This window comes from Pigmentiphaga sp. NML080357 (genome assembly GCF_002188465.1).
Classification (GTDB): Bacteria; Pseudomonadota; Gammaproteobacteria; order Burkholderiales; family Burkholderiaceae_B; genus Pigmentiphaga.
Genome location: NZ_NINW01000047.1, coordinates 1 through 54189, shown reverse-complemented (window position 1 = coordinate 54189; position 54189 = coordinate 1). Strand labels below are relative to the sequence as shown.

Here is a 54189-nt window from a genome sequence, read left to right as displayed (position 1 = left end):
AGGCTTCCTGCACCACGACCAGTTCGGCGCGCCGCAGCGCCTGGCGCACGGCTTCGATGCGGGGCAGCGAATGGGCCGGGTTGGTACAGACGATCCACACCGCTTTCACCTTGCCCGCGGCCAGCGCGTCGAACATGTCGACGGCGGCCAGGCCGGGGCGGCCGGATACCGCGTCCACTTTCCAGAACGCCGCCACCTCGGCGCGATGGGCGGCATTGCCGATGTCCCGATGGGCCGCCAGCATGGTGGCCATGCCGCCCACTTCGCGGCCGCCCATGGCGTTGGGCTGGCCCGTCAGCGAGAACGGGCCCGCGCCGGCGCGGCCGATCTGGCCCGTCGCCAGGTGCAGATTGACCAGCGCGAGGTTCTTGTCGGTGCCGTGGCTGGACTGGTTCAGGCCCATGCAGTAGAGCGACAGCGTGGCCGGGCTGCGCGCAAACCATTCGGCGGCCTGGCACAGGTCCCGCTCGGAAATGCCGCACACCGCCGCGGCGGCGGCCGGCGTGGTGTCGCGCACTATGCGCTTGACCGCATCGAAGCCTTCGGTATGCCCGGCGATGTGGCCGTGGTCGAGCCAGCCTTCCCAGATCAGGTGGTGCAGCATGCCGTTGAACAGCGCGACGTCGGTGCCCGGCTGTATTTGCAGGTGCAGGTCGGCCATGGCCGCGGTGTCGGTGCGGCGCGGATCCACGACGATCCAGCGCGTGCCGGGCCGGGCCTCGCGTGCCGCTTCGAGCCGGCGGTACAGCACCGGGTGGGCGTATGCCATGTTGCTGCCGGCGATCAGCACCGTATGGGCGTGGTCCAGATCTTCGTAGCAGGTGGGCGGCCCGTCGGCGCCCAGCGACAGCTTGTAGCCCGTCACGGCGCTCGACATGCACAGGCGCGAGTTGGTGTCGATGTTGTTGGTGCCCACCAGGCCCTTGGCCAGCTTGTTGAAGATGTAGTAGTCCTCGGTCAGCAGTTGACCCGACACGTAGAAGGCCACCGCATCGGGGCCATGCCGGCGGACGATCTCCGCCAGGCGGGTCGCGACGTGGTCGAAGGCCGACTCCCATTCCACCGGCTGCAGCGGCGCGCCGCGCTGGGGACGCCAGGATGGATGCAGGGCGCGTCCGGCCGTGCTTTGCGCGGTCAGCGCGAGCGACAGCCCCTTCGAGCAGAGCTTGCCGGCATTGGCCGGATGATGGGGGTCGCCCCGGACGCCGACGATGCGATCGCCAACGCTGTCGATCAGGACGCCGCAGCCCACGCCGCAATAGCAGCAGGTCGACGCGGTGGTTCGTGGCTCGCCCATGACGTGCTCCCGCCGTTCAGCTCAGTCCGAGATAGACCACGCCCTTGTCCACGCGCACCGGGAAACGGCGCGCGCACCCCTCGTCGGGCGCCTTGGCCTGCCCGTTCTCCAGGCCGATCTGCCAGCCATGCAGGGGGCAGGTGACCGATTCCCCGTGGACGATGCCTTGCGACAAGGGACCGTTCTTGTGGGGGCAGCGGTCGAGCAGCGCGAAGACCTTGTCCTGGGCGGTACGGAACACCGCCAGGTTGCCGCCCGCGCGTTCCACCACGCGGCTGCCCAGTTTCGGGATGTCGTCCACCTCGCACAGGCGGACCCAGGGATGCGGATCATTGGCACTCATCATGCAACCTCTTCGGACACCAGTTTCAGGGGGATGTATTCGCGCCCGGCCTTGCCCTGCACGCGTTCGGCCCAGGGGTCGCGCAGGCCTTCGAGCGAGTACAGCAGGCGTTCGTAGAGCGCCTTGCGGCCGGGAGCGTCCTCCACGATCTTGCGCTTGACGTAGTCCAGGCCCACGCGCTCGATGTAGTGCACGGTGCGGTCGAGGTAATAGGCCTCCTCCCGGTACAGCTGCAGGAAAGCACCGGCGTACTCCTTGACCTCTTCGGGCGTCTTGACCTTCACCAGGAATTGCGCGACCTCGGTCTTGATGCCGCCATTGCCGCCCACGTAGAGCTCCCAGCCGCTGTCGACCGCGATCACGCCCACGTCCTTGATGCCCGATTCGGCGCAATTGCGCGGGCAGCCCGACACCGCGAGCTTGACCTTGTGCGGACTCCACATATTGGCCAGCATGGTCTCGAGCTCGATGCCCATCTGCGTGCTGTTCTGGGTGCCGAAGCGGCAAAACTCCATGCCCACGCAGGTCTTCACCGTGCGGATGGACTTGCCGTAGGCATGGCCGGAATTCATTCCCAGGTCGCGCCAGACGGAAACCAGGTCTTCCTTCTTCACGCCCAGCAGGTCGATGCGCTGACCGCCGGTCACCTTGATCATGGGCACGGCGTATTTGTCGGCCACATCGGCGATGCGCCGCAGTTCCGACGGGTTCGTCACGCCGCCCTTCATCTGCGGCACGACCGAGAACGTGCCGTCTTTCTGGATGTTGGCGTGCGCGCGCTCGTTGATGAAGCGGCTTTGCGGATCGTCCACGGCCTCGCGCGGCCAGGTCGAGATCAGGTAGTAGTTGACGGCCGGCCGGCAGGTGGCGCAGCCGTTGGGCGTGCGCCAATCCATGAAGGCATAGACCTCGGCGTGGCTCAGCAGCCTGTGCTCGCGGATGGCCTGGCGCAGCGCCGCATGGCTGTGGTCGGTACAGCCGCATACCGCCTTGGTCTTGGGAGCTTCCTGGAAATTGGAGCCCAGGGTGTTCATCAGGATCTGTTCCACCAGGCCGGTGCACGAGCCGCAGGAACTCGCGGCCTTGGTGTGCTTCTTGACGTCGTCCACGGTGAACAGGCCCTTGTCCTGGATGGCGCGCACGATGGTGCCCTTGCAGACGCCGTTGCAGCCGCAGACCTCGTCGCTGTCCTGCATGGCGGCGGCGCGGCTCTGCCCCTGCACGCCGGCATCGCCCACGCTGGATTCGCCGAACATCAGCCTGTCGCGCAGCTCGCCGATCGCGCGTCCTTCGCGCAGAAGCTTGAAGTACCAGGCGCCGTCCACCGTGTCGCCGTACAGGCAGGCGCCCACCAGCTTGTCGTCCTTGATCACCAGCCGCTTGTAGACGCCGCCGGCCGGATCCGACAGCACGATGTCCTCGGTATCGGCGCCGCCGGCGAAGTCCCCCGCCGAGAACAGGTCGATGCCGGTGACCTTGAGCTTGGTCGACAGTACCGAGCCCTTGTAGCTGCCGTAGCCGAGCTCGGCCAGGTGATTGGCGGCGACCTTGGCCATCTCGAACAGGGGCGCCACCAGGCCGTAGGCGGTGCCGCGATGGTTGACGCATTCGCCCACCGCGTAGATGCGCGGATCGAAGGTCTGCAGCACGTCGTTGACCACGATGCCGTTGCGGCAGTGCAGCCCCGCCGCCTCGGCCAGCGCGGTATTGGGCCGTATGCCCACGGCCATGACGACCAATTCGGCCTCGACTTCCTCGCCGTCCTTGAAGCGCACGCCCCGCACGCGGCCGGCGTCGTCGCCAAGGATCTCGGCGGTCGACCGCCCCAGCAAGAAATCGAGCCCGCGCGCCGCCAGCGAGGCTTCCAGCAGCTTGCCCGCGGTGCGGTCGAGCTGGCGCTCGAGCAGCCAGTCGCCCAGGTGCACCACGCTCACCTCCATCCCGCGCAGCTTCAAGCCGTTGGCGGCCTCCAGTCCGAGCAGGCCTCCGCCGATGACGATCGCCCGCCGCTTGGTCCGGGCCGCGTCGATCATCCGCTGCGTGTCGTGGATGTCGCGATAGGTAATGACGCCGTCCAGGTCCTTGCCGGGTATGGGCAGGATGAAGGGATTGGAACCGGTCGCCAGCAGCAGGCGGTCGTAGGGCGCTTCGCTGCCGTCCTCGGCCACGACCACGCGGCGGCGGCGGTCGATGCGGACCACCGGCTTGCCGGTGTGCAGCGTAATGCCGTTTTCCTCGTACCACGACAGCGGGTTGAGCACGATGTCCTGGAAGTTCTGCTCGCCCGCGAGCACCGGCGACAGCAGGATGCGGTTGTAGTTCGGATGCGGCTCGGCGCCGAAGACCGTGATGTCGTATCGGTCGGGCGCCAGCGCCAGCAGTTCTTCCAGCGTGCGTATGCCGGCCATGCCGTTGCCCACCACAACCAGTTTCGATCTGTTCATCATGTTCGACTCGGTCAGACAGTTCCGGAAACGACAACGGCGTCCCGCCGCAGCCTGGCTGCGAGGGGACGCCGTTGTCCTGGTGCGGGCCGTGGCGATTGCCCCGGCCCTGGTTCGCGCGCCGCATGGGCGCATTCATGATTAAGCAAAGGGCGTGCCGGGCCGCTTGCCGGTGTCGGGAATGCGGTGCGCCAGGGAGTTCGGGGACGAAGCGCCGGCGAGGGCGCCACGGTGGGGGCGGCAGGGCACCAGCCTAGTGCGTCGGGCCAGGCCGGCGCACTGGCGCAGGGCGCGGTCGTCTCGTGCTAGGCCTTGATGTCGAAGCTCCGCGCATAGGCGGCGGCGTCGCCGCCGTCCCAGGTCTTGCCGTCGATGAGCCGGCTCGATCGCCGGGTGGCGTCCGGCACGGCGACGCCCAGCTGCGCCGCCGCTTCGCGATACAGGTCGAGCCGGTGGATGCCCTGCGCGACCGCCTCGTAGTCGGGCTCGTCGCGCAGCATGCCCCAGCGCCGGTATTGCGCGATCAGCCACATCCCGTCTGACAGGTACGGGAAATTGGCCTCGCCGTCGCCGAAGAAACGGATGCCGGGCGTGCTGCCGTCCGCCGCCTTCTCCGGCAGCAGCCGCGACGCGATGACGTCGCGCGGCGCGTCGACGTAGTCCGGCAGCGCCAGCCAGGACGCGGCTTCTTCCCGGTTGGCGGGCACGTCCAGGTAGCGGCAGGCTTCCAGCAGGGCCATGACCAGCGCGCGCGCCGTGTTGGGATGGCGGTCGGCGAAGTCCCGGGTGCAGGCCAGCACCTTCTCGGGGTGATTGGGCCAGACTTCCGAGGTCAGCGCGACGGTAAAACCCTTGCCCTCGCTTTGCGCCAGCGCGTTCCACGGTTCGCCCACGCAGTAGCCGTCGACGTCCCCCCGCCGCAGGCCCTCGGCCATCTGCGGCGGGGGGATCACCACGCTGCGCACGTCGTACAGCGGATGGATGTCGTGCGCCGCCAGCCAGTAATAAAGCAGCATGGCGTGCGAGCCCGTCGGAAAAGTATGGGCGAAGGTGTAGCGCGTCTCGGAACCGTGGACCAGGCGCGCCAGCGAGGCGCCGTCGCGCACCTGGGGAGCCAGCGCCTGCGACAGCGTGATGGCCTGGCCGCCCTGGTTCAGCGACATCAATATCGCCATGTCGTGCTGCGGGCCGCCCAGGCCCAGCTGGATGCCGTAGCCCAGCCCGTACAGCGCGTGCGAGGCGTCGAGCTCGCCGGCCAGCAGCTTGTCGCGCACCGCCGCCCAGGACGGCTGGCGCTGCAGCACGATTTCGAGGCCGTACTTGCGGTCATACCCTTTGGCGACCGCGATGACCAGCGGCGCGCAGTCGGTCAGCGCGATGAAGCCCACGCGCAGCTGGCGCTTCTCCGGCGCATCGGAGCCCGCGACCAGGTGGCCGCCCGGATGCGCCGCGGAAGAAAAGGGAAGGGACATCGGCATCTCCGATCGGTTAGCCAGGCGGGTCGGACATCGACAGCAACTGCCGCGCGACGTCGCCCAGCCGGGCGCCTTGTTTCATGGCCTGGCTGCGCAGGAGTTCGAACGCCTCGGCTTCGCTCAGCCCGTGCCTGTCCATCAGCCAGCCCTTGGCCCGGTCGATGTCCTTGCGGTCCGCCAACTGCTGTTCGACTTCGGCCAGCCGGCGCCGCAGCTTGTCTTCCTCGTCGAAGCGGGCACAGGCGACTTCCAGGATGGGGGCCAGTTTCTCGGGCGCCATGCCATCCACCACATAGGTCGTGACGCCGGCCCGGACCGCCGCGCGGATGATGGACTGGTCGGCCACGTCCGAGAACATGACCACCGGCCGGGGAGCGGCGGCGTTCATGACCGCCAACTGCTCCAGGGTGTCGCGCGTGGGCGATTCGGTATCGATGATGATCACGTCGGGACGCTGCGTTTCCACCGCATGGAGCAGCGCCCGGGCATGCGCCACGTCCGCCATGATCTCGTATCCCGCGCGCTGCAGCGCCTCGCGCAACTCGGCGATGGGCTTGTCGGTATCGTTGACCAGCAGGACTCGGGGCATGGAAGAATGTTACGCCGCCTGGCGCGCCGGATGGCTTTGCTTGCGGTAGAGGAAATCGATGACCGCGGTGCGGCACGCGTGATAGCGCTCGTCGTCGGCCAGCTCGATCCGGCTGCGCGGCCGCGGCAGGCGCACGTCCAGGATCTCGCCTATGGTGGCGGCCGGGCCGTTGGTCAGCATCACGATCCGGTCCGACAGCAGCACCGCCTCGTCCACGTCATGCGTGACCATGATGACGGAGCTCTGCGTCTTGGCGACGATTTCCAGCAGCTCGTCCTGCAAGTGGGCGCGGGTCAGCGCATCGAGCGCGCCGAAGGGTTCGTCCATCAGCAGCACGTCGGGTTCGATCGCCAGGGCGCGGGCGATGCCCACGCGCTGCTTCATGCCGCCCGATATCTCGTGCGGCAGCTTGTGCTCCGCATGCGCCAGCCCCACCAGCTGCAGCGCCGCCAACGTACGCTCGCGCAGCCTGGCCTTGCTCTCGGTGGCGCCGAATACGCGCTCCACGCCGAGATGGATGTTCTTGTAGCAGCTGAACCAGGGCAGCAGCGAGTGGTTCTGGAAGACCACGGCGCGTTCGGGCCCTGGCCCGTCGATCTCCCGGCCGGCGCAGATGAGCGCGCCGGACGTGGGGCGTGTCAGGCCCGCCACCAGGTTGAGCAGTGTCGACTTGCCGCATCCGGAATGGCCGATCAGCGAGATGAACTCGCCCTTGGCGACGGTCAGGTTGATGTCGCGCAGGGCAATGAAGTCTCCCTTGCGGGTCTTGAAGACCTGGCCCACGTTTTCGATGCTGAGGAACTTGTCCACGATGCGCTCCTTGCGCGTGTCAGTCGGCGTAGGTGAAGCGCCGGACCAGCTGGGTCAGCAAGACTTCCAGGACCAGGCCGACGATGCCGATCACGAAGATGGCGATGACGATGTGTTCCACCTTCAGGTTGTTCCATTCGTCCCACAGCCAGAAGCCGATGCCCACGCCGCCGGTCAGCATCTCGGCCGCGACGATCACCAGCCAGGCCGTGCTGATGGACAGCCGCACGCCGGTCAGCATGTAGGGCAGGACGGCCGGGAACAGCACCCGCGTCATGATCTTCCATTCCGACAGCTTCAGCACTCGCGCCACGTTCATGTAGTCCTGCGGCACGCGCGTCACGCCGACCGCGGTATTGATGATCATCGGCCAGATCGAGCAGATGAAGATGGCCCATACCGCGGCCAGGTTGGCGGACTTGAACAGCAGCAGTCCCAGCGGCAGCCAGGCCAGCGGCGACACCGGACGCAGCAGGCTGATGAGAGGGGAGAGCACCGCACTGACCGCCGCGAAGCGTCCGATGACGAAACCCGCCGGGATGCCGACCAGCGCCGCCAGCCCGAAACCGATGGCCACGCGCCGCAGGGACGAAAGCAGGTTCCAGCCTATGCCCTGGTCGTTGGGGCCGTTGTCGTAGAACGGGTCGGAGAACAGCGCCACCGCCGCTCGCCCGGTCACGCCCGGCGAAGGAATCTCCGGGATGGTGTCGGCCACCAGTTGCCAGCCCAGGATCAGCAGCGCGAAACCCAGGCATGGGCCGGCCACTGCCTTGACGAAGGTTTCCCAGGCGCTGCGCCAGTCCACGCGCGCCAGCAGCGGCGGGCGCGGCGCCGTGGCCGCGGGCGCTGCGGGGGCGTGGGCGCCTGCGGCGTGCAGGTCGATGACCTCCGCAACGGGCGGGGAGGCGGCAGGACCGGCGTTGAAGGAGCGAGCCGTGGCGGTCATGATGGAGACTCCTGGTGCGATGCTTAGGAAACGTTGACCTTGAAGCCGTCGGCATAGGCGGCCGGGTTCTTGCCATCCCAGACCACGCCGTCGACGAGCCTGGACGTGCGCATGTCCGACTTGGGCACCGCCACGCCCGCCGCGCTCGCGGCCTGCTTGTAGACGTCGATGCGGTTGACCTGCCTGGCGACCGCCAGGTAGTCGGGATGGCTCTTGAGCAGCCCCCAGCGCTTGTGCTGGGTGAGGAACCACATGCCGTCCGACAGGTAGGGGAAGTTGGCGCCGCCGTCGTTGAAGAACTTCATCGCGTTCGGGTCGTCCCAGGTCTTGCCCAGGCCGTCGGTATAGCGGCCGAGCATCCGGTCCAGGATCACGTCCATGTCCGTGTTGACGTAGGACTTGGCGGCGATGGTCTCCGCGGTCTTGCGGCGGTTGGAAGCCGACGCGTCGATGAACTTGCCCGCTTCCAGCACCGCCGCCGTCACGGCGCGCGCCGTATTCGGATAGCGCTGCACGAACTCGGCGGTCGTGCCCAGCACCTTCTCCGGATGATCGGTCCAGATTGCCTGCGTGGTGGTGGCGGTAAAGCCGATGTTGTCCATGATGGCGCGCGCGTTCCAAGGCTCGCCCACGCAGAACCCGTCCATGTTGCCGACCCGCATGTTCGCCACCATCTGGGGCGGCGGCACGGTAATAACCTTGGCATCGCGCATCGGATTGATGCCATGGGCGGCCAGCCAGTAATAGATCCACATGGCGTGGGTGCCGGTCGGGAAGGTCTGGGCGAAGGTGTATTCGGCCTTCTCGCTTTTCATCAGCTTGGCCAGCGACGCGCCATCGCGCGCGCCCTTGTCCCGGAGCTTGTTGGATATCGTGATGGCCTGGCCGTTGTTGTTCAGGTTCATCAGCACCGCCATGTCCTTGCGCGGGCCGCCTATGCCCAGCTGCACGCCGTAGACCAGACCGTACAGCACGTGGGCGAGATCCAGTTCGCCGTTGACCAGCTTGTCGCGCACGCCCGGCCAGGAGGCTTCCTTGACGGGCGTGATCTTCACGCCGTATTTCTTGTCCAGGCCCAGCGTCGCCGCCATCACGACGGAGGCGCAGTCGGTCAGCGGAATGAAGCCGATCCTGACCTCGGGCTTCTCGGGAGCGTCCGAGCCGGCCGCCCACGCTCCCGCGCGCACCATGGGATCCACCAGGCTCATGATGCCCGCGGCCGCTCCGGCCCCCAGCAGCCTGCGGCGCTGGGCGTCCGGGCCGGACGAGGTGGCGGCGGTGGCCGCCGGGGGGCAAGAGTCAGGCGAGGTATTCAGTTTCATCCGGCGCTCCAGGCGAAAAAAAGCGTCCCGCGCAACGAAGGCTTCGCCTTGGTCACTGCGGAACGCCGTTGTTCCTACCGCTCAGTCGTGTCGCCGGCCTGCGTTGGCCGGCAAGCCTTTCAAGCAATAGCTGTGCCATGGGTGGGACGGTCTTCGCTGGCGCAGGAAAACCGCTTATGGAACAAGGGGTTGAAGCTGGGGTGGGGCCGGCGTCGCCGCGCCTGGCTGGCGCTTGCGCCCCATGGCGCGTGCCCAATCTTGTGCGCCGCACCAAGCGGGTGCTTCCGCATTTCCGAAGCCTGGCCGCTCTTGGACGGCCGGCTCGCCACGTGCGGACACGGTAAACTGCGGGCCATGCGCATACGTCCCGACTCCGCGGCATTCGTCCTGCTCCTGGCTTCCCTGTCCGCGTTGCCGGCTCTCTCCACCGACATGGCGCTGCCCGCGCTGGCGGCCATCGGCCTGGATCTCCACGTCCCGCCGTCCAGCGCCGCCTTGACCCTGAGCCTGTTCCTGGCCGGATTCGCCATCGCGCCCCTGGCGTACGGTCCGCTGGCCGACCGCTACGGCAGGCGGCCCATCGTGCTGTTCGGCGGCGTGCTGTTCTCGCTGGCGAGCGCCGCCTGCGCGCTGGCGCCCAACCTGGGTTCGCTGCTGGTGTTCCGTGTCCTGCAGGGCGTCGGCGCCGGGGCGGGATCGGTGATGTCGCTCACCATCGTGCGCGACCTTTTCCAGGGCCACGTCGCGCGCGCCCGCCTGTCGTATGTCGCCAGCATGCGCATCGTCGCGCCTATGATCGCCCCCACGCTGGGCAGCTGGGTGATGTATTTCGCCGGATGGCGCTCGATCTACGGGGTGATGGCGCTGGCCGGCGTGGCGACGACCGTGGCGGTGTACCTGGGCATGGCCGAGACCCGTCCGTCCGCCACGATCGCCGCGCGCCCCACGGCGGGTGCGCTGATGCGGGCCTATGCGCGCGTGCTGGGCAATCCCGTGTGCCTGGGCAACACGCTGGTCAATGCGCTGACCTTCGGGTGCCAGTTCGCCTACATCACCGGCTCGCCGCTGCTGATGATGCAGCTGCTGGGCATGTCGCCCCAGGCCTTCGGCCTGGTCTTCGCCATGACCGCCTTCGGCATCATGGCGGCCTCGCTCATCAACGGCCGCCTCAATGCCCGCGGCATCGCCCCGCACAAGCTGCTGTGGACCGGCCTGGCGCTGTCGAGCTCGACCAGCGTGCTGCTGGCGATACTGGGGTTCGCCGACGCCTTGTCGGCCTGGACCCTGGTGCCCCTGTTGATGATCAATACTTTTTCGTTCGGCATGATCGCGCCGAACGCCTCGCATGCGGCGGTGGAGCCGCTGCCCGAAGTGGCCGGCGTGGCCTCGGCCGTGGTGAGCTGCGTGATGATGGCCACGGGCGCGCTGTCGGGATCCCTCGTGACCTTCCTCTACGACGGCCACAGCGCCCGGGCCATCACCGGCGTGATGGCGGCGTGCACGCTGTCGGCGCTGGCCATCTACGCCTTCTGGGTGCGGCGCCTGCCGGCGCCCGCCCCCAGGCAGGCCTGATCAGCGCAGCACGAAGCCGCCGACCTTGCCGTCCTGCAGGTTCAGCGTGCCGACCAGATCGTCGCCGCCGTCCTTGAAGGTGATCTTCCACAGCGAGAACTCGTAGGCCTGCTGGCGGTAGTCGCCCAGGCGCTGCACCTGGTAGCCCGCCTTCAGCCGCGGCCCGAGCTGCGTCGCCACGGCGTCGAACTGCGCCCGGTCCAGCTTGGCGAAATCGTTGCTGCCGGCGGCCACGAATTGCTGGTAGTCGTTGGATTCGATCGCGCCCAGCAGCGTCCTGAGCATCTGCGTCTCGGTCGCGATGTCGGCGGCGAGCGCCAGCGGGGCATGCAGGGCGGCGGCAAGCGCCAGGCCCAGGATCGCTTTGCGCGGAAAGTTCATGGGGACTCCGGAAATGAGGGGGCGGGCGCATGCGCCGCGGCGATGCCACGCAGGCAGGCTTCCGGCCCGCCATGGACCACCGTGGCGCTGCACGCCAGCATCAGGTTCAGGGTCAGGCCGAAGTCCTCGACCCGGTAACCGCGGTCGTCCACGGGTTCGCCGTCCGCGCCGCGGCCCGCGGCGAGGCGCTGCGCGAGCGGGCGGTCTTCGTCAGTGTAGGCCCAGACCGGCTTGCCGCAGGCGGCCGCATAGCCGACTTCGAAGGCGGTGCCCGAATCCGGCTCCTGTCCGCGGAAAGGCGCCAGGTTGGCCATCACCAGGTCGGCCTCGCCCAGCAGGGCGATGTTGGCGCGATAGATGGCACGGGCCGCTTCGGCGCCGGCCTCGCGCGGCGCGGGGGCATCGAGCGGAAACAGGCCCTGGAAGCCGTGGCGCGCGCAGAGTTGCTTGAGCCGCTCGCCATGGGCCTGGGCGTCGGGCCGGAACACGTCCGGCCCGGCAAGGTAGATCTTCATGGCGCGCCGGCGGGACGCCTCAGGCCAGTACGCCGGCGTCCGCCAGCAACTGCTTGAGCTCGCCCGTTTCGTGCAGCTCGGCCAGGATGTCCGAGCCGCCGATGAATTCGCCCTTGATGTAGAGCTGCGGAATGGTCGGCCAGTTCGAGTATTCCTTGATGCCCTGGCGCACCTCGTCGTCTTCCAGCACGTTGACGGTGGTCACCTGGCGCACGCCATTGGCCTTCAGCAACTGGATGGCGCGGCCCGAGAAGCCGCATTGCGGGAACTGGGCAGTGCCCTTCATGAACAGCACGACAGGGTTTTCGGTAACGGTCTGCCGGATGAAATCTTGCACGTCGCTCATGGCGATCCTCGTACAGGGTGAAAGGTGATGAAGTCGATTATAGGGACCCGCCGGAAATCCGCTCGATGCCGGCCAGGTCGCGGCGGCTCGTGGCGCCGCCGAAGCCGGCGGCCCGCAGCAAATCCCGCACCCGCCCGGCCTGGTCCCAGCCATGTTCCATCCACAGCGCGCCGCCGGGCTTGAGCCATGCCGGGGCGCCGCGGACGATGGCGCGCAGGGCCTCGAGGCCGTCTGAGCGGTCCGTCAGCGCCATGCCCGGCTCGTGGCGCAGGTCCCCCTGCGACAAATGCGGATCGCCGGCGGCGATATACGGCGGGTTGGAAACGATCACGTCATAGATGGGTGCCGCGGCGCCGCCGTTCAAGGCCCCGTACCAGTCGCCCTCGTGCAGCGCCACCACGGCGCCAAGGCGCCTGGCGTTGTCACCGGCCACCTCCAGGGCCTGCGGACTGAGGTCCGTGGCGTCCACCCGCGCATCGGGCCGGGCCAGCGCAATCGAGACGGCGATGGCACCGCTGCCCGTGCCCAGGTCCAGCACGCGCGGGGCCGGAATGTCCCGGACGTGCGCGAGCGCGGTTTCCACCAGCAGCTCCGTCTCGGGGCGCGGGATCAGCACCGCGGGCGATACGTGGAAGAGATGGCCCATGAACTCGCGCTCGCCCAGCAGGTAAGCCATGGGCTCGCCTCGCCGGCGCCGCGCCGCCCAGTCCTGGAAGACCGCCACCTGCGCATCCGGCAGCGCCTCGTCGTCATGGGCGATGAGCCAGGTCCGGCTCGCGCCCAGTGCACGCTCGAGCAGCATGCGCGCCTCCAGCAGCGGCAGCCCGCTGCCGGCGATCAGCTCGCGCGCGCAGGCCGCCATGGCGTTCAGTCGTCGCCCAGCGCGGCCAGCAGCTCGGCCTGGTGTTCCGAGGCCAGGGCGGAGATCAGCTCCTCCAGGTCGCCGTCCAGCACGTTCTGCAGCTTGTACAGGGTCAGGTTGATGCGGTGGTCGGTCACCCGGCCCTGCGGGAAGTTATAGGTGCGGATGCGCTCGGAACGGTCACCCGAGCCGACCAGGCTCTTGCGGTGCGCCGCTTCCTTGGCGTGGCGCTCGCGCTGCTCCTTGTCCTTGATGCGGGCGGCCAGCACCTTCATCGCCTTGTCGCGGTTGCGGTGCTGCGATCGGTCGTCCTGGCATTCGACCACGATGCCCGTGGGCAGGTGGGTGATGCGCACGGCCGAATCGGTCTTGTTGATGTGCTGCCCGCCCGCGCCGCTGGCGCGGAAAGTGTCGATGCGCAGGTCGGCGGGATTGATCTGCACCTCGGCCACCTCGTCCGCTTCCGGCATGATGGCCACCGTGCAGGCGGACGTATGGATGCGGCCTTGCGTTTCGGTGGCCGGCACGCGCTGCACGCGATGGCCGCCCGATTCGAACTTGAGCTTGCCGTAGGCGCCGTCGCCCGCGATGCGCGCGATCACTTCCTTGTAGCCGCCAAGCTCCGATTCGCTCATCGACATGATCTCAACCTGCCAGCGATTGCGCTCGGCATAGCGGGTATACATGCGCAGCAGGTCGCCCGCGAACAGCGCGCTCTCGTCGCCGCCCGTGCCCGCCCGGATTTCCAGGAACAGGCTGCGGTTGTCGTCCGGGTCGCGCGGCAGCAGCAGGATGCGCAGCTCGCCTTCCAGTTCGTCCAGCCGGTCCCGGCCCGCGCGCAGCTCTTCCTCGGCCATCGCCTTCATGTCGGGATCGCCCAGCATCTCCTGGGCCGTCTCGATGTCCGCCTCGGTGCCTTCGTACTGCTTGAAGCCATTGGCGACCGGTTCGATCTCCGAGCGCTCCCGGGACAGCTTGCGGAAAGTGTCCATGTCGCTGGCGGTCTCGGGGGCCGCGAGCAACGCGTCCAGTTCGGCGAGGCGTCGAGTCAATTGCTCGAGCCGGGCCCGCATCGATGCTTTCATGAAAGGCTAGTGGTTGCGCTCAGAGCGCGACGAGAACAGGCGCGGCAACCAGGCCAGCAGCTGCTGGCGGTCGGCGCCTTCGCTATGGTTGAGGGCGGACAGCGGACCGTGCAGGTACTTCTGCGTCAGGCCATGCGCCAATTGTTCCAGGACTTGCTCCGGCGCATCGCCCCGGGCCAGCGCCTTGCGGGCGCGATCCAGTTCGGCCTGCCGCATCGCGTCGGCCGCCTGGTGCAGGTCACGGATGACCGGCACGATGGTGCGCGTATCCATCCAGTGCATGAAATTCTGTACCCGGGTCTCGATGATGGCCTCGGCCTGCACCACCGCCGCCTTGCGCGCGTCGGACGCGTTCTGCACCAGGCGGCCCAGGTCGTCCACCGAATACAGGTAGACGTCGTCCAGCCGGCCGACCTCGGGTTCGATGTCGCGCGGCACTGCCAGGTCGATCATCACCATCGGCCGGTGGCGCCGCGTCTTGGTGGCGCGTTCCACCATGCCCAGCCCCAGGATGGGCAGCGAACTCGCGGTGCTGGACACCACCACGTCGAAATCCGCCAGCTTCTCGGGCAGTTCCGACAGCCGCATCGCACCGGCCGAGAACTTCGAGGCCAGCGTCTCGGCCCGTTCCACCGTGCGATTGGCCACCACCATCTTCTTCGGATGATGCGCGGCCAGGTGCGTCGCACAGAGCTCGATCATCTCGCCCGCGCCGATCAGCAGCACATTGACCTCGGCCAGGTCGCCGAACACCCGCTCGGCCAGCCGCGCCGCCGCCGCGGCCATCGACACCGACTGCGCGCCGATCGCGGTCTGCGAACGGACCTCCTTGGCCACCGAGAACGTGCGCTGGAACAACTGGTGCAGCAGCGTGCCCATCGCCCCGGCTTCCTCGGCGGCGCGCACGGCGTCCTTCATCTGCCCGAGGATTTGCGGCTCGCCCAGCACCATCGAATCCAGCCCGCTGGCCACGCGGAACGCGTGCCGGACGGCGTCGTGATGGATATGCCGATACAAATGCGGCTGCAGCGACCGGTTGTCGAACTGGCGATAGTCCGCCAGCCAGGCCGGCAGATGCTCGGCCACACCCGGTTCGGCCGCACAGTAGATCTCGGTGCGATTACAGGTGGACAGGATGGCCGCTTCGCGCACCGCGCCCCCGAACGCCGACCGCAACCCCGCCAGCGCCGGGCGAACCAGCTCCAGCGGTAGCGACACCCGTTCCCGCACCGAGACCGGGGCGGAGACGTGGTTCAGGCCGAATGTAAGGACGTCGACGGACATGGGCAGGAAAAAGGGCCCGGATGAGGAGGGCCACCCGCCATTATAAAGGGTCGGGGCGGGGGAGGGTGCGACGGGCGGTCGCATAGGGCCGAGCGCTTTGCCAAGCGGGAAAAAAGTGTGTAATATCCTGCGTTCTTTACGGGACGCGCTTAATTTCGCGTAGCCGTAAAGCGTTTCGTTGCAGCGCTCGTTGCGACACTGGCCTGGTAGCTCAGTTGGTAGAGCAGCGGATTGAAAATCCGCGTGTCGGTGGTTCGATTCCGCCCCAGGCCACCACTTTTCAACGCCCAACCTCTATCGGTTGGGCGTTTTCGTTTCCGGGTTCCCCGACGCCGCGCGGGGTTCGGCGGCGTTCTGCGTGTGCCACGCAGTGAAGCCGCACCGCCCGAAAGTCGCCCAGTTCGACTCTCTTTTGCTCTCTCTTCTCTCAAAACCGGCGCCAACTTCTTGGCGGAAGCGCACGCAGGCGGCCTCGTACGTCAATGACTTGCGCGTGCGTCACGGCCAGCGGTTGTTCATCGTGCTTGGAAGAGCAAGGCATCAAGCCTGCACGGGGCTCAATGCTGCAGCACAGGGCATCGAGTACAGCCCCGGGCGCCCCTGCACGACCTGGACGAGGGCCCGGTATGCAACGAGTGGCCCTTCGGCTTCCGGCTTGCCCTTGTCGCGCGTCTTGACCTTGAACACGTCGATGGGCTTGGCGCTGTCGAGCCCGGCACGCCGCATGACCTGTTCGGCGGTGCGGGGCTCCCCCTTGAACGACCACAGGGCCTCGAACACTGCTGCCTGAGCCTCGGTCAGCCGGATCGGGCCGTGCGGCCCCTCGGGCAGCGTGACCCAGCGGAAATCCGCCGAGAAAGGCCCCTTCACCGGCGTCGTTGGATCGCTGGCCTGCGGGCCTGGTGGCTCACCCGACATGCCGATGAACGAGATGCCGCCGCCGTAGAAGGCGAACCGATCCTCCAGAGCCAACCACTCCACGCCCGGGCCGAAGGGCGCCCCGCGCGTCTCGCGCGGCTTCGGCGTGATGACGCGGATCGGCCCGCCTGCGACCCGCACCCGCTCCAGCAGGGCCGGCTCGCGCCATAGCCGGATCAGATCGCGCGCCAGCAGGACTGGCGAGCACCGGGAATCGCCAAGGCGCCACACGCCATCGCCGAGGGCGTCGATGCCGTCGCGGCTCTCGATCGAAAGCGCCAGCCGCAGCTTTCGGCGCAGCCAGTCCTCGTCCAGCGCCAACGCGGCCATGTCGTCGGCCGCGACGTCCACCGGCCCGCACTCGGGGCAATGGCAGGTACGCCCCTGGTGCCCGTTGCCCCAGACCTGCGCCCGGTGCTGGTGGCAGTAGGGGCACAGCACGAACCGCTGGTCCAGGGCCGTGGGCTTCACCGCCTGCCCGAGGGCCGGCAAGGCGGCGATCTCGCGGGGAGAGAGCGCCGCTCGAAGGATGGGCGTGCCGCCCGCGAACAAGCGGCACACCAAGGCCCAGGCGTCGTGCGTGGCCACCGGTTAGTCCTCGCCAATCGTGGAGCGATGCGGCTCAGGATTGGCAGTTCCCGCTTCCGGCGGCGCTTCCCGGACGTTCAGCGTCTGGCCGGGCTGCAAGATGCCCAGCGAGACCAGGTAGCCCTCCAACTGCGCCTGCAACGCGGCATCGAACTTGTGCAGGTTCAGCCGTCCGCGACGCGTCACCTCGACCGTGACGACCTTGGAACGAGCCTTTCCGGGTTCGGGCGGGTAGTAGAGGTTGATGCGTGCCGCCGTGATCAACCAGCCGCGGGCCAGCGGGTCCTCACCGGGGAACTCCTCGCGCAGCAGTTCGGTGACGCAGCGCTGCTCGCTCGACGCCATCGCCGTGCAATCGAGCTTCAATGCCGTGCTCGGACTCAACACCGAGAGGGACTTGACCTGCAGCGCCACGAAGCCGTCCGCCACGGCCTGCGGCACGTCGAAGCCGAGGCGCAAGACCGACAGGTCCAGCGTCGGCGGCTTGATACGGTGCGCGTCCACCTTGACGCCCAGCAGGTGCTCGGCGAAGGCGTCCACGAGCATCTGGTGGTACTTGGCGCCACCGCGCACGAGGGTGCGAACGACCCCAGTGGCCACGGCGTACTCCAGCACCATGTGGATGTTCGGGTTGCCGACGCGACGGGTGAGATGGGCGCCCTCGAACTCCAGGCGCAGCATGGCCAGGTCCTTGACGTGGACCGTCAGCAGGAACATGCCGGGGCGGCGTTCCACCAAGTAAGCCACGCTGCCGTCGCCGCACTGCAGTTCGCGCTGATAGAAGGCCGAGATGGCCTGGCGCAGCGCGGCCAGCGCGGCATCCGAGGTGTTCGGCCGACGCTTCACGCCGAGGTCGTGCTGCTGGGCCTGCGATCCGTGGCGCTCCAGGTAGTCGAACTCACAGGCCCGCTCGAACAGCGCCGGGTGGCTGGCATACAGCCAGAAGGAGCGGTGGGTGTCGCTCCGGCATCCCACCAGGCCCAGCAGCGCGGCGCCGTCCCCGGCGGCGGCCTGGAACATCGCCTGCTTGCCGGCCGGGTCGGCCAACTGGACGCTGGCCATGAGGTTGCCGATCAGACGGTCGCGGGCGGCGACGTCGGGCCAGGCGCGAACGGCCTCCACCAGCGCCTGCGAGGTGCGCGGCGTGTCCTCCCAGTCGAAATCGTCGGCCACGGGCAGGCCGTGCGAGGCCAGGAAAGCGCTGAGCGTCGCGTCCACCGGCAGTTCGAGCAGCACGTCGACGAAGGTCTTCTTCATCTTCTCGGTCCTTTCCGCAAGAGGTGTCGAGGGCTGCGGACCGAGGGGCGGGTTCGCGGGCCGGCGACGGGGTTACCGAACAGGGCTCTCACCAGCGTAAAGCAGCGAGATACAGCGCGATTGTGTCCCGCCCCATTCCGCCTGTCAATCATCGCGGCACGTCTGGCGCTTTTTGGTATATCGTGGCTATACTTTTGGGTCTGTTTTCCTACACTGACAGTCGATTCGAGACGGGACATCGCCATGGCTTCGGCGTTTGGAGTACGCCTGCGGCGATTCCGCGAGGCGAAGAAGTTGACCCTGCAGCAGGTGGCCGACGCGGTCGGCTGCACCAAGGCCTACATCTGGGAACTGGAGATGAAGGAGGGTCAACGCCCCTCGGCTGAGCGCGTGCAGGCGCTGGCCAAGGTGCTGGGCGTCACGATGGAAGACATCATGGGCGAGCCCATGCCCCAGGTCCCCGAGGCCAGCCCCGAGGATGTGGCCTTCTTCCGTGCCTATGCCGGCATGACCGAAGCTGAGAAGGACCGGGTGCGCCAAGCGCTGAAGATCATCTTCCCGGACAAGGATCTGCCGGAAAGCAAAAGGTGAACACGCCCCCGGCCCTCAACGGCGCGATCGCCGCCAACAAAGTCCACCACTGGTTGCGGGCTTGGTACGGCGCGGACGTGCCCGAGGCCATCGATCTCGATGTCGTGCGGCAGATGCTGCCGACCACGCCCTACGGCAAAGGGGTTCGGGAAATTCGTCCCCCGGTGCAGTTCAACGACGATGCCTTCGAGGGCCTGCTGGCGCGGGACCCCGGTGACCCTCAGGTCTGGGGTATCGCCTACAACGGCACGGTCAGCCCGCAGCGCCAGCGATTCACCATCGCTCACGAGCTCGGGCACTTCGTCCTGCACCGCGACCGGCAGCCGCGTTTCAACTGTGACAAGGAAAGCGTCCACTCCGGCCACGAGACGATGCGCCTGATCGAGCGCGAGGCCGACGATTTCGCCGGCAACTTGCTGATGCCCGGTGATCGGCTGCGCGAGTGGATCTCGAACCGACGCATCGATCTGCACGTCCTCAGCGCCATTGCCGAGCGCTTCCAGGTGTCGTTCGAGGCGCTGTGCATCCGCTTCATCAAGTTCACCCCGCAGCGCGCCATCTTGGTCTACTGGGACAACGGCTACGCGAAGTACGAATGGCGCAGCAGCAGCGCCGTGAGAACCCGGGCGCGCATCCGGCGCACCGGCGATCCGCAAGAGCCCTTACCCGGCACGCTCGCCGCCGACGCGAGCGTCGAGCAGGCATGGGACGGCGTCGAGATGTCTGCTGCGATCTGGTGCCCCGAGGAGGCGCCCTACATGAAGCTGCGCGAGTTCAAGCACAGCTACGCCTCGAGAGATCGCGTCCTGACCCTGCTGCTGTTGGAGAGCGCCGAGCCGCGCGCTTGGGATCGATCCTGGCAGGATGGCGAAAGCAACGACTGCGATGACCGGTTCGTCTCGACAGGCCAGCACCCGATGCGATGACGCAGGGCGCCGTAGCCCGCGCATCCCCGCCAGAACACGTTACGCGGAGCCCCATCGATTCCTAGCATGACAAGCGTTTTCCATAGGAACGCTTGCGATGCACGAACTCGAACCTTTCTCCCTTTCTCCTGCCGCCGATCAGCCAAGGCACGCGCACCAGGAAGTCGTTGATCTCCTCGCCGCAGGCCTTCTGCGGCTTCGCGCCCGCCGCGAACTCCCGCTTTCCGACACCAGAGACGAAGTTGGCCTTGGCTTTGTCGGCCAACAGCGCGTGAATGCGAACCCCGATAACAACAACGGAGTTCGCCCATGACGGCACACGCACCCACAGTCGACGCTACCACCATCGCCGCTCGCATCGCCCAGCTGCCCCACCTGCCGATGGACAGCCTCTGGGCGCTGTGGGACGAGTACTTCGAGGAGCGGCCCAAGCATCACCACCGCACGTGGCTGGAGAGTCGGCTCGCCTACAGGATCCAGGAGCGCGCCTTCGGCGGGTTGAAGCCCGCGACCCGCCGCAAGCTCGAGGAGATCGGTGAGACGGGCATCCTGCCGCGCCAACTGCGCCGCGACGCGAGTCGGCTGCTACCGGGCACCGTGCTCACGCGGATCTTCGACGACGTCGAGCACCGCGTCCTGGTGCGCGGCCCGAACGACTTCGAGTATCAGGGGCAGCGGTTCAAGAGCCTGACGGCGATTGCCCGCCACATCACCGGCACGCCTTGGTCGGGCCCCGCGTTCTTCGGCCTCAAGACCAAGCACGGCCAGAAGGAGCCGGCATGAGATCACGATGGCCCGCATCCCCGTCGACCATGCCGACGCCTGGTCCCGTCACGCCATCGAGGCGCTGTGCGGTCTACACCCGCAAGTCCACCGACGAGGGACTGGACCAGGAGTACAACAGCCTGGAGGCCCAACGCGACGCGGGGCTGGCCTTCATCGCCAGCCAACGCCACGAGGGCTGGATCGCCGTCGAGGAGGGTTATGACGACGGCGGCTACTCCGGCGGTAATCTCGACCGCCCGGCGCTCAAACGGCTGCTCGCCGACATCGATGCCGGCAGGATCGACATCGTGGTCGTCTACAAGATCGACCGATTGACGCGAAGCCTCGCGGACTTCGCCAAGCTGGTGGAGGTGTTCGACCGCAACGGCGTCTCCTTCGTCTCGGTCACGCAGCAGTTCAACACCACCACCTCGATGGGGCGGCTCACGCTCAACATCCTGCTGTCCTTCGCGCAGTTCGAGCGCGAGGTCACCGGCGAGCGCATCCGCGACAAGATCGCCGCCTCCAAGGCGAAGGGCATGTGGATGGGCGGCATGCCGCCGCTGGGCTATGACGTCGTCGATCGCAAGCTCGTCGTCAACGAGCGCGAGGCCGCACTCGTGCGTGACATCTTCCGGCGCTACGCCGAGCATGGCTCGGCTGCACGGCTGGTGCGGGAGATGGCGGTCGAGGGGCACACCACCAAGGCCTGGGTGACCCAAGGCGGGCGCCGGCGCACGGGCCGACCCATCGACCAGCAGTTCATCTTCGCGCTGCTGCGCAACCGCATCTACCTGGGTGAGATCCGCAACCACGGCACGTGGTATCCCGGCCAACACGAAGCGATCGTGCCGCAAGACCTGTGGGACGCCGCGCACGCGTTCATCGCGCGCCGCAAGCAGGCGCCGCGCGAGCACCGCGCCAAGCATCCGGCCCTGCTCGCGGGGCTGCTGTTCGCGCCCGATGGGCAGCGCATGCTGCACACCTTCGTCAAGAAGAAGAGCGGACGCACCTACCGCTACTACGTCCCCTACCTGCACAAGCGCCGCAACGCGGGCGCGAGCCTGGCGCCGGACGCCCCGGACGTCGGGCATCTGCCCGCGGCCGAGATCGAGAACGCGGTGTTGACGCAGATCCACGCGGCGCTCTCGGCGCCGGAGGTGCTGATCGGCACCTGGCGGGCGTGCCAGCGCCACCCGGCCGGTGCTGCCCTCGATGAAGCGCAGGTGGTGGTGGCGATGCGACGCATCGGCGACGTGTGGGCGCAGTTGTTCCCGGCCGAGCAGCAACGCATCGCGCGGCTGCTGATCGAGCGGGTCCAACTGCATGAGCACGGACTCGACATCCTCTGGCGCGAGGACGGCTGGCTGGGATTGGGGCCCGAGATCGGCGCGCATCCGCTGGTCGAGGAATCCAGCGCACAGACCGAGGAAACACCGGCATGAGCACCACGACGAACCCGCGCAAGCGCGCTATCCGCGTCGAGGTCGGAACCGATGCCCGCAGCTACGTCAGCGATGGCCAGCGCGTCACGCTGGTGCCGCTGACGATCAAGCGCCGCCAGAACCGCAAGCTGCTGATCCCGCCCGCGCCCGATGCCGCCACTGTGACGGGTGGCTTCGACGTGCCGATGATCAAGACGCTCGGCAAGGCGTTCTACTGGAAGCGGCTGATCGACGAAGGCGTCTATCCGACGACCGCCGACCTGGCGCGCGCGCTGAAACTGGAGCCAGGCTGGGCGGCCGAGGTGCTGCGCATGACCATGCTGGCACCGGACATCGTCGAGGCGATTTTCGAGGGCCGCCAGCCCCGGCATCTGAATCTGCACACGCTGCGTGGCCGCCAAGACCTGCTGCCTCGCGACTGGGGCGAGCAGCGTCGGCTGCTGGGCTTTCCTTCAGCTTGAGACTGGCGCTCAGCTGGCGCAACAACTACCTCTGCCACGCTCCTGGATTGGTGGGCACGGCACAGTGCCGTAGGAGCAATAGACGCAGCAGTCCCCGGGCTTGGGCTTGAGTATGGCGTGGCAGGCCTCGCACTCATAGAACCACTGGCAGGCATCGGTAGGCATGGTCTCGGTCTTGGTGTGACCGCACTCCGGACAAGTCAACGTCGATTCCAGAACGACGGCAGTCACTTCACGCTCCCGACCACCGTCGAGGGGTAGCCAGCATCCTGGGTCGCCCGCGTCAGCGCCTCTACATTCGCCCGCGCGTCGTCGAACGTCACGGTCGCCTGTCGTTTGTCGAGGTTCACGTCCGTCTTGGCCACGCCCGGCACCTTGCCGAGCGCCTTCTTGACCGTAATCGGGCAGGCGGCGCAGTTCATGCCCGGCACTGACAGGGTGACGGTCTTTGTCGCGGCGATGACTGGCACGCTCACGATCAGGGCGAGCGTCAGCATCGGAAAACCAAGCAATCTCTTCATAAAACCTCCGTTCAGTAAAACCAGGGCGCGACCAGCGGGAAGCCGAGCGCCACGATCACCAGGGCGACCACGATCCCGAACAGCAGCTCGTAGCCGCGCCGAACCGACGGCACCGCGCAGGCCTGTCCGGGTTCGCACGCCGGGGCTTTCGCCCATATGCGTCGCCCGGCGAGGAACAACGCGACGAGGGCCGCGCCGATGAAGATCGGGCGGTAGGGTTCGAGGGCCGTCAGGTTGCTGATCCATGCCCCTGAGAAGCCCAGCGTGATCAGCACCAATGGCCCGAGGCAGCAGGTCGATGCGAGGATGGCCGAGACGAATCCGGCCGCGAGCGCCGCACGGCCGCCTCCGGTACTGCCTTGCGCAGTTGGGGTGTCTGGTTTCATGGAGTAAGCTTACTTCCGTACTTAAGTACGGAGTCAAGACCATGAACAGCACGCCCGAGATCGAGGCGATGACGATCGGCGCGCTGGCGCGCGCGGCTGGCGTCAATGTCGAAACCATCCGCTTCTACCAGCGCAAGGGGCTGTTGCCCGAACCAGATCGGCCGCAGGGAAGTATCCGCCGTTACGGCGCCGACGAGCTTGGCCGCGTCCGCTTCATCAAGTCGGCACAGCGGCTGGGCTTCAGTCTCGACGAGGTGTCCGAACTGCTCAAGCTCGAGGACGGATCGCACTGCGCCGAGGCGCGTGCGCAGGCTCAGCGCAAACTCGTTGACGTTCGCGAACGACTGGCTGACCTGCAGCGCATCGAAGCGGCGCTGTCCGAGCTCGTGCAGCGCTGCAATGCCATTCGCGGCCGGGTGCGCTGCCCCTTGATCGCCGCCTTGCAGGCGGAGTGACGCACAGCCGTCCTTGACTGATCCTCGACCATGACGGCGGGCCTTGTGCCCGCCGTTTTCGTATCGGCGAGAACTTTGGCGAACCCGAAGTTCCCGCGTGGTTCGCCATTCGGTCCCTCCAAGGTTCGCCACCCGAAGCCTGCAATGACACCTGTTCCTCAACAGCGTCATAGGAGGCTTCCATGCCGACAACGGCAAGCACCATCCCCCGGTCGCCGGTCGATGCGATCAACGGCCTGTCTCCCGGCGACCGTCGGGTCCTCAACGAGAACGAGCTCGCGCAGCGCTGGGGCCTGAGCCCCAAGACCCTGCAGCGCTGGCGCAGCGAAGGGCGGGGCCCGCGCTACCTGAAGCTGTCCAAGCGCGTCAGCTACCCCCTGGAGTCGGTCATCGAGTTCGAGCGTGGCGCCCTGCACGACTCGACCTCCGAGCGCGCGGCGCGCTGAAGGGGGATGCGATGAGCGATTTGACCCTCTACCCCGCCGACATCGCCGCGATGTCCGTCGGCCAGCTGGCTCAACTTCCGCCCGCCCAGAAGGCGGAGATCAGCCGCCACCTGGACGAAGCGCTCGCCTGGCTCAAGCAGGCCCGCGCCAAGTTCGACGCTGCGCTGGAGGCCGCCTACGGCGAGCAGGCCCGTGCTGCCCGCCTCGAGGCGGGCAAGGACTTCGGCGTCGTGCACCTGAAGGACGGGCTGCTTCGCGTGACGGTCGATGTCCCGAAGCGCGTGTCCTGGGACCAGGCGCAACTGGCCGCCATCGCCCGGCGCATCGCCGCCGCCGGCGAGAAGGTCGAGGACTACCTGGACGTCGAGTACTCCGTCTCGGAATCGCGCTTCTCCAACTGGCCGCCGGCACTGCGCGCCGGGTTCGATGCCGCCCGCACCGTCAAGCCCGGCAAGCCCACGTTCCGGCTGGCCCTCGTCTCGGAGGAGTGATCCATGAGCACCGAACTGATCCCGTTTGATTTCGAAGGCCGTCCGGTCCGGGTCGTCACGGATGCCCAAGGCGAACCGTGGTTCGTCGCGGTGGATGTGTGCGCGGTTCTTGAACTGCCGAACACCACCCGCGCCCTGGCGCGACTGGACCCTGACGAGCAAGCCCTGATCTCAATTCAGGGCATCTCGCGCGGCAATGACCAGGTCAACGTCGTCAACGAGCCCGGGCTGTACAGCCTGGTCCTCGGCAGCCGCAAGCGCGAGGCCAAGCGCTTCAAGCGCTGGGTCACCCACGAGGTGCTGCCGGCGATCCGCAAGACGGGCAGCTACACGGCGCCAAGTGCACGCCCGACCCTGCCGGCACCCACCCAGGACCGCATCGCCGCTCTGCTGCTGATCGGCGAGGCCGTGGCCAAGGTGCCGGGGGTCAAACCCGGCATCGCGATGGCGGCCACGCTCTCCTGCATCCAGGAGAACACGGGCCTGGCGGTCGAGACGCTGCGCCGCGCCCTTCCTGCCCGGGACACTGCGGCGAACGAGGCGATCTGCTCGCTCAACGCCACCCAGCTCGGCAGGCTGCTCGGCCTGTCGGCCAAGGCCATCAACCAGCGCCTGGCCCACCACGGCCTGCAGTTGCGCAACGAGCGGGACGAGTGGGAACTGACCGAAGCCGGCGAGGCTTGGGCCGAAGCCATGCCGTACTCGCGCAACGGGCACAGCGGCTACCAGATCCTCTGGAACCCGGCGGTCGCGGAGCGGCTGAAGGAGGTGGCGTGATGGCCCTCCCCATCATCACCGCCGATCAGCGGCTGCGCGAGAAGCAGGGCGTGAAGCTCGTGCTTCTAGGCAAGAGCGGCATCGGCAAGACCAGCCAGTTGAAGACCCTGCCCGAAGCCTCGACCCTGTTCGTCGACCTCGAGGCTGGCGACTTGGCCGTCAAGGACTGGCGCGGCGACTGCGTGCGCCCGAGCACCTGGCCGGAGTTCCGCGATCTCGTGGTGTTCCTGGCCGGCCCGAACCCGGCGTTGCCGGCGGATGCGCCGTACTCCGAGGCGCATTACCGGCATGTGTGCGAGCGCTACGGCGATCCCGCGCAACTGGCCAAGTACGACACCTACTTCGTCGACTCGATCACGGTACTCGCGCGCCTGGCGCTCGTCTGGGCCAAGACCCAGCCGCAAGCCTACAGCGAGCGCACCGGCAAGCCCGACACCCGGGGCGCCTACGGCCTGCTCGGCTCGGAACTGATCGGGGCGCTGACCCATCTGCAGCACGCGCGCGGCAAGCACGTCGTGTTCGTCGCCATCCTCGACGAGCGCCTGGACGACTTCAACCGCAAGGTCTTCGTGCCGCAGATCGAGGGCGCCAAGACCGCGGCGGAACTGCCCGGCATCGTCGACGAGGTGGTCACCTTGGCCGAGATCAAGGCCGAGGACGGATCAATCTACCGCGCCTTCGTCTGCCACACGCTGAACCCCTACGGCGTCCCGGCCAAGGACCGCTCCGGCCAGCTCGAGTTGCTGGAGCCGCCGAACCTGCGCGCGCTGATCGACAAGTGCGCCGCCGCCACCCGCCTTCCGCCATCCGCTACCGCCTTCGAGGAGTGAGCCATGACCGCCTGGAACGATTTCAACGACGCGCAGCAGCAGCCCAGTTTCGACCTCATCCCCAAGGGCACGCTCGCCCGCGTGCGCATGACGCTCAAGCCCGGGGGCTTTGATGACCCGGCCCAGGGCTGGACCGGCGGCTACGCCACGCAGAGCTTTGGAACTGGCTCGGTCTATCTGGCGGCCGAGTTCGTGGTGCTGGAGGGCGAGTACGCCCGGCGCAAGCTCTGGAGCAACATCGGCCTGCATTCCCCGAAGGGCCCGGCTTGGGGCCAGATGGGGCGCAGCTTCGTGCGCGCCGTGCTCAATTCCGCCCGCAACGTCCATCCGCAGGACATGAGCCCGCAGGCCGCCGCCGCGCGGCGCATCCAGGGCTTCCACGAGCTCGACGGCATCGAGTTTGCGGCCCGCATCGACATCGAGAAGGACGGCCGCGGCGACTTGAAGAACGTCATCCGAAACGCCGTCGAGCCCGACCACCCGGACTACGCCCGCCTGATGGGGCTGCCGCCGAAGAACCCCGGCACCGCCCACTCCGGCGCGCCGGCGGCGGTCGCCCCGCCCCGTGCGATGCCCGCACCGGTTGCCCCGCAACGCCCCGCCGTGCCGGGCAAGCCGGCCTGGGCGCAGTGAGAGGAGGGGCGATGAAAACGAGCGAAGCGAAGTTTCGCGAAGCCGAAGGCGAGAGCGAATGCAATGAGCGGCAAGTGCTGGGTCTGCAAACGACAGGCGGGCGGCTACGGCCACTCGGACCTTCGGCATCCGGTGGGCGATGCCCGGCGCTATCCGATCGACTGGGTGTTCTGCTCGCGGCGTTGCCAGCAGGCGTTTCACGCGCTCTACGGTCAGTGGCTGCGGGTGCAGGAAGGACGCACGCCCAAGACGGAGGTGGCCATGATCGACCCGTCTGACGTCGAACTGGCCGCGATGAAGAAGTGCCTCAAGGCCTTCGGCGAGGTCGCGGGCGAGATCGGCTTTGCCAAGCCGCTGGGCGAGTATTCCGAGGCCGAGGCGCTCCAGGTGGTCGACGCCATCGTCACCTGCTACACGGAGGCGATGGTCGAGCACCACGAGGCGACCAAGTATCCGCCGGTGCGGGGCTTGAAAGACCCGGTGTCCGACCCCTTCGCCGACCTCGAGGACGATCTGCCGTGGGAGGAGCCGAAGGCTCAAGCGCAGACGGCACGCACGGCAGCACCCAAGGAGGCGCGGCGATGATGGACTTCAACGCCTCCAAGAGCCTGTCGGGTCAGCTCACGGCGCTGATCGACGCCGGGCTGCAGCAGTCTCGCGCGGCGCAGCCTCGCCGCACCTACCTCGGCGCCTCGCGCCTCGGGGTCGCCTGCGAGCGCGCGCTGCAGTACGAGTTCGCCGACGCCCCGGTCGATCCGGGTCGCGAGACCGACGGCCGCATGCTGCGCGTCTTCGAGCGCGGCCACCTCATCGAGGACTGCATGGTCGGATGGCTGCGTGCCGCGGGCTTCGATCTGCGCACGCGTAACGACGCGGAGGAGCAATTCGGCTTCTCGGCGCTGGACGGGCGCCTGCAGGGCCACGTCGATGGCGTGCTCGTCGCCGGGCCCGACCTGGGGTTCGGTTGCGGCTACCCGGCGCTGTGGGAGAACAAGTGCTTGGGAGCGAAGTCGTGGCGCGAGCTGGAGAAGCACCGGCTCGCGTCTGCCCGCCCGGTCTACGCCGCGCAAGTGGCGCTCTACCAGGCCTACCTCGAACTGCACGCGCACCCGGCCCTGTTCACGGCGGTGAACGCCGACACCATGGAGATTCACGCCGAGCTGGTGCCGTTCGATGCGGCGTTGGCGCAGCGCATGTCCGACCGGGCCGTGAAGGTCATCACGGCCACCGAGGCGGGCGAACTGCTGCCGCGCTCGTTCTCCGATCCCACCCATGTCGAGTGCCGGATGTGTCCGTGGCAGGACCGGTGCTGGAGGGCTGCGGCATGAACGAGACACCGCTGCACCAGGTGCTCGGGGAGCGCCTGATCGACGCACGCGAGGCGGCACTGGCGCTCAATCTGCCGCACTACTGGCTCACGCACGCGAAGGAGCGCCGGCGTCTGCGCCTGCCGCACTACCGGGTGGGCAAGCTGCTGCGTTTCAAGCTCTCCGAACTGATGGCGTGGATGGAGGAACGTCAAGCCCTGCTCACGGCCGACGCAGGGCACGAGGAGGAGTCGGATGCTGGACTTCAATGACACCGCACCCGCGCCCGAGATCCCGGCGTCCGAGCGCCGCGAGGCCGTGCGCGCCGCGCTGCTCGCGAGGCTGGAGTCGGTGCTGTTCACCCTGTTCCCCGCTGGAAAGAAGCGCCGCGGCAAGTTCGTCATCGGCGACGTGCTCGGCAGCCCGGGCGACAGCCTGGAAGTCGTGCTCGACGGCGACAAGGCGGGACTGTGGACCGACCGCGCCGAAGGCTCCGGCGGCGATGTGTTCCACCTGATCGGCGCTCACTTCGGCGTGGACGTGCACGGCGACTTCGCCCGCGTCCTCGACCTGGCCGAGGACCTCGTCGGCCGAGCGCTCACGGCGCCGCCGCGCAAGGCGGCCAAGAAGGCCTCGATCGACGACCTCGGCCCGGCCACCGCCAAGTGGGACTACCTCGACGCACAAGGGCGCCTCATCGCCGTGGTCTACCGCTACGACCCGCCCGGGCGCAAGAAGGAATTCCGGCCCTGGGACGCCAAACGGCGCAAGATGGCACCGCCCGAGCCGCGGCCGCTGTACAACCAGCCGGGGATCCAGGACGCCGCCCAGGTCGTGCTGGTCGAGGGCGAGAAATGCGCCCAGGCCTTGATCGAGCTCGGGATCGTGGCCACCACCGCGATGCACGGGGCGAATGCGCCCGTGGACAAGACCGACTGGTCGCCGCTGGCGGGAAAGGCCGTGCTGATCTGGCCCGACCGCGACAAGCCGGGCTGGGAGTACGCCGTGCAGGCGGCCCAGGCGATTCTGTCGGCGGGCGCGAAGACCTGCCACATCCTCTACCCACCCGAGGAAGCCGCCGAGGGCTGGGATGCGGCCGATGCCGTGGCCGAGGGCTTCGACGTCGCGGCCTTCCTCGCCCACGGCCCGCGTGTGCAGGTGCATGACATTGCGGACCCCGGCGAGCCGGTGATCGGCGCGGATGAATCGGTGTGGGGCACCGAAGATGCCCTGGCGCTGGCCTTCACCCGCCGCTACCACCGCGACTGGCGCTACGTGGCGGCCTGGGGCCGCTGGTTGGTGTGGGATGGCCGGCGTTGGCGCAACGAGGAAACGCTGGCGGCCACCGACTTGATCCGCGGTGTCTGCCGACACGCGGCCCTCCAGGCCGACAACCCCAAGCTGGCGGCCAAGCTGGCCACCTCCGGCACCGTCGGCGGCGTCGAACGCCTGGCTCGCGCAGACCGACGTCATGCCGCGACCACCGCCGAGTGGGACGCCGATCCCTGGCTGCTCAACACCCCAGGCGGCGTGGTCGACCTCAGGACGGGCCGCCTGCGCGCACACGACCGCGCCGACCGCATGACCAAGATCACCACCGCCACGCCCGGCGGCGACTGCCCGACCTGGCGGCGCTTCCTTGCCGAAGTCACCGGCGGCGACGCGGACCTGCAAGCCTATTTGCAGCGCGTCAGCGGCTACTGCTTGACCGGCTCGACCCGGGAGCATGCGCTGTTCTTCCTCTACGGCACCGGCGCCAACGGCAAGTCGGTGTTCGTGAACACCCTGGCCACGATCCTCGGCGACTACGCCGCCAGCGCGCCGATGGACACCTTCATGGAGGCGCGCGGCGACCGGCATCCGACCGACATGGCGGGCCTGCGCGGGGCGCGCTTCGTCTCCTCCATCGAGACCGAGCAGGGCCGGCGCTGGAACGAGTCCAAGGTCAAGGCCATCACCGGCGGCGACAAGGTCTCGGCGCGCTTCATGCGCCAGGACTTCTTCGAGTACACGCCCCAGTTCAAGCTGGTCATCGCCGGCAACCACAAGCCCGCGATCCGCAACGTGGACGAGGCGATGAAGCGCCGGCTGCACCTGATCCCCTTCACGATCACCGTGCCGCCCGAGCGGCGCGACAAACACCTGCAGCAGAAGTTGCTGGCCGAGCGGGACGGCATCCTGGCCTGGGCGCTGGAAGGGTGCCTGGCCTGGCAGCGCCTGGGCCGGCTCGATCCGCCGCCGCAGGTGGTGGCGGCCACCGAGGAGTACTTCGAGGCCGAGGACGCGCTGGGCCGCTGGCTGGAGGAGCGCTGCGTGCGCGAGGCCAATGCCAAGTCACTGACCGCCGAACTGTTCACCGACTGGAAGCAGTGGGCGGAGGCCGCCGGCGAGTTCGTCGGCTCACAGCGCCGCTTCTCCGACCTCTTGATCACCCGCGGCGTCGAGAAATGGCGCAACGCCGCCGGCATCCGGGGCTTCCGTGGCGTGGGTCTCAAGCACCCGATGCAGCCCGCCTACACCCCCTATGCCGACGACTGAACACCCGTGACCACCGACAGGACTGACGCATCTGACGCTGTCCATCGTAAGTCTCTACGCGCGCGCGCGTGCGCGCGCCTCACGGGAACTATCGATATCGTGCGTCGGATGCGTCAGTCCCCACCGAACGAGGACTGACACCATGCACACCACGATCCTGGCCCTGGACCTGGGCACCACCACCGGCTGGGCGCTGCGCGACCGCACGGGCCGAATCACCAGCGGCACCGAATCCTTCAAGCCCCGACGCTTCGAAGGCGGCGGCATGCGTTTCCTGCGCTTCAAGGGCTGGCTCACCGAACTCAAGGCCCACGCCGAGGGGATCGACGCGCTGGTCTTCGAGGAAGTGCGCCGCCACGTCTCGACCGACGCGGCGCACGCCTACGGCGGGTTCCTGGCCACGCTCACGGCCTGGTGCGAGCACCACGGCATTCCCTACCAGGGCGTGCCGGTGGGCACGATCAAGAAGCACGCCACCGGCAAAGGCAACGCCCGCAAGGACGCGGTGATGGCGGCCGTGCGTCGCCGGGGTCACGCCCCGGCGGACGACAACGAGGCCGACGCCTTGGCGCTGTTGCACTGGGCCATCCAGCATCACGACGCGGCGCAGGAGGCGTGAGATGGACGTCCCGACCCCTCGCTACCGCTGCCCGCTGGGGCGCCTGCAGCCCGAGCCGATGGACGTGGAGGCCGTCAAACGCCGCGGCTGGCGCGAGCAGCGCCTGCTCGTCGTCTGCCTCGACGACGACCGGCTCGACTGGATGGAACGCGAGCTGATCCGCCGAATCGGCGAGCGGCTCTACGGCGCACGGGAGGCGCGCCATGGCTGAGTGGACCGTCGAGCGTGTGGCCGAACGCTTCCGGGAGGCGGCCATCACCGCCCACCGCCTGCCGCCCGTGCGCGTGCAGGGCTACTTCAACACCTGGCCCGCGATCCGGCGCATGCCCTGGGAGACGCTGGGGGCCGAACCCTCGATCCGGCGCTTCCCGCCCGCACCCGAGACGGTCGAGCGGATGCTCGAGACCATGCGCTGGGTCTTGTGGCTGGAGGAAGAGGAACGCCACCTGGTATGGATGCGCGCCGAGCGCCACCGCTGGCGCGAGATCTGCGCCCGCTTCGGCTGCGACCGGACCACCGCCTGGCGGCGGTGGCAGCGGGCGTTGCATTTGGTGGCCGATCACCTCAACGGCGTCGCCTTGACGGCGTAGTGTTTTGGCGTGATTTGGCGGGTGCGGTCGCGCATCCGCGCGCATCGGCGGCGAAATGCGGCTTTCGCCGCTGCAACAGATTCGCCGGTCCGGGGGTAGGATTGCAGCTATCTTCTGGACAGCGGTGACGGTCGAGGAAGCCGCCCGGGCATTCACGGGTCCTTCCTGGCCAATAGCCCATGCGGGGGGCGCGAGCGCGGCATTCGCCTAGCGTCCGACTGCAAACCAAGGTTTGCAGGGTTTGCAGTTTGCACCCGCACCAGTCCGCACCCATCACGAGCCCGCCCGCGGTTTTCCGTCGGCGGGTTTTCCTTTTTCGAGGAACCGATTCTGAACACGCTCAACGTCGAGTACCGCAAGGTCGAGGCGCTGATTCCCTACGCCCGCAACCCGCGCACGCACACCGACGAGCAGGTGGCCAAGATCGCGGCCAGCATTGTCGAGTACGGCTGGACGAACCCGGTGCTGGTGGACGGCGACAACGGCATCATCGCGGGCCACGGCCGTTTGGCTGCCGCGCGCAAGCTGGGACTGGATCAGGTGCCGGTCATCGAACTGGCGCACTTGTCGCCGACGCAGAAGCGCGCCTACGTCATCTCCGACAACCGGCTGGCGCTCGATGCGGGATGGAACGGGGAACTACTGGCACTGGAACTGGCCGAGCTGTCCGAGGCCGGGTACGACCTTGGGCTGACCGGTTTCGAGGATGCCGAGATCGAGGCACTGCTCGCCGACGACGTGGTCTCCGATGAGGCCGACCAGGAGCAGCAGGACGCAACGGACGGCGACGAACCGGACGCCGCTGACGACGTGCCGGATGCACCCGTGGTGCCGGTGTCGCGCACCGGCGATGTCTGGGCCATCGGCCAGCATCGCCTGATCTGCGGCGACGCGACCGACCGTGCCGTGGTCGGCACGCTGATGCAAGGCGACATGGCTCGCCTGTGCTTCACCTCACCGCCTTACGGCAATCAGCGTGACTACACCTCGGGCGGCATCGCCGACTGGGATGGCCTGATGCGCGGCGTGTTCGCCCATCTGCCGATGGCTCAGGATGGCCAGGTGCTGGTCAACCTCGGGCTGATCCACCGCGACAACGAGGTCATCCCGTATTGGGATGCGTGGCTCGGTTGGATGCGCCAGCAGGGCTGGCGGCGTTTCGCGTGGTACGTCTGGGATCAGGGCCCGGGCATGCCCGGCGACTGGGCGGGCCGCTTCGCGCCAAGCTTCGAATTCGTTTTTCACTTCAACCGCCAGAGCCGCAAGCCGAACAAGATCGTGCCGTGCAAGCATGCTGGCCAGGAATCGCACCTGCGTGCTGACGGGTCGTCCACGGCAATGCGCGGCAAGGATGGCGAGGTGGGCGGCTGGACGCACAAGGGCCAGCCGACACAGGACACCCGCATTCCCGACTCGGTGATCCGCGTGATGCGCCACAAGGGCAAGATCGGGCAGGACATCGACCACCCGGCCGTGTTCCCGGTCGCGCTGCCGGAGTTCGTCATCGAGGCCTACACCGATTCGGGCGACATCGTGTTCGAGCCCTTCGGTGGCAGCGGCACGACGATGCTGGCTGCAGAGCGCACCGGTCGGATCTGTCGCACGGTCGAAATCGCGCCGGAGTACGTGGATGTTGCGATCAAGCGCTTCCAGCAGAACCACCCTGGCGTGCCCGTCACACTGCTGGCCACAGGCCAGTCCTTCGACCACGTCGCCAACGAGCGTCTGGCCACCACGGAGGCCGAGCAATGAACGCCTCCTGGTTGGCCGACAAGATCGAGCAGTGGCCCACAGGCAAGCTGCTGCCCTACGCCCGCAACGCGCGCACCCACTCGGATGAACAGGTGGCGCAAATCGCTGCGTCGATTGCCGAGTTCGGGTTCACCAATCCGATCCTGGCGGGTAGCGACGGCGTGATCGTCGCCGGGCACGGTCGGCTCGCCGCCGCGCAGAAACTCGGGTTGGAGGTGGTGCCGGTGGTCGTGCTCGACCATCTGAGCCCGACCCAGCGCCGGGCGCTGGTCATCGCGGACAACCGCATCGCCGAGAACGCCGGGTGGGATGACGCGATGCTGCGCATCGAGATCGCGGCCCTGCAGGACGATGACTTTGACCTGTCGCTCACCGGCTTCGATGCCGACGCGCTGGCCGAGTTGATGGCGGGCGACGAGCCGGATACTGAGGGCGAAGCCGATGACGATGCGGTGCCCGAGGTCAGCGAGACGCCGGTCTCGCGTCCGGGCGACGTCTGGCTGCTCGGTGGTCACCGCCTGCTGTGCGGCGACTCCACTCTGGCCGAAAGCTACGAGCGACTACTGGAAGGCGAGCAGGTGGACATGGTCTTCACCGATCCGCCGTACAACGTGAACTACGCCAACAGTGCCAAGGACAAGATGCGCGGCAAGGATCGCGCGATCCTGAACGACAACCTGGGCGACGGCTTCTGCGACTTCCTGCTGGCGGCGCTGACGCCCACCGTCGCGCATTGCCGGGGCGGCATCTACGTGGCGATGTCCTCCAGCGAACTCGACGTGCTGCAGGCGGCGTTCCGCGCCGCCGGTGGCCACTGGTCGACGTTCATCATCTGGGCGAAGAACACCTTCACGCTGGGTCGCGCCGACTACCAGCGCCAGTACGAGCCGATTCTGTACGGATGGCCCGAAGGGGTGCAACGCCACTGGTGCGGCGACCGTGATCAGGGCGACGTGTGGCAAATCAAGAAGCCGCAGAAGAACGACCTGCACCCGACGATGAAACCGGTGGAGCTGGTCGAGCGGGCGATCCGCAATTCGAGCCGCCCCGGCAACGTGGTGCTGGACCCGTTCGGCGGCTCTGGCACGACGCTGATCGCCGCCGAGAAATCGGGGCGGCTGGCGCGGCTGATCGAACTCGACCCGAAGTACGTCGACGTGATTGTGCGCCGCTGGCAGGACTGGACTGGGAAACGTGCCACCCGCGAGGCGGATGGCATGGCGTTCGATCAGGCGGCCCGCGACTCGTCGGTGATCTCGCAGTGAATCACGAAGCCCGTCAGGTAGGGCAGACCGCGCGGGATGCCGTATTGCTTGCTGGTCTGGCGTCCAATCGTCCAGCCCATCCACTGTCGGGTGGCGGCGTTGATCGCGTCCGTCAAGGTCTGGCCCCGGTACAGCCCGTTCTGAACCTCGTCGGCAAAGTGGCGGCCGTGTCGGCTGTCGAGGAAGATCCGCACCGATTCGAGGGGCTGGCCGGTGGCGTCCGAAATGGCGTTCATCGCCAAGGGCCACGCAGCGCTGGCGTGCTCGTTCATCGTGCCCCAAAAGCCCCAGGCTTCGTTCTGGGTGGCAGGGATCTGGTTGGTGGTCATCTCGGGCTCCTTCGGGTTGATCGTTGCGACGTCCGTAGTAACGCGCTGCTCGATTGAGAAGCCAAGCGCCGCTTGGCCTCTTTCTCGATCTTTCTGATCAGGCGATGCGGTAGACCCGCTCGCCGCCCTGAGCCTTGTCCGAGACGATGGTCAGGCCGAGCTTCTTCTTGAAGGCTCCGGCGAAGGTGCCGCGCACCGTGTGCGCCTGCCAGCCCGTGGCGTCGCAGATCTGGCGCACCGTCGCGCCCTCTGCGCGCTGCAGCATCCGGATGACTTCGGCCTGCTTGCTGTTTTCGCGGGTGCGCGGCTTGGCCTGCGTGGTCTTGTCCTGGGCCCACTCGGCCTCGGCGGCCGTCACGGCGGCCTCGATCTCCGGGTCGGCGTCCAGGGGCGCGGGACGGGCGCGACCCATCGCGTCGTAGCCCTCGGCGGCGACGAACCAGTCGTTGCCGTCGGTGGTGATCAGGGCGCGGTTGAACAGGCCGTCTAGCACTTTCTTGCGTGCGCCGCCTTTGATGTTGTCAGGGAACCAGTCGATCTTGCCGCCGGTGTGTTCGAGGGCGTAGGCCAGGATCGCGTGCTGGGCCGGGGTCAGTTGGCTGGTGGTCATTTGCTGCTCCTTCGGGGTGGTTGATGGGTGACGTGATGAACGCGCTGTTCCAGAGAGAAGCCAAGCTGATTCCGGGGGAATGACGAACAAATGAATGAAGGGGCCGCTGGTTCTCAAAATGGGCATCTCGATACGCGCTTACGCCCGCCACCGGGGCGTAACCGACACCGCTGTTCACAAGGCCATCCGGGCTGGGCGCATCACGCCGGAAGCTGACGGCACCATCGACGCCGACCGCGCGGATCGGGAGTGGGCACGCAACTCGGATGCTCCCAAGGCGGGGACGCGCGCCAAGGCCACGAAGGTCGCCGTACCGGAAGGCGGTGGCGACGGTCCCGCCGCCCTTCCTGCTGGCGGTGCGTCGCTGCTTCAGGCGCGCACGGTCAACGAGGTGGTCAAGGCGCAGACGAACAAGGTGCGGCTGGCCCGGCTCAAGGGCGAGCTGGTGGATCGGCCGCAGGCCATCGCCCATGTCTTCAAGCTGGCGCGCTCCGAGCGCGATGCGTGGCTGAACTGGCCCGCTCGCATCTCCGCGCAGATGGCGGCCAAGCTCGGGGTCGCCCCGCACACGATGCATGTCGCGCTCGAGGCCGCCGTGCGCGAGCACTTGCAGGAACTTGGCGATCTGCGCCCGCGCGTGGACTGAACAGGAACAAATGGACGTCGATTACGAAGGCGCAGCCGAAATCGAACGCGCGTGGCGCGAGGGCTTGACGCCCGATCCGCTGCTCACGGTGTCCGAATGGTCGGATCGGCATCGGATGCTCTCCAGCAAGGCATCCGCCGAACCGGGCCGCTGGCGCACCAGCCGCACGCCGTACCTGAAGGCCATCATGGATTGCCTGTCCCCGACCTCGCCGGTCGAGCGCGTGGTGTTCATGAAGGCTGCCCAGCTCGGCGCGACCGAGATGGGATCGAACTGGATCGGCTACGTCATCCACCATGCGCCGGGCCCGATGATGGCGGTCTGGCCGACGGTCGAGATGGCCAAGCGCAACTCCAAGCAGCGCATCGACCCGCTGATCGAGGAATCGGGCGTGCTGGCCGAGTTGATCGCTCCGGCTCGCTCGCGCGATTCGGGCAACACGATTCTGGCCAAGGAGTTTCGCGGCGGCGTGCTGGTGATGACCGGCGCGAACAGCGCGGTCGGCCTGCGCTCGATGCCGGTGCGCTACCTGTTCCTCGACGAGGTGGACGGCTACCCGCTGGACGTCGAGGGCGAAGGCGACGCGATCTCGCTGGCGGAGGCGCGCACGCGCACCTTCGCGCGCCGGAAGATCTTCATCGTTTCCACGCCGACGATCTCGGGCGCATCGGCCATCGAGCGCGAGTACGAGGCCAGCGACCAGCGCCGCTACTTCGTGCCGTGCCCGCATTGCTCGCACCGGCAGTGGCTGCGCTTCGAGCAGTTGCGCTGGGACAAGGGCGCGCCGGAGACGGCGGCCTATGTCTGCGAATCCTGCGACACCGCGATTGCGGAGCACCACAAGACGTGGATGCTCGAACACGGCGAGTGGCGCGCGATGGTCGAGGACGGTGCGCCGCGCACGGCGGGCTTTCACCTGTCCTCGCTATACAGCCCGGTCGGCTGGCGCGCGTGGCGCGACATCGCCGCCGCGTGGGAAGCGGCGGTCAGCAAGGAATCCGGTTCCGCCGCCGCGATCAAGACCTTCAAGAACACCGAACTCGGCGAAACGTGGGTCGAGGAAGGTGAAGCGCCCGACTGGCAGCGGCTGGTCGAACGCCGCGAGGATTACCGCATCGGCACGGTGCCGCAAGGCGGTCTGCTGCTGGTGGGCGGCGCGGACGTGCAGAAGGATCGCATCGAAGTCTCGGTCTGGGCCTTCGGACGCGGTAAGGAAGCATGGCTCGTCGAGCACCGCGTGCTGATGGGCGACACCGCGCGTGAGCAGGTGTGGAAGCGTCTGGCCGAGATGCTCGACGAAACCTGGACGCACGCCACGGGCGCGGCGATGCCGCTGGCACGCTTCGCGCTCGACACCGGCTTTGCCACGCAGGAAGCCTACGCCTTCGTGCGCGCCTGCCGCGATGCGCGCGTGATGGCCGTCAAGGGCGCATCGCGCGGCGCGGCGCTGATCGGCACGCCGACGGCGGTCGATGTCTCGCGCGACGGGAAGAAGCTGCGCCGTGGCATCAAGGTATTCACCGTCGCGGTCGGCATCGCCAAGCTGGAGCTTTACAACAACCTGCGCAAGGCGGCCAACGTCGGCGAGGACGGCGTCACCACGACGTTCCCCGCAGGCTTCGTCCACCTGCCCAAGATCGACGCGGAGTTCACCCAGCAGCTCTGTGCCGAACAACTGATCACCCGCCGCGACCGCAACGGTTTCCCCGTGCGCGAATGGCAAAAGATGCGCGAGCGCAACGAGGCGCTCGACTGCTACGTCTATGCCCGCGCCGCCGCAGCGGCGGCGGGCCTGGATCGCTTCGAGGAGCGTCACTGGCGCGAACTGGAGCGACAACTCGGCATGGAGCGTCCACCGGACGATTCGCCGCCGCTCGAACCGACACATCCCAACGAGGCCACCCACAGCGGTGGCCTTTCTGCTTCTGGAACCCGCAACGGCAGCCGGCGCGTGATCAAGAGCCGCTGGCTGACCCGATGAGAGAAGACCTTTGACCTACACCACCACCCAACTCGATGCGCTCAAGCGCGCGCTGGCCACTGGCGAGCGCCGCGTGAGCTTCGGCGACAAGACGGTCGAGTACCGCTCGGTCGAGGAACTGCAGGTCGCTATTCGCATCGTCGAAGCGGAACTTGCGCGCAGCGTCGGTCGGAGCACCAAGCGTCAGATCCGTGTCACCACGGGCAAGGGCTTCTGACATGGCGTGGTTCTCCCAAACCGTGCGCCGCCTGTTCGGCCAATCGCCCGTCCATGAAGCCGCCGGCCGTGGCCGCCGCGCGCTGGCGTGGATGCCCGGCAATCCCGGCGCGGTCGCCGCGATGCTGGCCACCCACACCGACCTGCGCGTCAAGAGCCGCGACCTCGTGCGCCGCAATGCGTGGGCGCAGGCCGCGCTCGACGCCTTCGTCGCCAACGCGGTCGGCACCGGCATCAAGCCGCAGAGCCTGTCGGACGACGAAGACTTCAAGGCCGACGTGCAGGCGCTGTGGCGCGACTGGACCGAGGAAGCCGACGCGGCGGGCCAAACCGATTTCTACGGCCTGCAAGCCTTGGCCTGCCGTTCGATGCTCGAAGGCGGCGAATGCCTGATCCGGCTACGGCCGCGCCGTGTCGAGGATGGCTTGGTCGTGCCCTTGCAGCTTCAACTGCTGGAGTCGGAGCACCTGCCGATCCACCTCACCACCGATCTGCCCTCCGGCAACGTGGTGCGCTCGGGCATCGAGTTCGACGCGCTGGGCCGCCGTGTGGCCTACCACCTGTACCGCTCGCACCCCGAGGACGGACGGCTCGCGCCGATGTCGGGCCAGGGCGGGATGGAGACCGTGCGCGTGGACGCGCGCGAGGTCATCCACCTCTACCGCGTGCTGCGTCCCGGCCAGATCCGCGGCGAGCCGTGGCTGTCGCGCGCGCTGGTCAAGCTCAACGAACTCGACCAGTACGACGACGCCGAACTGGTGCGCAAGAAGACCGCCGCGATGTTCGCGGGCTTCGTCACGCGCCAGAACCCCGAGGACAACCTGATGGGCGAAGGCCCGGCCGATGGCGACGGCATCGCGCTCGCCGGGCTGGAGCCGGGCACGCTGCAGATTCTGGAGCCGGGCGAGGACATCAAGTTCTCCGATCCGGCGGACGTGGGCGGCTCGTATTCGGAGTTCCTGCGCACGCAGTTCCGCGCGGTCGCCGCCGCCATCGGCATCACCTACGAGCAACTGACCGGCGACCTGACGGGCGTGAACTACTCGTCCATCCGCGCCGGACTGCTTGAGTTCCGCCGCCGCTGCGAGATGGTGCAGCACTCGGTGCTGGTCCATCAGATGTGTCGCCCGGTGTGGGCGACGTGGATGAAGCAGGCCGTGCTCGCCGGCTCGCTCGATGCGCCGGGTTTCGCGCGCGGTGGGCCGGCGCGCCGCCGCCAGTACCTGCAAGCCAAGTGGATTCCGCAGGGCTGGCAGTGGGTCGATCCCGAGAAGGAATACAAGGCCATGCTGCTGGCGATCCGTGCGGGCCTGATGAGCCGCTCGGAAGCCATCTCGGCCAACGGTTACGACGCCGAAGACGTCGACCGCGAGATCGCCGCAGACAACAAGCGCGCCGACGACCTCGGCCTGATCTTCGATTCCGACCCTCGCTACACGTCGAAGGACGGCGCGAATGTGCGTGATGGGGCGGAACCCAACCGCAACGCCATCGCGCCCGACGCCACCGGCGGCGACTCCTCCGCCTGACCGCTTTCCCCGAAGGATTCCCATGACCGTGCTGCCTCATCTGGCGGCTCGCCTGTTCGGCGTGCCGCTGGCGATCCATCGCCCGAAACTCGACGTCATCCTCTCCGTGCTCGGCGCACGCATCGGCCTCGCCGATCTCGCCGCGCCCGTGGGTTACACGCCAACGGCGCGCGCGCCCACGCCGGTCAGCGGCAAGGTCGCTGTCATCCCGATCCACGGCACGCTGGTGCGCCGCACCTCTGGCCTCGAAGCCGAGTCGGGCCTCGCCAGCTACGCCGGCATCGCCGCGCAACTGGACGCCGCGCTCGCCAGCCCCGAGGTCGCGGCCATCCTGCTCGACATCGATTCACCGGGCGGCGAGTCGGGCGGCGTGTTCGATCTGGCCGACCGCATCCGGGCGGCGTCGCAGCTGAAGCCGGTCTGGGCCGTGGCCAACGACATGGCATTCTCGGCCGCCTATGCGCTGGCGTCCGCCGCCACCCGCGTGTTCGTCGCGCGCACCGGTGGTGTCGGTTCGATTGGCGTCATTGCGATGCACGTCGATCAGTCCGCCAAGGACGCCAAAGACGGCGTTCGCTACACCGCCGTGTTCGCGGGCGAGCGCAAGAACGACCTCAACCCGCACGAGCCGATTTCCGACGCCGCGCACGCGGTGCTCAAGGCCGAGGTGGATCGCGTCTACGAGCTGTTCGTCGAGACCGTCGCGCGCCATCGCGGCCTCGACGCGGGTGCCGTGCGCGCCACCGAAGCCGGCCTGTTCTTCGGCCCGAATGCCGTCGCCACCGGACTGGCCGATGCCGTCGGAGGTTTCGACGACGCGCTCGCCCAGCTCACGCAATCGCTTTCCCCACTCCCGACTCTGGTGACTCCGGCCAGCCAAGCGGGCCTTCTTCGCAACCACCAGATGGAGTCTTCCATGAATGAACGATCCGACCCCGCTGCTCTTGATCGGCCTCTTGCCGATCCCGCTGGCAGTTCTCCTCAACCGTCCGCCGCCACCGCGTTGAGCGTGGCCGACGCCATCGAGATCGCGCAGACCTGCACGCTCGCCAATCGCGCCGACCTGATCGCGGGCTTCCTCGAAACCAACACCGCGCCCGCCCAGGTGCGCAGCCGACTGCTCGCGGCGCAGGCCGAGGCCAGCCCCGAAATCGTCAGCCGCATCGCGCCCGATGCCGCGCGTCCTGCGGCCAGCAATCCGCTGATCGACGCGGCCAAGCAGCTCGCGGCCCAGTCCACCAAGAAGGAGATCTGAAATGTCCGTTCTCGCCGAACCGCTGAATCTGGGCGACCTGCTCAAGTTTGAGGCGCCCAACCTCTACTCGCGCGACCGCGTCACGGTCGCCGCCGGCCAGAACCTCCCGCTGGGCGCGGTCATCGGCATCGTCACCGCCACCGGAAAAGTCACACGGATCGACCCGTCCGCCACCGACGGCACGCAGGTCGCCGCCGGCGTTCTGCTGCAAGCTTGCGACGCGACGCTCGCCGACCGCGACGACGGCCTGATTGTCGCGCGCCACGCCATCGTCGCCGACCACGCGCTCGCGTGGCCCGCGGCCATCACCAACGCCGAAAAACTCAGCGCCGTGGCGCAGCTCAAGGCGCTGGGCGTGCTCGTCCGTCAAGGAGCCTGACCATGAATAACCCCTTCAGCAATCCCGCGTTCTCGATGGCCGCGCTGACCGCCGCCATCAACATCCTGCCCAACCGCTACGGGCGTCTGGAAGAACTGAACCTGATGCCACCCAAGCCGGTGCGCCAGCGCCAGATCGTCGTCGAGGAAATGAACGGCGTGCTCAACCTGCTGCCCACGCTGCCGCCGGGTTCGCCCGGCACGGTCGGCGTGCGCGGCAAGCGCAAGCTGCGCTCCTTCGTCGTGCCGCACATCCCGCACGACGACGTGGTGCTGCCCGAGGAGGTGCAAGGCATCCGCGCCTTCGGTTCGGAAACCGAAACCGAGACGGTCGCGGGCGTGGTCGCGCGCCATCTGGAGACGATGCGCAACAAGCACGCGATCACGCTGGAGCACCTGCGTGTCGGCGCGCTCAAGGGCGTGATCCTCGACGCGGACGGCTCGGTGCTCTACGACCTGTTCGATGCCTTCGAGATCGCGCAGCAGACGGTGTCCTTCGAGCTAGGCACGGCGGGCACCAACGTCAAAGCCAAGTGCGGCACGGTGCTGGCGACCATCGAGGAAAACCTCAAGGGCGAGTTCATGAACGGCGTCCACTGCCTGTGCTCGCCGGAGTTCTTCGCCGCGCTCACCGGCCACGCCAAGGTCGAGAAGGCGTTCGAGAACTGGCAGAACGGAGCCATCCTCATCAACGACATCCGTCGCGGCTTCACCTACGGCGGCATCACCTTCGAGGAGTACCGGGGCCAGGCTACGGACGCCAGCGGCACCGCGCGCCGCTTCATCGCCGCCGGTGAGGCGCACGCCTTTCCGCTGGGCACCATCGACACCTTCGGCACCTACTTCGCGCCGGCGGACTTCAACGAGACCGTCAACACGGTCGGCCAGCCACTGTATGCCAAGCAGGAGCCGCGCAAGTTCGACCGGGGCACGGACCTGCACACCCAGTCGAACCCGCTGCCCATGTGCCACCGCCCGGGCGTGCTGGTGAAGCTGACCGTCTAATGGTGCGCGTCGAGGAGCTGTACGCGGCGGCCGCGGACGCGGGGCTGCTGGTGGATGCAGAGGTCGGCGGGCAGATCGTCATGGTGGACTTCCTTGCCCCGGACGAGACCGTGCTCGATGGCCTCGCGCTCTCCACCGACTACACGATGCGCTTCCTCGCCTCGGCTCTGCCCGATCTGGCCGTGGGCCAGGTCGTGAGCATCGGTGGCACGAGCTACCGCGTGCGCGACGTGCGGGCCATCGGTGATGGCAGCGAGCGGCGTGCCGATCTCACCCGCATTTGAGGACTCTGCCTATGAACTCCATCCGTGAGCGCATCTTGCGGGAGGTCGTGGCCCGTCTGTCGGCCGCTGTCGCACCCGTTCCAGTGCTGCGACAACCGGCCGTGCCGGTCACCCGCGACGCGAGCCCCGCGCTGCTGCTCTTCGCCGAGAGCGACCGCATCACCGGCTACGCCAACCACCTCGTCGACCGGGTGCTGACGCTGCGCCTCACCGTGGTGGCGCGCGGCGATGACGCGTTCGACCAGGCCGACCGGGCGATGGTAGACGCCCACTCGGCGCTGATGCCTGACGCGACCCTCGGCGGCCTCGCGCTCCTGCTGCACGAGGTCGATGCCGAGTGGGATGCCGAGGATGCCGACGCTGGCGCCGTCGCGCTGCCGGCCCGCTACGAGATCCGCTACCGCACCCATGCCATGGACCTGACCCAGAAAGGATGACTTGCCATGACCGTTGAACTCATCAAACCCCACACCCATGCCGGCGTGCAGTGCGTCCCCGGCACGCGCCTCGATGTCGACGAGGCCACCGCACGCTGGCTGATCGAACGCGGCGTCGCCAAACCTACCGAGGCGCCCGATGAGCCGGGCGTCAAACCGCAATCCACCGCACGCAAGGGAGACTGACCATGCCGTACTTTTCTGGACAAGGCCGCGTCTACATCGGCGCCCGCGACACTGCCGGCAACCCGCAAGGCCTGAGTTTTGTCGGCAACGTGCCCGAGCTCAAGGTATCGCTGTCCGTGGAGACGTTGGAGCACCAGGAGTCCACCAGCGGACAACGCCTGACCGACCTGCAGCTGATCAAGACCAAGAAGGGCGAATTCGCCTGCACGCTGGAAGAGCTGATCGCGGTGAATCTGGGCCTGGCGCTCTACGGCACGACCATCGAACAGGTCAGCGGCACGGTGACGGCCGAGGCACTGCCCAACCCGGTCACGGCAGGAAGCCTGTACCTGCTCGCCAAGCAGAACGTCTCCTCTGTGGTGGTCAAGGACGCCTCGGGCACGCCCAAGACGCTGCCCACCGCCCAGTACAGCCTCAATGCGAAGCACGGATCGCTGGTCATCAACGACAAGACGACGGGCGGCCCCTACGTGGAGCCGTTCAAGGTCGACTACGCCTATGGAACCGCGCAATCCACCGCGTTGTTCACGCAGCCGCTGCCGGAGCGCTGGGTGCGTTTCGAAGGCCTGAACATCGCCGACAGCAACCGCGAGGTGGTGATCGACCTGTACCGCGTGGCGATCAACCCGGCCAAGGAACTGTCGGTGATCACCGACGAACTGCTGAAGTTCGAGCTTTCCGGACAGGTGCTGGCGGACACGCTCAAGCCCGCTGCCGGCGACCTCGGTCAGTTCGGCCGCATCGTGCTGCTGTGAGGAGTACACGATGACCACCTCTGACCTGGATGTTCTCGTCCCGCAAACCCAATCCCTGGAGATCGCCGGGCAGCGCCTGACGATCAGCCCGCTGGTAATCGGCGAGCTGCCCGCGATGCTCAAGGCCGTGCGGCCCTTTGCCGAGCAGCTGACCGGCGAGCCGGACTGGCTGGCTTTGCTCTGTGAACACGGCGATTCCTTGCTCACCGCTCTGGCGTTGGCCAGCCGACGCCCGCGTGAATGGGTGGACGCGCTGGCGCTCGACGACGCGATCACGCTCGCCGCCACGGTGTTCGAGGTGAACGCGGATTTTTTCGTGCACCGGGTCGCGCCGAAGGTCAGCACGCTCGCGCAGTCTCTGAGCGGACGGTTGGCTGGAGCGACGCCATCGCCCGCCTGATCCGCAGTGGCCACCGCTACCCGGACATCCTCGGCTACACGCTGGGCCAGCTGAACGCGTTTCTGGCCGCCGACAGCCGTCTCGAGCGCGAACGGCTCTCCACCCAGCTCGCGGTCATGACCACCGCCGCCCAGGGCAACCGCGAAGGCATCCGTCAGCTCCAGGCCGAACTCCAACAGGGAATGCGCGATGAAGATCGATCTGGTCGCTGAGGGCTTGCTGGATCGTCGTCGCTTCAACGCCTGGCAAACCGATACCCACAAAACGATCCACACCGCCGTCGCCCGCGCGATGCGGGATTCCGGCAAAGAGATGGCCGAGCGGGTGCGGGGCGAAATGCGCGCCAGCTTCAAGGTTGCAAGTCCCAAGTTCCTCCGGTCGATGCACGCCAAGGTGTTCGACCGTAAAGCCACGGAATTTCCGGCGCTCTACATCGGCTCGAAGGTGTCCTGGCTGGGCCTGCACGAACAGGGAGGAACGATTCGGGGGCGGATGCTGATCCCGCTGCTGCCGCAACACCGGCGTATCGGACGCAAGGCGTTTGCCCGGGTGATCGATGCGCTGATGCGATCCGGCAATGCCTGGTTCGTCGAAAAGAACGGCCAGCAGATCCTAATGGCCGAGAACATCGGCGAGAACGCCCGGCCGCTGGCGCGCTTCCGCAGCGCCGAGCGGGAGCGCACCGGCGCCAAGCGCATCAAGCGTGGCCAGGAGATTCCTGTCGCCATGCTGGTGCGGCGCGTGACCCTCAAGAAACGTTTCGACCTTACCCGTTCGGTGCGGGTCGATCTTCCCCGCCTGACGGCGGCCATCAGCAAGGCAATGTCGAAGGTTTGAGCAATGGCGAATAATCGCGCGCAGATCCTCATCACCGCCGTCGATGAGACGCGACGCGCCTTCCAGTCCGTCCAGGGCAGCCTCTCGCGCCTGCGCAGCGAAGCAGGCCAGGTGGGAGAAGTCCTGTCCCGCATCGGCGGTGCCATCGGTGTGGGACTGGGTGTGCGCGAACTGGTCGAGGTCGCCGACCAGTACAAGAACCTGCAGGCGCGCCTGCGGCTCGCGGTCACCTCCCAGGAGGAGTTCAACCGCGCCGACGCGGCGTTGTTCGAGATCGCGCAGCGCAACCGCGCACCGCTCGCCGAAACCGTCACGCTCTACGCGCGGCTGGCGCCCTCGGTGCAGGCGCTGGGGCGTTCGCAGGCGGACGTGCTGGCGGCGACCGATGCCATCGGACAGGCCGTATCGCTCTCCGGCGCCTCCAGCGAGGCCGCGGCCGGGGCGCTGTTGCAGTTGGGCCAGGCCTTCGCCTCGGGACAACTGCGCGGCGAGGAATTCAACTCGGTCATCGAGCAGACGCCGCGTCTGGCGCAGGCCATCGCCGACGGGATGGGCGTGCCGCTCGGCTCGCTGCGGGCCCTGGCGCAGGAAGGAAAGATCACGTCCAAGGCCGTGCTCGACGCCTTGCTCAAGCAGCGTGGCCGGCTCGCCGAGGAGTACGGCAGCCTGCCCGATACGGTGTCGGGTGCGCTCACCCGTCTCAGGAACGCCTTTCTGCGCGCCTTCGGCGAGCGCGACACGAGCTCCGGCCTGACGGCAGGTCTGGCGCAGGCGATCCAACTCGTCGCCCAGCATCTCGAACTGCTGATCGATCTGGCCGGTGTCGTGCTGGTCGCCGCCTTCGGCCGCATGGTGAGTGCCTTTGCGACCAGCATCGCCGCCGCCCGAGCGGAAGCGGCGGCGCGGCTTGCCAACCTGCGCACGCTGGAAGCCGAGGCGCTGGCACGGGTTCGCCTCGCCGATGCGGCCCTGGCCCAGGCGCGGGCGCAAGGCCTCGCCACCAGCGCACTGGTCGTCGATGCGGCCAAGGCCCGGCTGCAAGCCACCGCCGCCACCGGCACCGTGACGCAGGCCGTGGCCTCCACGTCGCTGCTCGGTCGCGCGGCGGGTCTGTTGCGCGGGGTACTGGCACTCCTGGGCGGCCCCATCGGCGTGATCGTGACCACGGTGACGCTTTTGGCCGGGGCCCTCTATTCAGCGCGCAACGCCCTGGTCGAGTTCGGCGGCAAGACCGCTTCGATCAAACAGATCGTCAGCGCCACCTGGGACCTGGTGGTCGAGAAGGTCGGCGACGTCGTCAGCGCCCTGGGGCGGCTGGTCGGCGCCAACAATCTGAGCTGGGCGCGCGTGCGCGAGGTAATGCTCAATGCGATCCGAGCCATCGGATCTGCCATCCGCACGATGGTCAATGGTGTCATCGGCGCCTTCAACGCGGTCGGCAGCGTCGTCGGCGTCACGGCTGCCTTCATGGTCGAGCGCTTTCGCAATGCCTTCTCCGACATCGGGGAACTGGCGAAGGCCTTGGGCCAGGACGTGGCAGCGGCCTTCAGCGGGGACTTCTCGATGCAGTCGCTGCGTGCCGTCCTCGGCCGCCGACTTGGCGAGATGCGCGACTTCGGCAAGCAACTGGCGGGGACCGTGCGCGACGCCGTGACGCGCGATTACGTTGGCGAAGCTGCTCAGGCCATCGCCGGTCGCATCCGACCCGATAAGAACCAGCCCGGCGTATTCGGCCGCCCGCAACCACCGGCCAAGCCGACGCCCGACAAGGGTGTCGAGGCCGCCAAGCTGGCCCTGGTACAGGCGCAGGCCGAGGCGGAACTCAAGATCCTCAAGGACGCACTGGATCGCCAGGCGCGCGAACTGGATGCGGCACTCGAAGGCCGGCTGATCTCGCTGAAGGACTACTACGCGGCCAAGACCCGGATCGAGCAGCAGGAGATCGATGCAGAAATCCAGCGTGCGCAGGTATCGCTCGCCCAGCAGCAAAGCTTGGTCAAGACGGGCAAGGACGAACCCACCCGCATCAAGGCGAAGGTCGAAGTCGCCAAGCTCGAAGCGGAGCTCACGGTCCTCAACAACAAGCGCGCCGACGTCGAGGTCGCCAATGCCCGCAAAGCGGTCCAAGCCGAGCGCGAGCTGCGCGAGGAACTCGCTAAGGTCCGCGACGAACTGCTCGATCTCACCGGTGCCGCGACCAGCCAGGATCGCCGCGCGGCTATCGAGCGGCAGTACCAGAGCTTGATCGAGCGGCTGCGCGCCGAGGGTGACACCGAGGGCGTGGCCACCGTCGGTCGGCTGATAGACGTCAAAGCGGCGGCGGCCGATCTGGCCGAGTACGAGCGACAGTTCAATGATGCGCTCGCGCGGATGCGTGCCTCCGAGGAGTCGATCAACCTGCAGCGCCAATCGGGGCTGCTCACGGAATCGCAGGCCCGCCAGCAGATCCTTGCGCTGCACCAGCAGACCGGCCAATCGCTCGATGCTCTGCTGCCGCAGTTGGAGGCTACCGCCACAGCCATCGGCCCGGACGCCGTCGCCCGGGTGCAAGCGTGGAAGAACGAGATTGCGCAGGTGAAGTTGGTGGTCGACGACGTGGCCGTCGCCATCGACGGTGCGGTCCAGGATGGATTCGCCCAACTGTTCCAGGACATCGGCAGCGGCGCCAAGTCGGCGAAGGACGCATTCGCGGATTTCGGTCGATCCGTGCTGCAGACGATCAACCGCATCGTCTCGCAGAAACTGGCCGAGGCCTTGTTCGGCAGCCTGATGGGCGGCGGTAGCGCGGGCGGCGCGAGTGGACTGGGCGGGTTGATCGCCTCGTTCTTCAGCAGCGGCTTCGCCACGGGTGGCTACGTCACCGGCCCCGGTACCTCGACCAGCGACTCCATTCCAGCGCGCCTGTCCCACGGCGAGTACGTGGTCAACGCCCGCGCGGTGAGCCGGCTCGGAGTGTCCTTCCTGAACGCCATCAACGGACTGTCTGCCGGGCCACGTTTTTCCGGTGGGCGCTTGGCCTTTGCCGTTGGCGGCCTCGTGCCGGAAGCCCCCGCGCAGCCAACCCCGGGCCAAAACATCCGCATCGTGAATGTGATCGACCCGACGATGGCGGCCGACTACCTCAACAGCAGCGCCGGCGAGCGCGTGGTGATGAACCTCATCCAGCGCAATGCCGCCTCCGTTCGCAACATCCTTGGAAGATAAGAATGGCCTGGACTTCTGGCACCGCAACCAATGCCGCCGACCTGTTCAACAAGCTGATCACGTTTCTGACCTCCGACGCGACGCTGGTCGCCGGAGGCGAAGCCTGGACGCTGTTACGCCGTGACACCTTCACGCTTGACGCGAAGCGGGATCTGGCCGAACTGCGGGGCCCAGGTTCCTCGGCGGGCGATGCGATTTACGTCCAACTGGCCCTGTTTGCCGACGCTGCGGCACCCGCGTATTCGATCCGGGTGCTCGGGTCACAGTCCTGGCAAAGCATCGTTTCGATCAACACACCCGAGGGCCAGCCGGGCAGTCTGCTCTCGGGTGCCGGTTCGCTCGGCATCGTGCCGAGGATGCCGCTCTTCAACAGCGCGATCAGCTACTGGTTCGTCGCCAACGGCCGGCGCTTCATCGCGGTGGCGAAGTCCTCGGCGTATTGGGGCGCGCTCTACGCGGGCTTCATCCTGCCTTACGGCACCCCGACCCAATATCCGTACCCGCTATTCATCGGGGCCAACACATCGCGCGGCGACAACTACCAGAGTTCGGATCTCGATATCGCGGGCAGCGCCTTCTGGCGCAACGATGGTGAATACGGCAGCTACAGCGCGGCGCTCCTGCAACCGAGCGGCGGCTGGGTCGGCACCAACCGCTTCGATACGACCTACACCGGTCGCGCCTGGCCCTGGGCGATGTCGTTGGAGACCAGGAAAAACAGCGCCGGGCGCTACGACCTGGGCAATCTCACGCAGTTGCCGAGCGGCGCGAGCCCGCTGCTGCCGGCGATCCTCTATGACTGCGCGACGACTCGTCCGTTCTCGATATGGGGCGAGCTGCAAGGCGTGTTTGCCGTGCCGGGCTTCGGAGTGGCCGCTGGCGACACCGTGACCGTGGCCGGCAAATCCCATCTGGTCGTGCAGGCGGCGACTTCCACCAACGCGGCGCGCTTTGCCGCCATCCAACTCGCTTGAGGCGATCATGGCTTACATCACCGGTGCGTCGGCCGACATCAACACGCTGCTGACTGCCATCAAGAATTTCGCGGTCGCCAACGGCTGGACGGCCAATGCAACCGACACCTTTACGCTGACCTTTCCGACCTATGGATCGAATGGTGGCGCCACTCACGCCGGCACGACGTCGATGATTTCCTCGGTCAGTGGCTCCGATGCGTACAAGAACCAGTCGGAAACGAGCCTCGTCGCGAACCGGGTCGTGCTGACCAAGAACGGCTTGTCCTACCAGCTGTTCGCGGTCAACAAGAAGCTCTACAAGAACGGCGTCAATGGCACCTACGCCTGCCTGGAGGCCTGGGTGTGCGACGGCTTCGCTGCCGGCACGGCCGCCAACCTGCAGACCAACAACCGAAAGTTCGTGATGGTAGGTCCCTTGGCCACCTCACTCTATGCCTACCACCTGTTTTCCAACGGCGACTTCGTGCACGTGGTGATCGAGGAAACGCCGGGCCGATTCCGCCACCTGTCGTTCGGCTTCATCAACAAATACGGCGCCTTTGCCGGGGGCCAGTATCTGACCGCAGGATGCCCCATCGAATCGTTCACGACCACGGCCTACGCCTTCAACAGCTCGAATCAGATGGTCCCGTTCGGATCGAACGGCCAAGGGCTGTCGCGATCGGCGCTCGCGTCGAACGGTTATCCCGGTACCTACGTCCGAGCCGACATCGACGGCTGGACGGTCGGCTGGCGCCTGCTTTCGACCGGTGTCTGGGATACGGCCAACCTGGATGCCTACGGCTGCACGACCTTTTCCAACTCGGTGAACAACCGCGCAGGCTATATCTCGGGGGGACCCCAGGTTTCCTTCCACACCCTGGCACACGATCTGGCCTACCACTGCTCCCCGCAGAGCTACAACGGCCTGGCACCGATGATGCCCTGCTACGTGGGCGTCAATCGCACGCCCTACGTCGGCACCTGGACGCTGCTCGGTGAATTCCCCGATGTGCGCTTCCTGAACATCTCCAATTTCAACCCGGGCGACGAACTGACCCTCGGCACCGACGTATGGAAGATCTTCCCGCTGTGGAACAAGGCCTACACGCTCGGGGCAGAACCGATCAGCTACGACTACGGCCTGGCCTACCGCAAGGTGGTGTAAATGCCCGACTTCGTCGGAGCCTTCACGTCAAACATTCTGGGCGGCGCAGCGGCCGCCGGGATGAACAGCCTGTGGGACGGCGGCCGTCCCGGGTATTACGAGCCGGCCACCGCCGTTGCCGCCATCGTCGGTGCGGTGGGCGCCATCGCGAGCGGCCAGCCCTCGCCCGAGGCCCTCATCGTGCGGACCGGCGCGCACTGCGGTTCGTTCTCGGACGACTACTACCACCGGATCTACCTCGCGCCTGCCCGGATCGAGTTCGGCAACCTCGTCATCCCCACGACCCGTACCGTCGAAGTCTGGAACGCGTTCCTGGACCCGGTGACGATCTTCCAGCTCGACGGCGACACCGAGGGGCTGTCCCTGGGCTTCTTCCCGCCCGCGAGGATGCGGGCGCTGGAGGACATCTTCTACGAGGTCACGGCGACGCTCGACGGCCCGAGCTTCGTTGATACGCTGCTGACGCTGCATTTCTCGGCTGGCGGCACGCGGAATCTGGCGATCAGCTATGGCCGCGTGCTGGTCATGGGTCTGCTGCACGATTGGCAAGGTGGCTTCACCGAGCGGCTGGAATGGCTCACCGACGTGCTGACGATGCGCGACGGTGGTGAGCAGCGGGTGCGGCTGCGGACCGATCCCCGGCGCTCGTTCGAGTTCGACGTGCTGGAGTACGGCAACGGCGGGCAGCTGGACCTCTTGATGAACGTCTGGCAGTCGCGCGTCTATGCCGTGCCGGTGTGGACCGACAAGGCTTGGCTTGCGGCCGCCATCCATCCCGGCGACACGGTGCTGGCCGTGAGTACCACGGACCTGGACTATCACGCCGGTGGGCTCGCCATCGTCGGCTCAAGCGCTGGCGCCAGCGAGGCACTGGAAGTACTGTCCCTGACCGCCGGGACGATCACGCTCAAGCGCCCGGCCTTGGGGAACTGGCCCGCAGGCTCCTGGATCGCCCCGGCACGGCTGGGACGGTTGCCCGCCCAGCAGACCGTCACCCGGCCAACGGCGGCGATCTCCCAGGCCAAACTCCGGTTCGAGCTGGAGGACCTGGCCTCGCCGGTGACGGCGATCAGTTCGCCGATCCAGTACCGGGATTACGACACGCTGCTGCAGCACCCGAACCGGGTCGAGGACGTCAGCATCGACTATCAGCGACTCGTCGATGTGTTCGACGTTGAGACCGGCACGCCTGCGGTGATCGACATCCCGAACCGCCCCTTCATCGTGCGCCGCCATCAGTACTTGCTACCGGACCGCACCCGGCTCACTGCGATGCGAGGCTGGCTCGCCGCCCGCGCCGGGCGGCAGGTGCCTTTCTGGGTGCCGACCTGGGAGCGTGGCCTCGAAGTCGCCCAGCCCTTCGCCTTGGATGCCACGGAAATTCTGGTCCAGGGCCGGGGCTTCGCCACCTACTACCAGGCCATGCCCGGTAGGCAGGACGTGGCCTTCCTCCACAACGACGGCACCTGGTTCTTGCGCCGCATCACCGGGTTCGAGTTCGTGGACGGGGTTGTCGAGCGGATGCGGATCGACGCCGCGCTGGGACGGGCCTGCGTGCCATCCGATTTCCGGATCGTCTGCTTCCTGGAATTGGCCCGGCTGGAGAGCGATGCCGTCGAGATCTTCTTCGAGACGGATCGCGTGGCGCGGGTGACCTTGCCGCTTCGGAGCATCAACGGATGACCTATCAGAACCAAGAAAACAGCCTCCATGCCGGCCAGCCGATCGAGCTGTATCGCTTCGCGCTGGGGACCACCATTTGGCGCTACACGTCGGCGCGGGATGCCGTGACCTACAATGGCGAGCCGTACATCCCGGCGCCGATACGGCGCTCGGAGATCGAGCAGACGCAGGAGTTCGGCCGCGCAATGCTGAATCTGGAAGCGGCACTCGATATCGGCGTGGTGCAGTCCTTCATCGTGACCCCGCCCGATGGCGTGCTGTCGCTCACGATCTTCCGCCAGCATCTGACTGACCCGAACGCTGAGTTCATCACCTGGTGGAAAGGCCGTGTCGTGTCGGTGGTATTCAGTGGCGTCACGGTGCAGATGCGTTGCGAGCCGATTTTCACGACGCTCAAGCGTTCGGGGCGGCGGGCGAACTACCAGATCAACTGCCGTCATCCGCTCTACCACGGCGGCTGCAAGGTCAACGCGGCCGATTACAAAACGGCCGGCATCGTCGAGAGCGTGGCGGGGCTGGAGGTGACTGCGTCCGTCTTTCTGCCCAAGCCGATTGCCTGGTTTGTCGGCGGACGCCTCATGGCCGCCGGGGCGCAACGGATGATCGTCGCCAGCTCCGGCGGCGCGGTGACCCTCTCGGCGCCGATCCCCGGCCTGAAAGCCGGCGACGCCTTCGAGGCGTATCCGGGCTGCGACCACACGCTCGCGACCTGCGCCGCCAAGTTTGGCAACCAGCTGAACTACGGCGGTTTCCCCTACATCCCGGTGAAGAACCCCTTCACCGGCGACGCCATCGTTTGAGGCTTTTCCATGTGGCAATACCTGATCGTGTGGGTGATCACGACGGTCCTGTCGTCGCTGCTCGCCCCCAAGCCCAAGACCACCACGCCGCAGCCCGGCGATGTCGATGCGCCGGTCGCGGCGACCGACAGCCCGATCCCGGTGTTGTTCGGCACGCGGACGATCAAGCAGCCGAACTGCGTCTGGTTCGGCGATGTGCGGACAACGCCGATCAAGACCAAGGGAGGCGGCAAGAAATGAGCGAACAGCACAGTACCCGGCAAATCGCCACCCACCTCGATGCCAAGGCGCTGGGCTATTGCAATGCTGGCCTGCGCCGTTGGTTTCCGCGCGACGGCGTGACCTTCGAGGATTTTCGCCAACAAGGCGTGACCACTGGCTGGCTTCGGGCCACCGGGGATGCGATGGCCATCCGGCTGGCCGAGCACGTTGAGCAGCAGGCCCTTTCTATAACGAACGAGGGAGCCAAGGCATGAGCGGCGGCGGCAAAGGCAGCAAGAGCGTCACGGTCGGCTACCGCTACTACGCCGGGATGCATCTGGCGCTGTGCCACGGGCCGGTCGATTCGCTGAACAAGATCGTGGTCGGCGAGCGCACGGCGTGGTCGGGATCGATGACGTCCAGCGGCCAGATCACCATCAATCAGCCCGACCTGTTCGGCGGCGACGACCGCGAGGGCGGCATCGTCGGCGCCGTCG

At 67.6% G+C, this 54189-nt stretch carries 64 protein-coding genes and 1 tRNA gene (1 of these 65 only partly in view); 43 read left to right on the top strand and 22 right to left on the bottom strand.

Features of this window, described 5'->3' with window-relative positions; translation table 11 throughout:
* The 8 genes from CDO44_RS21830 to CDO44_RS21795 form a co-directional block, all read right to left on the bottom strand.
* On the bottom strand, positions 1-1297 hold the 5' portion of the coding sequence (locus CDO44_RS21830) for a nitrate reductase (RefSeq protein WP_087782368.1). The gene continues 1412 nt to the left of window position 1, outside the view; only the first 1297 of its 2709 coding nucleotides appear in the window; it begins with the start codon at positions 1295-1297; the stop codon falls past the left edge of the window.
* A 16-nt stretch (positions 1298-1313) separates the two neighbouring features.
* Positions 1314-1643, bottom strand: coding sequence for a nitrite reductase small subunit NirD (nirD, locus tag CDO44_RS21825; protein ID WP_233146304.1), 330 nt, complete (start codon positions 1641-1643; stop codon positions 1314-1316).
* The gene (nirB, locus tag CDO44_RS21820; protein ID WP_087782371.1) at positions 1640-4084 is read right to left on the bottom strand and encodes a nitrite reductase large subunit NirB; all 2445 of its coding nucleotides are present in this window, start codon (positions 4082-4084) and stop codon (positions 1640-1642) included. Before nirB ends, nirD begins: the two co-directional genes overlap by 4 nt.
* Positions 4085-4389: 305 nt before the next feature.
* On the bottom strand, positions 4390-5556 hold the full coding sequence (locus CDO44_RS21815; protein WP_087782366.1) for a CmpA/NrtA family ABC transporter substrate-binding protein: 1167 nt from the start codon (positions 5554-5556) through the stop codon (positions 4390-4392).
* A gap of 16 nt (positions 5557-5572) precedes the next feature.
* Positions 5573-6148, bottom strand: a complete 576-nt coding sequence (locus tag CDO44_RS21810) for an ANTAR domain-containing response regulator (protein WP_087782365.1) — start codon at positions 6146-6148, stop codon at positions 5573-5575.
* Between the two features lie 9 nt (positions 6149-6157).
* Positions 6158-6961, bottom strand: a complete 804-nt coding sequence (locus tag CDO44_RS21805; RefSeq protein WP_198951421.1) for an ABC transporter ATP-binding protein — start codon at positions 6959-6961, stop codon at positions 6158-6160.
* Between the two features lie 16 nt (positions 6962-6977).
* Positions 6978-7904: a nitrate ABC transporter permease gene (ntrB, locus tag CDO44_RS21800; protein WP_233146303.1), complete on the bottom strand. Its 927-nt coding sequence runs from the start codon at positions 7902-7904 to the stop codon at positions 6978-6980.
* 23 nt (positions 7905-7927) lie between these two features.
* Positions 7928-9226 carry a CmpA/NrtA family ABC transporter substrate-binding protein gene (locus tag CDO44_RS21795; protein ID WP_087782363.1) on the bottom strand — a complete coding sequence of 433 codons (1299 nt, stop codon included), beginning with the start codon at positions 9224-9226 and terminating at the stop codon, positions 7928-7930.
* A gap of 354 nt (positions 9227-9580) precedes the next feature.
* On the opposite strand from CDO44_RS21795, the gene CDO44_RS21790 reads away from it, so the two are divergent.
* Positions 9581-10798, top strand: a complete 1218-nt coding sequence (locus CDO44_RS21790; RefSeq protein WP_087782362.1) for a multidrug effflux MFS transporter — start codon at positions 9581-9583, stop codon at positions 10796-10798.
* Here the strand turns inward: CDO44_RS21790 and CDO44_RS21785 are convergent, their stop codons facing one another.
* Genes CDO44_RS21785 through hemA form a run of 6 tightly spaced genes read right to left on the bottom strand, consistent with a single transcriptional unit; the run spans position 10799 to position 15271 of the window.
* The gene (locus CDO44_RS21785) at positions 10799-11179 is read right to left on the bottom strand and encodes a hypothetical protein (RefSeq protein ID WP_087782361.1); all 381 of its coding nucleotides are present in this window, start codon (positions 11177-11179) and stop codon (positions 10799-10801) included.
* Positions 11176-11694 carry a nucleoside 2-deoxyribosyltransferase gene (locus tag CDO44_RS21780; protein WP_087782360.1) on the bottom strand — a complete coding sequence of 173 codons (519 nt, stop codon included), beginning with the start codon at positions 11692-11694 and terminating at the stop codon, positions 11176-11178. The genes CDO44_RS21785 and CDO44_RS21780 overlap by 4 nt, the downstream gene beginning before the upstream one ends.
* Before the next feature lie 19 nt (positions 11695-11713).
* Positions 11714-12040 (bottom strand): Grx4 family monothiol glutaredoxin, encoded by a 327-nt coding sequence (gene grxD / locus CDO44_RS21775; RefSeq protein ID WP_087782359.1) that lies wholly within the window; start codon positions 12038-12040, stop codon positions 11714-11716.
* Between the two features lie 37 nt (positions 12041-12077).
* Entirely contained in the window at positions 12078-12902 is an 825-nt protein-coding gene (prmC, locus tag CDO44_RS21770) for a peptide chain release factor N(5)-glutamine methyltransferase (protein WP_087782358.1), read from the bottom strand.
* 5 nt (positions 12903-12907) lie between these two features.
* On the bottom strand, positions 12908-13987 hold the full coding sequence (prfA, locus tag CDO44_RS21765) for a peptide chain release factor 1 (protein ID WP_087782357.1): 1080 nt from the start codon (positions 13985-13987) through the stop codon (positions 12908-12910).
* 6 nt (positions 13988-13993) lie between these two features.
* Positions 13994-15271: a glutamyl-tRNA reductase gene (hemA, locus tag CDO44_RS21760; protein WP_158213378.1), complete on the bottom strand. Its 1278-nt coding sequence runs from the start codon at positions 15269-15271 to the stop codon at positions 13994-13996.
* Positions 15272-15471: 200 nt separating this feature from the next.
* Between hemA and CDO44_RS21755 the strand changes: the two genes are divergently transcribed.
* Positions 15472-15547: transfer RNA gene (locus tag CDO44_RS21755), tRNA-Phe, on the top strand.
* A 264-nt stretch (positions 15548-15811) separates the two neighbouring features.
* Here the strand turns inward: CDO44_RS21755 and CDO44_RS21750 are convergent.
* Together CDO44_RS21750 and CDO44_RS21745 are read right to left on the bottom strand one after the other, a co-directional pair.
* On the bottom strand, positions 15812-16777 hold the full coding sequence (locus tag CDO44_RS21750) for a hypothetical protein (RefSeq protein ID WP_053822782.1): 966 nt from the start codon (positions 16775-16777) through the stop codon (positions 15812-15814).
* 3 nt (positions 16778-16780) lie between these two features.
* A complete protein-coding gene (locus CDO44_RS21745) occupies positions 16781-18034 on the bottom strand; it encodes a hypothetical protein (protein ID WP_053822781.1) in 1254 nt (417 codons plus the stop codon).
* Positions 18035-18277: 243 nt separating this feature from the next.
* Between CDO44_RS21745 and CDO44_RS21740 the strand changes: the two genes are divergently transcribed.
* Both CDO44_RS21740 and CDO44_RS21735 read left to right on the top strand, forming a co-directional pair.
* A complete protein-coding gene (locus CDO44_RS21740; RefSeq protein ID WP_053822780.1) occupies positions 18278-18625 on the top strand; it encodes a helix-turn-helix domain-containing protein in 348 nt (115 codons plus the stop codon).
* Positions 18622-19551: an ImmA/IrrE family metallo-endopeptidase gene (locus CDO44_RS21735; protein ID WP_223819440.1), complete on the top strand. Its 930-nt coding sequence runs from the start codon at positions 18622-18624 to the stop codon at positions 19549-19551. The genes CDO44_RS21740 and CDO44_RS21735 overlap by 4 nt, the downstream gene beginning before the upstream one ends.
* 61 nt (positions 19552-19612) lie before the next feature.
* Here CDO44_RS21735 and CDO44_RS27695 read toward each other — a convergent pair whose 3' ends face one another.
* Positions 19613-19816: a hypothetical protein gene (locus tag CDO44_RS27695; protein WP_053822779.1), complete on the bottom strand. Its 204-nt coding sequence runs from the start codon at positions 19814-19816 to the stop codon at positions 19613-19615.
* 44 nt (positions 19817-19860) lie between these two features.
* Here CDO44_RS27695 and CDO44_RS21725 point away from each other — a divergent pair, with 44 nt between their 5' ends.
* The 3 genes from CDO44_RS21725 to CDO44_RS21715 are packed head-to-tail and all read left to right on the top strand — an operon-like array spanning position 19861 to position 22222.
* Positions 19861-20334, top strand: coding sequence for a DUF2924 domain-containing protein (locus CDO44_RS21725; RefSeq protein WP_053822778.1), 474 nt, complete (start codon positions 19861-19863; stop codon positions 20332-20334).
* A 29-nt stretch (positions 20335-20363) separates the two neighbouring features.
* Complete coding sequence (locus CDO44_RS21720; protein WP_053822777.1) at positions 20364-21761, top strand: recombinase family protein; 1398 nt, start codon at positions 20364-20366, stop codon at positions 21759-21761.
* Positions 21758-22222, top strand: a complete 465-nt coding sequence (locus CDO44_RS21715) for a hypothetical protein (RefSeq protein WP_053822776.1) — start codon at positions 21758-21760, stop codon at positions 22220-22222. Before CDO44_RS21720 ends, CDO44_RS21715 begins: the two co-directional genes overlap by 4 nt.
* Before the next feature lie 9 nt (positions 22223-22231).
* On the opposite strand, the gene CDO44_RS28165 is transcribed toward CDO44_RS21715, so the two are convergent.
* Genes CDO44_RS28165 through merT form a run of 3 tightly spaced genes read right to left on the bottom strand, consistent with a single transcriptional unit; the run spans position 22232 to position 23129 of the window.
* Positions 22232-22453, bottom strand: a complete 222-nt coding sequence (locus tag CDO44_RS28165) for a GDCCVxC domain-containing (seleno)protein (protein ID WP_082371571.1) — start codon at positions 22451-22453, stop codon at positions 22232-22234.
* The gene (gene merP / locus CDO44_RS21705) at positions 22450-22743 is read right to left on the bottom strand and encodes a mercury resistance system periplasmic binding protein MerP (RefSeq protein ID WP_053822775.1); all 294 of its coding nucleotides are present in this window, start codon (positions 22741-22743) and stop codon (positions 22450-22452) included. The genes CDO44_RS28165 and merP overlap by 4 nt, the downstream gene beginning before the upstream one ends.
* Positions 22744-22754: 11 nt before the next feature.
* Positions 22755-23129, bottom strand: coding sequence for a mercuric ion transporter MerT (merT, locus tag CDO44_RS21700; protein WP_053822774.1), 375 nt, complete (start codon positions 23127-23129; stop codon positions 22755-22757).
* A gap of 41 nt (positions 23130-23170) precedes the next feature.
* On the opposite strand from merT, the gene merR reads away from it, so the two are divergent.
* From merR to CDO44_RS21625, 15 genes are all read left to right on the top strand, one after another.
* Positions 23171-23584: an Hg(II)-responsive transcriptional regulator gene (gene merR / locus CDO44_RS21695; RefSeq protein WP_053822773.1), complete on the top strand. Its 414-nt coding sequence runs from the start codon at positions 23171-23173 to the stop codon at positions 23582-23584.
* A 182-nt stretch (positions 23585-23766) separates the two neighbouring features.
* A complete protein-coding gene (locus CDO44_RS21690; RefSeq protein ID WP_053822772.1) occupies positions 23767-24030 on the top strand; it encodes an AlpA family transcriptional regulator in 264 nt (87 codons plus the stop codon).
* 11 nt (positions 24031-24041) lie between these two features.
* The gene (locus tag CDO44_RS21685) at positions 24042-24521 is read left to right on the top strand and encodes a hypothetical protein (RefSeq protein WP_053822771.1); all 480 of its coding nucleotides are present in this window, start codon (positions 24042-24044) and stop codon (positions 24519-24521) included.
* A gap of 3 nt (positions 24522-24524) precedes the next feature.
* On the top strand, positions 24525-25298 hold the full coding sequence (locus tag CDO44_RS21680; protein ID WP_053822770.1) for a BRO family protein: 774 nt from the start codon (positions 24525-24527) through the stop codon (positions 25296-25298).
* Positions 25298-26128, top strand: coding sequence for an ATP-binding protein (locus CDO44_RS21675; protein ID WP_053822769.1), 831 nt, complete (start codon positions 25298-25300; stop codon positions 26126-26128). The genes CDO44_RS21680 and CDO44_RS21675 overlap by 1 nt, the downstream gene beginning before the upstream one ends.
* A gap of 3 nt (positions 26129-26131) precedes the next feature.
* Entirely contained in the window at positions 26132-26761 is a 630-nt protein-coding gene (locus CDO44_RS21670) for a hypothetical protein (RefSeq protein WP_053822768.1), read from the top strand.
* A gap of 63 nt (positions 26762-26824) precedes the next feature.
* Positions 26825-27346, top strand: coding sequence for a DUF6511 domain-containing protein (locus CDO44_RS21665; RefSeq protein WP_053822767.1), 522 nt, complete (start codon positions 26825-26827; stop codon positions 27344-27346).
* Positions 27343-28089 carry a hypothetical protein gene (locus CDO44_RS21660; RefSeq protein ID WP_087782354.1) on the top strand — a complete coding sequence of 249 codons (747 nt, stop codon included), beginning with the start codon at positions 27343-27345 and terminating at the stop codon, positions 28087-28089. Before CDO44_RS21665 ends, CDO44_RS21660 begins: the two co-directional genes overlap by 4 nt.
* Positions 28086-28340: a helix-turn-helix domain-containing protein gene (locus CDO44_RS21655; RefSeq protein WP_053823234.1), complete on the top strand. Its 255-nt coding sequence runs from the start codon at positions 28086-28088 to the stop codon at positions 28338-28340. Before CDO44_RS21660 ends, CDO44_RS21655 begins: the two co-directional genes overlap by 4 nt.
* Positions 28324-30606 (top strand): phage/plasmid primase, P4 family, encoded by a 2283-nt coding sequence (locus CDO44_RS21650; RefSeq protein WP_053822766.1) that lies wholly within the window; start codon positions 28324-28326, stop codon positions 30604-30606. The genes CDO44_RS21655 and CDO44_RS21650 overlap by 17 nt, the downstream gene beginning before the upstream one ends.
* A gap of 142 nt (positions 30607-30748) precedes the next feature.
* On the top strand, positions 30749-31225 hold the full coding sequence (locus tag CDO44_RS21645) for a crossover junction endodeoxyribonuclease RuvC (RefSeq protein WP_087782353.1): 477 nt from the start codon (positions 30749-30751) through the stop codon (positions 31223-31225).
* A gap of 1 nt (position 31226) precedes the next feature.
* The gene (locus CDO44_RS21640; protein WP_053822765.1) at positions 31227-31436 is read left to right on the top strand and encodes a hypothetical protein; all 210 of its coding nucleotides are present in this window, start codon (positions 31227-31229) and stop codon (positions 31434-31436) included.
* Positions 31429-31815 (top strand): DUF6362 family protein, encoded by a 387-nt coding sequence (locus tag CDO44_RS21635; protein WP_053822764.1) that lies wholly within the window; start codon positions 31429-31431, stop codon positions 31813-31815. The genes CDO44_RS21640 and CDO44_RS21635 overlap by 8 nt, the downstream gene beginning before the upstream one ends.
* Before the next feature lie 330 nt (positions 31816-32145).
* Positions 32146-33567 (top strand): site-specific DNA-methyltransferase, encoded by a 1422-nt coding sequence (locus CDO44_RS21630; protein ID WP_053822763.1) that lies wholly within the window; start codon positions 32146-32148, stop codon positions 33565-33567.
* Positions 33564-34832, top strand: a complete 1269-nt coding sequence (locus CDO44_RS21625) for a site-specific DNA-methyltransferase (RefSeq protein WP_053822762.1) — start codon at positions 33564-33566, stop codon at positions 34830-34832. The genes CDO44_RS21630 and CDO44_RS21625 overlap by 4 nt, the downstream gene beginning before the upstream one ends.
* Here the strand turns inward: CDO44_RS21625 and CDO44_RS21620 are convergent.
* Both CDO44_RS21620 and CDO44_RS21615 read right to left on the bottom strand, forming a co-directional pair.
* Complete coding sequence (locus CDO44_RS21620) at positions 34796-35161, bottom strand: hypothetical protein (RefSeq protein ID WP_053822761.1); 366 nt, start codon at positions 35159-35161, stop codon at positions 34796-34798. The genes CDO44_RS21625 and CDO44_RS21620 overlap by 37 nt on opposite strands.
* A 97-nt stretch (positions 35162-35258) precedes the next feature.
* Positions 35259-35771: a DUF3489 domain-containing protein gene (locus CDO44_RS21615; protein WP_053822760.1), complete on the bottom strand. Its 513-nt coding sequence runs from the start codon at positions 35769-35771 to the stop codon at positions 35259-35261.
* Between the two features lie 118 nt (positions 35772-35889).
* On the opposite strand from CDO44_RS21615, the gene CDO44_RS21610 reads away from it, so the two are divergent.
* The 21 genes from CDO44_RS21610 to CDO44_RS21505 form a co-directional block, all read left to right on the top strand.
* Positions 35890-36417: a hypothetical protein gene (locus CDO44_RS21610; RefSeq protein ID WP_053822759.1), complete on the top strand. Its 528-nt coding sequence runs from the start codon at positions 35890-35892 to the stop codon at positions 36415-36417.
* A 10-nt stretch (positions 36418-36427) separates the two neighbouring features.
* Complete coding sequence (locus CDO44_RS21605; RefSeq protein WP_053822758.1) at positions 36428-38398, top strand: phage terminase large subunit family protein; 1971 nt, start codon at positions 36428-36430, stop codon at positions 38396-38398.
* Positions 38399-38408: 10 nt separating this feature from the next.
* Positions 38409-38615 carry a phage head-tail joining protein gene (locus CDO44_RS21600; RefSeq protein ID WP_053822757.1) on the top strand — a complete coding sequence of 69 codons (207 nt, stop codon included), beginning with the start codon at positions 38409-38411 and terminating at the stop codon, positions 38613-38615.
* Between the two features lies 1 nt (position 38616).
* Positions 38617-40143: a phage portal protein gene (locus tag CDO44_RS21595; RefSeq protein WP_053822756.1), complete on the top strand. Its 1527-nt coding sequence runs from the start codon at positions 38617-38619 to the stop codon at positions 40141-40143.
* A gap of 22 nt (positions 40144-40165) precedes the next feature.
* Positions 40166-41398, top strand: a complete 1233-nt coding sequence (locus tag CDO44_RS21590; RefSeq protein WP_087782352.1) for a S49 family peptidase — start codon at positions 40166-40168, stop codon at positions 41396-41398.
* A gap of 1 nt (position 41399) precedes the next feature.
* Entirely contained in the window at positions 41400-41777 is a 378-nt protein-coding gene (locus CDO44_RS21585; RefSeq protein WP_087782351.1) for a head decoration protein, read from the top strand.
* 2 nt (positions 41778-41779) lie between these two features.
* On the top strand, positions 41780-42781 hold the full coding sequence (locus CDO44_RS21580; RefSeq protein WP_053822753.1) for a major capsid protein: 1002 nt from the start codon (positions 41780-41782) through the stop codon (positions 42779-42781).
* Positions 42781-43065, top strand: a complete 285-nt coding sequence (locus CDO44_RS21575; RefSeq protein WP_174782328.1) for a hypothetical protein — start codon at positions 42781-42783, stop codon at positions 43063-43065. Before CDO44_RS21580 ends, CDO44_RS21575 begins: the two co-directional genes overlap by 1 nt.
* 11 nt (positions 43066-43076) lie before the next feature.
* On the top strand, positions 43077-43502 hold the full coding sequence (locus CDO44_RS21570) for a hypothetical protein (RefSeq protein ID WP_053822752.1): 426 nt from the start codon (positions 43077-43079) through the stop codon (positions 43500-43502).
* 6 nt (positions 43503-43508) lie between these two features.
* Positions 43509-43688 carry a hypothetical protein gene (locus CDO44_RS21565; protein ID WP_087782350.1) on the top strand — a complete coding sequence of 60 codons (180 nt, stop codon included), beginning with the start codon at positions 43509-43511 and terminating at the stop codon, positions 43686-43688.
* A 2-nt stretch (positions 43689-43690) separates the two neighbouring features.
* Positions 43691-44443 (top strand): hypothetical protein, encoded by a 753-nt coding sequence (locus CDO44_RS21560; RefSeq protein WP_087782349.1) that lies wholly within the window; start codon positions 43691-43693, stop codon positions 44441-44443.
* 10 nt (positions 44444-44453) lie between these two features.
* Positions 44454-44843, top strand: coding sequence for a DUF6631 family protein (locus tag CDO44_RS21555; RefSeq protein ID WP_060784897.1), 390 nt, complete (start codon positions 44454-44456; stop codon positions 44841-44843).
* Positions 44844-45032: 189 nt separating this feature from the next.
* Positions 45033-45680 carry a DUF6441 family protein gene (locus tag CDO44_RS21545; RefSeq protein ID WP_053822749.1) on the top strand — a complete coding sequence of 216 codons (648 nt, stop codon included), beginning with the start codon at positions 45033-45035 and terminating at the stop codon, positions 45678-45680.
* Positions 45681-45683: 3 nt separating this feature from the next.
* Entirely contained in the window at positions 45684-48884 is a 3201-nt protein-coding gene (locus CDO44_RS21540) for a tape measure protein (protein WP_087782348.1), read from the top strand.
* Between the two features lie 2 nt (positions 48885-48886).
* Positions 48887-49858: a hypothetical protein gene (locus CDO44_RS21535; RefSeq protein ID WP_087782347.1), complete on the top strand. Its 972-nt coding sequence runs from the start codon at positions 48887-48889 to the stop codon at positions 49856-49858.
* Between the two features lie 7 nt (positions 49859-49865).
* Entirely contained in the window at positions 49866-51008 is a 1143-nt protein-coding gene (locus CDO44_RS21530) for a hypothetical protein (RefSeq protein ID WP_087782346.1), read from the top strand.
* A 60-nt stretch (positions 51009-51068) separates the two neighbouring features.
* Entirely contained in the window at positions 51069-52691 is a 1623-nt protein-coding gene (locus CDO44_RS21525; protein WP_144389565.1) for a hypothetical protein, read from the top strand.
* Positions 52688-53491 carry a phage BR0599 family protein gene (locus CDO44_RS21520; protein ID WP_087782344.1) on the top strand — a complete coding sequence of 268 codons (804 nt, stop codon included), beginning with the start codon at positions 52688-52690 and terminating at the stop codon, positions 53489-53491. The genes CDO44_RS21525 and CDO44_RS21520 overlap by 4 nt, the downstream gene beginning before the upstream one ends.
* Positions 53492-53500: 9 nt before the next feature.
* Positions 53501-53731, top strand: coding sequence for a hypothetical protein (locus CDO44_RS21515; RefSeq protein WP_009521773.1), 231 nt, complete (start codon positions 53501-53503; stop codon positions 53729-53731).
* Positions 53728-53967 carry a hypothetical protein gene (locus CDO44_RS21510; RefSeq protein WP_087782343.1) on the top strand — a complete coding sequence of 80 codons (240 nt, stop codon included), beginning with the start codon at positions 53728-53730 and terminating at the stop codon, positions 53965-53967. Before CDO44_RS21515 ends, CDO44_RS21510 begins: the two co-directional genes overlap by 4 nt.
* Positions 53964-54189, top strand: a 226-nt coding sequence (locus CDO44_RS21505) for a hypothetical protein (RefSeq protein ID WP_144389456.1), incomplete at its 3' end; no start/stop codon positions are given. The genes CDO44_RS21510 and CDO44_RS21505, both read left to right, overlap by 4 nt.

Bases quoted from the DNA above. Each gene is read 5' to 3' on its own strand.
- CDO44_RS21520 (WP_087782344.1), top strand. From the start codon at position 52,688: ATGACCTATCAGAACCAAGAAAACAGCCTCCATGCCGGCCAGCCGATC.
- CDO44_RS21785 (WP_087782361.1), bottom strand. From the start codon at position 11,179: ATGAACTTTCCGCGCAAAGCGATCCTGGGCCTGGCGCTTGCCGCCGCC.
- CDO44_RS21530 (WP_087782346.1), top strand. From the start codon at position 49,866: ATGGCTTACATCACCGGTGCGTCGGCCGACATCAACACGCTGCTGACT.
- CDO44_RS21595 (WP_053822756.1), top strand. From the start codon at position 38,617: ATGGCGTGGTTCTCCCAAACCGTGCGCCGCCTGTTCGGCCAATCGCCC.
- CDO44_RS21780 (WP_087782360.1), bottom strand. From the start codon at position 11,694: ATGAAGATCTACCTTGCCGGGCCGGACGTGTTCCGGCCCGACGCCCAG.
- CDO44_RS21535 (WP_087782347.1), top strand. From the start codon at position 48,887: ATGGCCTGGACTTCTGGCACCGCAACCAATGCCGCCGACCTGTTCAAC.
- CDO44_RS21635 (WP_053822764.1), top strand. From the start codon at position 31,429: ATGGCTGAGTGGACCGTCGAGCGTGTGGCCGAACGCTTCCGGGAGGCG.
- CDO44_RS21745 (WP_053822781.1), bottom strand. From the start codon at position 18,034: ATGAAGAAGACCTTCGTCGACGTGCTGCTCGAACTGCCGGTGGACGCG.
- CDO44_RS21510 (WP_087782343.1), top strand. From the start codon at position 53,728: ATGAGCGAACAGCACAGTACCCGGCAAATCGCCACCCACCTCGATGCC.
- CDO44_RS21665 (WP_053822767.1), top strand. From the start codon at position 26,825: ATGAGCGGCAAGTGCTGGGTCTGCAAACGACAGGCGGGCGGCTACGGC.
- CDO44_RS21670 (WP_053822768.1), top strand. From the start codon at position 26,132: ATGACCGCCTGGAACGATTTCAACGACGCGCAGCAGCAGCCCAGTTTC.
- CDO44_RS21685 (WP_053822771.1), top strand. From the start codon at position 24,042: ATGAGCGATTTGACCCTCTACCCCGCCGACATCGCCGCGATGTCCGTC.
- CDO44_RS21575 (WP_174782328.1), top strand. From the start codon at position 42,781: ATGGTGCGCGTCGAGGAGCTGTACGCGGCGGCCGCGGACGCGGGGCTG.
- hemA (WP_158213378.1), bottom strand. From the start codon at position 15,271: ATGTCCGTCGACGTCCTTACATTCGGCCTGAACCACGTCTCCGCCCCG.
- CDO44_RS21560 (WP_087782349.1), top strand. From the start codon at position 43,691: ATGCCGTACTTTTCTGGACAAGGCCGCGTCTACATCGGCGCCCGCGAC.
- CDO44_RS21815 (WP_087782366.1), bottom strand. From the start codon at position 5,556: ATGTCCCTTCCCTTTTCTTCCGCGGCGCATCCGGGCGGCCACCTGGTC.
- CDO44_RS21795 (WP_087782363.1), bottom strand. From the start codon at position 9,226: ATGAAACTGAATACCTCGCCTGACTCTTGCCCCCCGGCGGCCACCGCC.
- nirD (WP_233146304.1), bottom strand. From the start codon at position 1,643: ATGATGAGTGCCAATGATCCGCATCCCTGGGTCCGCCTGTGCGAGGTG.
- ntrB (WP_233146303.1), bottom strand. From the start codon at position 7,904: ATGACCGCCACGGCTCGCTCCTTCAACGCCGGTCCTGCCGCCTCCCCG.
- CDO44_RS21740 (WP_053822780.1), top strand. From the start codon at position 18,278: ATGGCTTCGGCGTTTGGAGTACGCCTGCGGCGATTCCGCGAGGCGAAG.
- prfA (WP_087782357.1), bottom strand. From the start codon at position 13,987: ATGAAAGCATCGATGCGGGCCCGGCTCGAGCAATTGACTCGACGCCTC.
- CDO44_RS21810 (WP_087782365.1), bottom strand. From the start codon at position 6,148: ATGCCCCGAGTCCTGCTGGTCAACGATACCGACAAGCCCATCGCCGAG.
- CDO44_RS21545 (WP_053822749.1), top strand. From the start codon at position 45,033: ATGAAGATCGATCTGGTCGCTGAGGGCTTGCTGGATCGTCGTCGCTTC.
- CDO44_RS21725 (WP_053822778.1), top strand. From the start codon at position 19,861: ATGACGGCACACGCACCCACAGTCGACGCTACCACCATCGCCGCTCGC.
- CDO44_RS21570 (WP_053822752.1), top strand. From the start codon at position 43,077: ATGAACTCCATCCGTGAGCGCATCTTGCGGGAGGTCGTGGCCCGTCTG.
- CDO44_RS21720 (WP_053822777.1), top strand. From the start codon at position 20,364: ATGCCGACGCCTGGTCCCGTCACGCCATCGAGGCGCTGTGCGGTCTAC.
- CDO44_RS21585 (WP_087782351.1), top strand. From the start codon at position 41,400: ATGTCCGTTCTCGCCGAACCGCTGAATCTGGGCGACCTGCTCAAGTTT.
- CDO44_RS21580 (WP_053822753.1), top strand. From the start codon at position 41,780: ATGAATAACCCCTTCAGCAATCCCGCGTTCTCGATGGCCGCGCTGACC.
- CDO44_RS21540 (WP_087782348.1), top strand. From the start codon at position 45,684: ATGGCGAATAATCGCGCGCAGATCCTCATCACCGCCGTCGATGAGACG.
- CDO44_RS21590 (WP_087782352.1), top strand. From the start codon at position 40,166: ATGACCGTGCTGCCTCATCTGGCGGCTCGCCTGTTCGGCGTGCCGCTG.
- CDO44_RS21515 (WP_009521773.1), top strand. From the start codon at position 53,501: ATGTGGCAATACCTGATCGTGTGGGTGATCACGACGGTCCTGTCGTCG.
- CDO44_RS21610 (WP_053822759.1), top strand. From the start codon at position 35,890: ATGGGCATCTCGATACGCGCTTACGCCCGCCACCGGGGCGTAACCGAC.
- prmC (WP_087782358.1), bottom strand. From the start codon at position 12,902: ATGGCGGCCTGCGCGCGCGAGCTGATCGCCGGCAGCGGGCTGCCGCTG.
- CDO44_RS21605 (WP_053822758.1), top strand. From the start codon at position 36,428: ATGGACGTCGATTACGAAGGCGCAGCCGAAATCGAACGCGCGTGGCGC.
- CDO44_RS21680 (WP_053822770.1), top strand. From the start codon at position 24,525: ATGAGCACCGAACTGATCCCGTTTGATTTCGAAGGCCGTCCGGTCCGG.
- merT (WP_053822774.1), bottom strand. From the start codon at position 23,129: ATGAAACCAGACACCCCAACTGCGCAAGGCAGTACCGGAGGCGGCCGT.
- CDO44_RS21620 (WP_053822761.1), bottom strand. From the start codon at position 35,161: ATGACCACCAACCAGATCCCTGCCACCCAGAACGAAGCCTGGGGCTTT.
- merP (WP_053822775.1), bottom strand. From the start codon at position 22,743: ATGAAGAGATTGCTTGGTTTTCCGATGCTGACGCTCGCCCTGATCGTG.
- CDO44_RS21640 (WP_053822765.1), top strand. From the start codon at position 31,227: ATGGACGTCCCGACCCCTCGCTACCGCTGCCCGCTGGGGCGCCTGCAG.
- CDO44_RS21675 (WP_053822769.1), top strand. From the start codon at position 25,298: ATGGCCCTCCCCATCATCACCGCCGATCAGCGGCTGCGCGAGAAGCAG.
- CDO44_RS21555 (WP_060784897.1), top strand. From the start codon at position 44,454: ATGACCACCTCTGACCTGGATGTTCTCGTCCCGCAAACCCAATCCCTG.
- CDO44_RS21655 (WP_053823234.1), top strand. From the start codon at position 28,086: ATGAACGAGACACCGCTGCACCAGGTGCTCGGGGAGCGCCTGATCGAC.
- CDO44_RS21625 (WP_053822762.1), top strand. From the start codon at position 33,564: ATGAACGCCTCCTGGTTGGCCGACAAGATCGAGCAGTGGCCCACAGGC.
- CDO44_RS21525 (WP_144389565.1), top strand. From the start codon at position 51,069: ATGAACAGCCTGTGGGACGGCGGCCGTCCCGGGTATTACGAGCCGGCC.
- CDO44_RS21715 (WP_053822776.1), top strand. From the start codon at position 21,758: ATGAGCACCACGACGAACCCGCGCAAGCGCGCTATCCGCGTCGAGGTC.
- merR (WP_053822773.1), top strand. From the start codon at position 23,171: ATGAACAGCACGCCCGAGATCGAGGCGATGACGATCGGCGCGCTGGCG.
- nirB (WP_087782371.1), bottom strand. From the start codon at position 4,084: ATGAACAGATCGAAACTGGTTGTGGTGGGCAACGGCATGGCCGGCATA.
- CDO44_RS21690 (WP_053822772.1), top strand. From the start codon at position 23,767: ATGCCGACAACGGCAAGCACCATCCCCCGGTCGCCGGTCGATGCGATC.
- CDO44_RS21565 (WP_087782350.1), top strand. From the start codon at position 43,509: ATGACCGTTGAACTCATCAAACCCCACACCCATGCCGGCGTGCAGTGC.
- CDO44_RS21650 (WP_053822766.1), top strand. From the start codon at position 28,324: ATGCTGGACTTCAATGACACCGCACCCGCGCCCGAGATCCCGGCGTCC.
- CDO44_RS21660 (WP_087782354.1), top strand. From the start codon at position 27,343: ATGATGGACTTCAACGCCTCCAAGAGCCTGTCGGGTCAGCTCACGGCG.
- grxD (WP_087782359.1), bottom strand. From the start codon at position 12,040: ATGAGCGACGTGCAAGATTTCATCCGGCAGACCGTTACCGAAAACCCT.
- CDO44_RS21645 (WP_087782353.1), top strand. From the start codon at position 30,749: ATGCACACCACGATCCTGGCCCTGGACCTGGGCACCACCACCGGCTGG.
- CDO44_RS21790 (WP_087782362.1), top strand. From the start codon at position 9,581: ATGCGCATACGTCCCGACTCCGCGGCATTCGTCCTGCTCCTGGCTTCC.
- CDO44_RS21615 (WP_053822760.1), bottom strand. From the start codon at position 35,771: ATGACCACCAGCCAACTGACCCCGGCCCAGCACGCGATCCTGGCCTAC.